The organism is Algoriphagus antarcticus (genome assembly GCF_002150685.1).
In the GTDB taxonomy this organism is placed as follows: Bacteria; Bacteroidota; Bacteroidia; order Cytophagales; family Cyclobacteriaceae; genus Algoriphagus; species Algoriphagus antarcticus.
Genome location: NZ_MSSW01000049.1, coordinates 57,672 through 109,165 on the forward strand (window position 1 = coordinate 57,672; position 51,494 = coordinate 109,165).

Below are 51,494 nucleotides of genomic sequence, written 5' to 3' on the forward strand. Positions count from 1 at the left end.
CGCCTGGTGCTACCTTGGAGGAAGCAGCGAATGCCGTTCTGGAACGATACAAATTGACTATGGTGGAATCCAACAAGGAGACTATTAATGGATTGCCTGCAGTAATCATGGTTGCCGATCAGAAGCAGGAGGAAGTTACTACTCGGGTTCTTTCGTCTCTTATCCAGTTTGATGGTAATATTTACAGCCTCATGGGAGTTTCGGATATTTCAAAGTTTGGCTCTTATCAACCGGTATTTTTAAGCACTATCCGTAAATTTCAGGAATTGCGGGATTCCGAAAAACTAAATCGCAAACCCGATATTATAAAGATCAAAACTGTTCCCAAGCAGATGAGCTTACAGGCAGCTTTTCAGAATTATGGTATGCCAGCCGAGCGCTTTGAAGAACTCGCCCTTCTTAACGGAATGCTTTTGACAGATCAATTGGACAAGGGCATGCTGATCAAAGTCGTAGGAAAATAATCAACTTAATTTTTGAGAATCTGTAGAATTCAATTCATATAAAACAAAAAAAACCGAGCTAAAAAAGCTCGGTTTTTTTTGTTGACACTTAATTTGAATTCGATCTCAATTTACTTTCTTTCCTTCTCGGCATAGCCAAATACCTTTTGTAATAGCGCCGATTTTCGGGCAGAAACCTGCTCACGGATTTTCAATTCTTCTTTGGCGATTTCAATAAAAAGCCCATCAATTGCTTTTTGAGTAACGTAGCTAGTCAGGTCTGTATCCACTTTCTTTACAAAAGGAACCTTATTGTAACGGGTGGTGGCATCTTCCCAATATTTGGTGGCGTCCACTTTTTTTAGACTTCTGTCGATAACAGGTGAAAAGACCGCATTCAAACTGTCGCTAGTGGTTTTAGAGAAATACTGAGTAGCAGCATTGTTTTCTCCCAAAAGAATATTTTTCACATCTTGAATGGTCATTTGCTTGATAGCGCTTTGAAAAATCGGCTTGGCCTGAATTGCTGCATCTTCAGCTGCCCGGTTTACGCTGACCACGACTTGATCTACCATAGATCCAAGCCCTAATGTTCGAAGCGTATTTTCTATTTGCTTTGCCTCAGGCGGAAAAAGGATTTTTACATCCAGGTTATTTAAGTAGCCATCTTTCAGGTTAAGTCTTTCGGAGCTTATTCCTGTTGCTTGTTGTAGGGCTTCCTTCAGCGCTGAGTTGATTTCTGTATTAGATGGTGTCAACATTGACTGAGACATAGCATCCGTAATCTGCGTGACTGTAGCACATCCACTGAGTAGCAGGTAGCTTGATATAGTAAAGACTTGAGTAATTCGTTTGAACATGGTTTTTGAGATAGGGTAATGAAGAATGTTTTTCGTTTCAGTTTAACCTACGCAAGGTATGTTAAAAAGGATGAGCTCAGAACTCATAGGAAATTTTTCGGTTGAAAGTGAAATTGCCCACGATTGATCAGTTTTTATGTTCGAGATGAGTTTTCTAGTCTAAAATCGAAGCAACTTTTACAAGAGTTATCACCCAAATATGAATATCGATGAAATATTTATCATGAAAATTTTCTGATAAGTGGTATTATAATTAGAAAAATGATAATTTATCAAATCAAATCATGCAAATATCTTAATCAAATGAATCTCAGACTCAACTCAGAATTTGGTACGCTCAAAGCTGTTTTGATGCATAGGCCCGGAAAGGAAATTGACCGATTGACCCCATATAATAAGGAATATTTACTATTTGATGATGTGCCATATCTCGAAGCACTTCAGAAAGAACACGATACTTTTTCGGACTTGATTAAATCATCAACGGGAGCGATGGTTTATCAGCTGAGAGAACTCTTGATTCGAGTACTTTATGATGAGCAGATTCTACTCAAATTGATGCAAAATGCACTTCAAAGATCTGGGCTATCACATCTGGCTGAAGCGATACTCGAACGATATTCTACGGCCGAATGCGCAGGTATACTCACTGGTGGTTTGAAAATCCATGAATTGAGACGTAAAATACCAAAACTAAATCCCGGTGAATTGATGGATTACGCTTTCGCTATTACTCCTTGCCCGAATTTGTATTTCCAGCGTGACCCTATGGCAGTGACACCTGGAGGGATTATTTTTTCAAGTATGAAAATGGAGGGCAGGCAACGTGAAGCAGATTTGCTTCGGACTATTTTTGAAAATCATCCAGACTTTAAAGACCATATCAATAAGCTTTATCCTTTGGAAGGAATGCATAATCCTCCGAGTATTGAAGGCGGCGATGTGATCATCCTTTCCCAGAAGGCTGTTGCGATCGGCAACTCGGAGCGTACCGATGAAAAGGCGATTTATCACGCAGCAAAAGCCCTGCTAGGAGAAGGTACAGTGGAGCGGGTTTATGAAGTGCATCTTCCTCAAAAGCGTCAATACATGCATTTGGATACGGTTTTCACCATTTTAGATGAGAATCTGGCCTTGACTTATCCCGATGCGTTGAACTCCGTTTTGCAGACTTCGCTTTATACGTTGAAGGAAATTCGCGAGGACAAAGTTATCATCAAGCGGGAGGTATTAAAGGAATCGCTATTGACGATTTTGGAACGGGAAATCGCGCACTTGGAGATTCTTCATACGGCAGACGGAAATCCGGATTATGCCATGCGTGAGCAGTGGTTTGATGGTGCCAATGTATTTGCAATCGGTCCACGGCGTGTCATCTCATACAATCGAAACATCCATACTAACAGGGCTCTTCGCGAGATGGGAGTGGAGGTTTTGGAGATCCCTTCTTCGGAGCTTTCAAGAGGTCTTGGAGGACCGAGATGTATGACTATGCCGCTGAGTAGATCGCGAGTGTAGCGTTCCATAGCTGTCGGGACGGATTTCGTGCAGGTAATCCCGTTAACTAAAAGGATCAAATCATCTGTCAAAAAACGATCTTCTCCTCGATACCTTCAAATCCTGAAGGATAGTCGATTTCACACGGATGTCAATATTGTAGGAAGTGAATGCACCAAAAGGAACCCAGTTGACATTCATTTGCCAGCAGTGCAGGTCTCTCGCTATACCGATCATCGTTTGTGTTAGCTCCTTTGTTTGCGCATCAAAACCCGTGTTGAAGTTGATCTTCCATTTATCAGACAACGAAAAATCTCCATTTATGCTAATCGTTTGAGTGATATTTTGCCTCCCCGACACTGGTTTGCTGTAAGAAAGCACATAACCAAATGAAACGTTCCAAGGAATGCTCCAATCTATGTATTGGCTTGGATCGGTTGCTATCCTATTGATTTCACTTTGCACAAAATCATCCATTACGCCCCCTTGCTGCATGAATTCATTGGTGAGTTCATCTCTGACTTCACCTTGGTTTTGCGCACTGTTGGGATTGATTGAGGCATTCATGTTTAGAGAAGCATTTCGGATTGTCCCGATTCCCATTCCATTTTTCCAGGCAAATTCATTGATAGCCCGAAAGGTTTCTGTACCACTTCTGTTCGTGTAAGCTTCCGTGGAGTAGGGATCGAGTGTGGTACTCATGTTTACGGATAATCTTCTGTCAAAAAAGCTTGTTCGTGCACTGATTCGAATCGGAGCAAGGTTAAAAGAATCTGCGGCAAAGTTATAGCTGGAACTTAGGTCGATGTTTTCCAAAATTGGAATTTTCTTGGTAGGATTTTCACCGGTAGAATCCGATTTGTCGAGGATTTTCGCTTCCAGCACACTTCGAATACTAAAACTCATTGCCCTGCTCTCACCCAGCGGAGCACCACCAAAGGAGAAGCCTTGTTGACGAGAAAATAAACGAGTATCGCCTTGTTCATTAACCTGCACTTCCTGAAAATAGCCAAAGGAGGGCGCCGAGAAGTCAGGCGAAAAATTGAAGCTAAGAGAAGGCTGAATATGCTGACGAATGGCTTGGACCTTTCCCTTCTTGAAGTTGAAAAATCCATAGATGTTGGTGTTTAAACTGAAAGAGCTGGAATAAAATGTCACACGGTTAAATCCATCTTCTAAGATTTTATCCACTCGCTCTTCGGATGGATTATAGAAGTAATTGATCCTATTGAGATACCAAAGTTCTGTTACGCTGGCGGATGCCGTACCAGTGAAATATTTGAAAAGGCTGAAATTTGAACTTACAGGGATTCGGTTCCTTGCACCGTTGTTTGCATTTTGCAGCAGATAGCCAAAATTAGCGGGCGTGAAAGGCACCAATTCTGGGTCGCCGGAATTCTCAATTAAGTTTGGGTCTACTCCAAATTCCTGTGTTACTTTATTGGTGATGGAATTCTGAAGGTCAAAATTGTAGGCAATATTCAAGGTTTTCAAGGGCTCAAATTTCACATTTTTGAAAGGATTCTGCCTATTCATACTCAGGTTCATTGTTGGCAAGCTGAGTTGAACTTCTCCAGTCTGTACACTCTGCGAATGCCGCATACTCGCGCCGAATGAGAATGGCGTTCCTGTGAAAGTTTTGGAATAGTTGACTGTCGAAGACAAATCAGCTGTCACATTGTTTGTGTAATTATTCGGGTTGACGATGTTATTGAAATAACTTGTGGAGCCGGCATTCACAGAAGCTGAAAATCTACTGTTTCCACGAGATTCAGGATTGTGAGACCATTGAATTCGGAACGTATTATAATCTACAGGATTCAGCTCAGTTTCCGGAGATTTGAATTTTTGAAAGTCAATATTGAAAGATCCACCAAATCTATAGCGCTTCTTGTAGGCAGCTTGTGATTTGAGACCCCAGCCTCCGTTAGAGTATATATCGCCGGTGATACGCGCATGGATGAAGTCATTGAAGGCAAAATAGTAGCCCAAATCACGTAGGTAAAGTCCCCTTTTTTGCTCCTGCCCATAGGAAGGGAAGATTAATCCAGTAGCTTTTTCCTCAGGTGTGTTGGGTAAAATGCCAAATGGCAATCCAAGTGGGGTAGGAATACCATTAAAATATAGATTGAAAGGCCCAGTAACTACCTGCCCACCTTCTATGGACTTGATTTTATTGGAAGCAACGTGGTAGTGTGGAATGGTGAGTGTGCAAGTAGTGTAATATCCATTTGCCAAATACACACTGCCATCTTGCATTTTCTTAATCGTTTCTCCGCGAAGAATACCGTCTTGCTGCTCCGTGACCACGTCTTTGATGATGGCTTTCTGAGTTTTGAAATTATACTTCATTTCTTTGCGGATTTCATAGGATGATGGACCGTCTTTGAAGAATGGATTTCCAGTCACCTTGCCCAAGCTATCGGTGACACCGGATGCATACAGTTCGGAATTCTCCCAATCTATCACAATAAGATCTGCCTCCAACCTCATCGTTCCGTATTCAAACCATGCTTGATTGTAGAGGTAAATTTTGTTCTCCGTAAAATCAGATACGATACTATCTTCTCCGTAATAAGTAATATCTGTAGAGATATCACTCCTAGGCATAATATTTGTCGAATCAGACAGCGCGAGCGTATCGGTAGAATTTGGTAAAGTGTCCAAAGCCATCAAGTCTCGCGAAGGCGATATCAATGTGTCGGGAAGCGTTAATGGCTTTTCTTCAAGTTTGCGAACGGGATTTTGTGCAGTCGCCACTAGCGGAACAATCAATAGCCCATAAAAGCAAAATAAGAAGAGCCTGAATCCCTGCACTGTTGCTTACGCTTTAGTTAAATTTGAGTGAAATTTCGTGTAAAGTTAATTTTATTGCCCTCATGGAACGGTCCAAAAACAAAAAAATTCTTCTTTGTCTCATATTATGTATTCCCATAGTATTTGGCGGATTTATCACAAACGAATCGATGATGCCGAAGTTTCGGATGAAAAAAATCGTTCTCGATGCCGGCCACGGAGGTAAAGATCCTGGTAATGTGGGATCTAGATCAAGAGAGAAGGACATCAATCTAGCGGTGACTTTACTCGTGGGGAAATACATCAAAGAAAATCTACCTGATGTCGAAGTTATTTACACTCGCGATGACGATAGCTTCCCTTCACTCAAAGATCGCCCGCTGATCGCCAACAATAACAAGGCAGATCTTTTTGTGTCGATCCATTCAAATTCTGCTCCCAATAAATCAGCTTTCGGCACAGAGACATTCGTCATGGGTACAAAGCATTTTGATGCCAATTTTGATATAGTAAAGCGTGAAAACTCCGTAATCCTTTTGGAGGATAACTACGAGGAAAACTACGAAGGCTTTGACCCAACTTCTCCAGAGTCTTATATGATGTTCAATTTGATGTCTAAAGTTCACTTTGAGAATTCAGTAACCTTGGCAGATCATGTAGAGACTCAGTTTAAAGATAGAGTTGGCCGTAAAAGCCGAGGTGTGAAGCAAGGGCCATTCTATGTACTGTGGACTCCTTCGATGCCTTCAGTTTTGGTGGAATTAGGATTTCTATCCAACTCTGAGGAAGAAAGATTCTTGATGAGTCAAGAAGGTAAAGAATACATGGCTTCTGCTATCTACCGTTCTATCAAAGAGTATAAAGACTCGATTGAGGCAAATTAATTTCCAGTCTTCAAAGCAGTCATTAGGCCCTTTTTCATTTTGGAGAAGGGCTTTTTTTTAGCCACGAAGACACAAAGTGAAGCAAAGGGCTAAGTTGCCCTGCCTCTCCGGAAGCTGGACTTGGTTTATTCTTTAATTGTCGGATAGCTTGGTTCAAGTCTGAAAACTTGCACCAGTGATTTCTAGATTGCTCTTCAGGGAGTGAATACTGAGACTGCTGCTGCCACTTTTCACTAATTCATGAATGTTTTTTTAACTTTGAGGTTAAATTATTCGTGCTATGCGATGGTATTGATTTCTAAACCCACATTTGACTAATGACACCAACTAATCAGAATGCCAACTCCAGCATGGACGACTTGCTTCAAGCTTTGCAGAAAAAGTATGAACAAGTGAAGCTGGGCGGAGGTGCCAAAAGAATACAAAAAGAACATGCCAAGGGAAAGCTTACGGCTCGTGAGCGAATTGATTATTTGCGTGATATAAACACGGAATTTTTGGAGGTAGGAGCGTTTGTCGCCGATGGAATGTATGCCGAAGAGGGTGGATGTCCCTCAGGAGGAGTGGTGACGGGAGTTGGCTATGTGAGTGGAAGGATGTGTATGATCGTTGCCAATGATGCTACAGTGAAGGCAGGAGCATGGTTTCCCATGACTGCCAAGAAAAACCTTCGTGCGCAGGAAATTGCCATGGAAAATCAGATTCCTGTGATCTATCTAGTCGATAGCGCAGGCGTTTTTCTCCCCATGCAAAATGAAATTTTCCCAGATAAGGAACACTTTGGAAGACAATTCCGCAATAATGCTAAAATGTCGGCGATGGGAATAGTACAGGTTGCCGCGATCATGGGCAGTTGTGTAGCAGGAGGAGCTTACCTTCCGATCATGTCTGACGAAGCGATGATCGTGGATAAAACAGGATCCATTTTCCTTGCAGGTTCTTATCTGGTGAAATCAGCAATTGGAGAGACGATCGACAATGAAACGCTAGGCGGAGCAACTACACACTGCGAGATTTCTGGAGTGACAGATAATAAATACGATACAGATCAGGATTGTCTGGATGCGATCCGAAAGATTTTTGATAAAATAGGACACAATCCAACCGCAGGTTTTGACCGTGCCGAACCCCAAAAGGCAGGCATGACGGGTGAAGAACTTATAGCTACTTTTCCAACAGAGCGAGTGAAGCCTTATGATATGCTACTGATCATAAGAGGACTCATTGATGGTGGAGACTTTGATGAGTACAAGGCCGATTATGGAAAAACTTTGATTTGCGGGACAGCCAGAGTTGACGGCTGGGCTGTTGGAATAGTCGCTAATCAGCGCAAAATTGTCAAAACTTCCAAGGGAGAAATGCAGATGGGTGGAGTGATTTATTCTGACTCAGCTGACAAAGCCGCTCGATTTATTATGAATTGCAACCAGCGTAAAATCCCGCTCGTTTTCCTCCAGGATGTCAGCGGATTTATGGTGGGAAGCAAAGCAGAGCATGGTGGTATCATCAAAGACGGAGCGAAAATGGTGAATGCGATGGCAAATTCTGTTGTTCCAAAATTCACCTTTATTCTGGGTAACAGTTACGGAGCTGGCAACTATGCCATGTGTGGCAAAGCGTATGATCCTCGCCTGATTTACTCTTGGCCTACGGCTCAGATGGCAGTGATGTCAGGAGCAGCTGCTGCAAATACCTTACTTCAGATTAAAGTGGCTGGATTGAAGAAGAAGGGGCTAGTGATTTCCCCTGAAGATGAAAAGGAATTACTAGACGAAATCACTTCAAAATACAAAGAGGAACTGAGCCCCTACTATGCCGCATCAAGACTTTGGGTGGATGGAGTGATCGATCCTAGGGAGACTAGAAAGGTGATCAGCATGGGTATAGAAGCAGCGAATCATGCACCGATTACTGAAAGATTTAACGTCGGAGTAATCCAGACTTAAGAGGTTTTAAGTTACTTAATTAACAGTTTGCCACTCATTTGAACAAGCCGAAATGATTCATCTAATTGTTGGAAACACAGGATCTGGAAAAACCACCTATTCAACCGAATTAAAAAGAAAGACAAATGGTGTTATTTTCTCGATAGATAAATGGAATAACGCACTTTTTCTTGTGGACAAAAAACCGAATGACGGATTAGAATGGTTTCTCGAAAGAATTGAACGGGCGGAAAAAGTAATCATGGATTTAGTTGAGCAGTTAGAGGATTCAAAAACTGATTCTATTCTTGACTTAGGACTTTCCAAATTTGAGCACCGAGAGAAATTCAGAAAATTTGCGGAATTGAATGAGATCGAAGTAAAAACTCATTTTTTGGACATCTCAAGAGAAACTCGGCTGAGTAGAGTGATGAAACGAAATAATGAAAAAGGATCAACGTTCGAGTTTGAAGTAAGTAAAGAAAATTTTGATTTTATGGAAAGTTGGTTTGAGAAGCCGAATGAGAAAGAATTGGCTGGTGGAATACATCTTATGGAATAATTTCCCGTGGTGGCAACTTATATAGTTAGTCGCTGAGGGTTTTTTCAAAGGAGAAAATCGGTGACAATCCACTACTTTGATTTTATTTTCTTAATTTATTGCTGAACCCAACCACGAATACACAAACAATTTTATCCCATTATCATTAGCCTTTTGACTATGAGTGAATTGACACCCGGAGAATTAAATGCCCTGGTTTCCTTATTGGATGATTCAGATCGTGACGTGAGAATGCATGTGCGGGATCGGATTATTTCTCTGGGCAACGAGATTATTCCTTTTCTGGAGAAAAAATGGGAGAATAGCTTCAATCCTGATATTCAGAAAGAGATTGAAGAATTGGTTCACGATCTTCAGTTTTCGCTGTTAAAAGAAAGGTTGATCGATTGGAGAGATACCGATGATCGCGACTTGCTCACGGGACTTTGGATCATCAATAGTTATCAGTATCCAGATTTGGAATATGCAAAGCTGAATGCTGAAATGCACCAGATTTACTTTGATGTCTGGACAGCTTTCAAAAGTGATTTGACACCTTACGAACAGGTGCGGGCGATCAACAATGTCTTGTTCAATACACTTCGTTTCTCAGCCAATACCAAAAATTTTCACTCGCCAGCCAATAGCATGCTGTCGTCCGTGTTGGATTCCAAGCGTGGAAATCCTCTCACTTTATGCTCGATTTATTTGCTTGTAGCCAAGAAACTCGGCTTGCCGATTTATGGTGTGAATCTCCCAAATCTATTTGTGCTTACTTATAAATCAGCTGATGTCACATTCTACATCAATGCTTTCAATAAGGGGTTGATTTTCAGTAGAAAGGATATTTTTAACTACTTGGAACAGTTGAAGATAGAGCCGAAAGAGGATTACTTCGAGCCCTGTTCCCATTTGCAGATTATGCTGCGAATGTTCAGAAATCTGGAAAATTCCTTCGAGAAACTCGGCGAGTCTGACAAAGTGCAAGAAATTCAAGAGCTAATAGCGCTCCTGAATTCTCAATAGGTTCTCAGATTGCATCCTACAGCTCTGGCTTGTGGAGGACTTGGGGCCTCACCTTTCAAGATGGAATCCATTGCTCTATCAAGATACTTCGCTGATACGGCACTTTCCGCCTGGGGATTATTATCCAAAGCACCTCTGTAACTAACGACTGCACCGCTTGGTCCAGAGGTGATTAATACCACTTCGGGTATTTTGGTGATTTTGTAATATTTGCTCAGCGCCTGATTTTCATCTATCAAATACGGCATATTCATGTCCGATTCGTCGATGTAGCTTCGCAAAGCTGCCTGATCTTCCGATTTGCCGCTGACCTCAGGATTCACCAGCATGAAGGTAAATCCCTGACTTTGGTATTTGCTGCGCAAAGCTATCATGCGGGATTCATACATTTTCGCAAAGGGACAAGACAAACTATGAAAAATCAGCACCAATCCTTTTCCTTTAATTTGCGATTGAATATTGATCACTTTGCCTGTAACCGCATCTGTGAGATTTATGGATTGCAGATCTTGGGCAGAAAGTGAAAAAGTGGAGGAAAGAAGAATAAGAAGTACTAAGCTTAGTTTTTTCATCTGTATATATTTTGATTTTAAAAGGTCAGATGGAATCTCGCATGTATTATAATCATCCTTCTGTGTGTCGCTTGGGTCATGCTTGATTTCATTTACCAAATGGTGTAAGTAAGTACGACATCCGAGATCACCCGAACTTGTACTGTGTAATGATGATCGGTATAATCCGTACCTCGGATCTTGCCTTTGATGATTCCTGCCTTCGAATCAAATGGTTCCAACAATATGTTTTCACGAAAGGATACTCCACGCTTTCCCTGACATTTGAAGATAGATTCCTTAGCTGACCAAGCCATGGTGTAATGTAGCGGATCTTTTTCCAGAAAGTCCAATTCGGATTGTTCCAGAAATCGAAATCCGATTCTCAGAATTTTTTCCCGAATCAAATCCATATCAATACCGACTGGATTGTCCCGATGATAGATAGCTCCTGCATAGCCCATCGTGTGCGAAAGTGACATATACCCATGGCCATTCATAGCTTGCGATTTGCCATGCTCATCTTTGAAGAAGCCTGGATAAGGAACATGCAGCACATCCAGAGCATCTCGAATTGCCATTCTAGCTGTTGCCCATTCCCTCCTTTTTTCCAGATGAGAAATATTTGCGTAAGCTAGTTTTTCACGAAAGCTGAGGAAATCCAACTCATTTTCATCCTGAGTTTCGATAATCTTGATGGCCAAAGCCGAGGACGAGTCAATTTTTTCTATTTTTGTTTTCATAAGCCAGAAGGGCACCGAAAGTCTCCGTCCAATATATGTCAAAAATAGAAGTTAATAAATTACAAACACTAACAGGGCACAATGACTGTATCTATGCGTTGACGGAAGGCTGTGATCCTAGATTTTTTTATACAGGTGCCGGAGACGGAATGGTGGTGGAGTGGGATCTTGAAAATCCCAAAGATGGGAAGTTGATCGCTCGGCTAGCTCATTCAGTCTATGCACTTGCCATTGATCCGAGTAGAAATCTGCTTTTCATCGGTCATAATTTCGAAGGAATCCATGTCATAGACTTAAATGAAAGCAAGGAAATTTGGTCTCTGAAATTGACTGATCAGGCGATTTTTGATATCAAAGTCTTTGGAGATGAAGCCTATATAGGCACAGGTGATGGCGTATTGATAGTAGTAGATATCACTTCGAAAACAATCAAAAAGCACATCAAGCTAAGTTCTAAAAGTATTCGTGTAATGTCTTTGGCAAAAGACAAAAGACAACTGGCGATAGGTTTGAGCGATCATTCAGTGAAGATTTTGGATTTGTCAAACGATTTTCACCCCATTGCTAATTTGACTGGCCATACCAACTCAGTATTCGCACTTTCTTATTCCCCTGACGAATCAATTTTGGTAAGCGCGGGTCGGGATGCGCAGTTGAAATTTTGGGAAACGAACAAGTATTCTCTACTAGAAAATATCGTGGCACATTTGTATGCCATTAATTATTTATATTTCAAGGACGACGGAAATCTCCTAGTCACCTGCTCCATGGACAAATCAATCAAGATTTGGGATGCAGGTGAGAAAAAACTCCTAAAAGTCATCGACAAAGCAAGGAATGCAGGTCATGGCACTTCAATAAACAAAGTAATTTGGAGTAGCTATCAGGGCAATGTAATTTCTGTGTCTGATGACCGTACTATTTCTATTTGGCAAATTGAAGCGAATTAATCTATGAAGATCACACCAGCAGCCATTCGGCAAAAATCCTTTGAAGTTGGATTCAGAGGATATGAAAAAAAAGAAGTCACCCTATTTTTGGATGAAATAAGTGAAGTAGTGGATGCGCTCCACAAAGAAAATATGGAGCTTAAGACGAAGCTTCAGAATACAGAAGCTGAAGCAAAACGCTTGAAGGATGTGGAGGAGTCGCTTTTCCGTACATTGAAAACCGCCGAGGATACTGGCGCAGCAATCATCGTGGAAGCAAACGAAGCGGCGGATTTGATCATAGCTGATGCAAATGAGACAGCCGACAATGCTACCAAGCATATAGATAAGATGGTGGCGGATACGAGAAAACAGGCAGAAGAGCAGGCTGCTGCTATCATAGGATCTGCTGAAACGAAAGCTAAAGATACTATCGTAGAGCTGAGAGAAAGCATGCAAGGTTTGGTGAGGTCCTATGAAGGTCTTGCGGAGCAAAGAGAGGCTATGGTGAAAAGCCTGAAGAGAATTGCTCAGGATTCCTTAAATCAAATTGATCTTTCTGATGCGCATTACTCCAGAATCGATGCCAAGGCACATGCTAGAGCTATTGATGAGCTGAGCAGATCGCAGACATTTACCTTTGCAAACCTCGGAAATCTCGGATACGAAGAAGAGGAAATTGTGGAGGAGGAAATTGAAGAAAGTCCAATGGCTGAGATGGAAGTCATCGAAGAGCAGCTTGAGCTGGAGGCCCATGATTCTACGCCTGATATGGAAATGGAAATCGATGATTCTGAGACTGCAGAGGAAGAGCTGGAAATGGAAGATACCAAGATGCAGCTGGAAGATGAAGCACTTGATGAAGATATAGAGGAGCTTGAAGAAGCAAAAGAAAAACCGGTTGCCGAGAATCTTAAGCATCAAACTAGCCAACCGAAATACAGGGATGACCAGAAGAACCAGTCAGGATCATTTTTTGACCAATTTGACTAATGGGAAAAGTAAGCCTCGAAGGGATTGAATTCCATGCTTACCATGGTGCTTATCCAGAGGAATCTATTCTAGGCAATCGCTTTACGTTGGATCTGGAATTGGAAACAAACTTTCGTCAAGCCATGCTTCACGACGATCTGAGCGCTACGGTGGATTATTCCAAACTTTATAAGTTGATCAAAGCCAGAATGGATGTGAAGGTGAAACTCCTGGAGCATCTCGGACATATGATCGTCACTGACATCATGGAAGCCTATCCATCTACTACCCAAATAAGGCTCACGCTAAAAAAACATCACCCTGCTCTTGGTGGATTAGTTAGTTTCTCCTCAGTGCAAATCCAATATCCAGAAGATTATGCGTAATTGTTTCTTAGCTATTTTTCTGACTTTGAGTACCATTGGAATGCTAAAGGCTCAAGGTGAGGCTTATCAGTTTTTTACAAATAAAGGCAAAAAAGTAGATCTCAAACAAGTACTTAAAGAGGCAGGAAATGCTGATGCTGTTTTCTTCGGAGAGCTTCATAATAACAGTTTGGGACATTGGCTACAGCTTCAGGTACTGAAAGGATTGCAGGCAGAAAATTCGGATTTGGTCGTGGGCTCTGAGATTTTTGAGCGAGAAGATCAGTTGAATATAGATGAGTGGTTTTCGGATCAGATTACAGAAAGTAATTTCGAAGCCGAGGCTAATCTCTGGAAGAATTACACTACGGATTACCGTCCGGTTTTGCGCTTCGCGAAAGAGAAAGGATTGACGTTTATTGCGACAAATGTGCCTAGAAAATATGCTTCTTTGGTGAGCAAAGCTGGCTTACCCGCTTTGGATTCACTTTCCCCACAAGCGAAGAAGTACTTTGCGAAGCTACCAATGGAGGTGGATATGAACATGCCCGGCTACGTGGCCATGAAGGATATGATGCATGGAGCGCCGGGGAATTCTGAGTTTATGATTCATGCTCAGGCATTGAAAGATGCGACTATGGCGGAGTCACTTTTTGAACCACTTTCCGCAGGCAAAAAAGTATATCATATCAATGGATCCTATCATTCCAAAGATGGAGAAGGTATACTTTGGTATCTGGAAAAAGAGTTTCCAAAAGTGAAGATTCTGAATATTCACACGGTGACCCAAGATCAGTTGGGCAAACTTGATGATGAAAATGCCAAAGCTGGGGAAATCATTCTTGTCCTACCAAGTGACAGTCACACTACGTATTAGTCTTGTACAATAAAGCTGAAACTTCGAGAATCCGTTCGGAATTTTGGATTGCTTTTGGGCAATACATGAAGCCGATTCCCAATTCGGAAGGGAGAAGGATCAATTGGACGAATTATAAAACTGGTGTTCGTGACATCTATTTTCGGATGAAGGCTGAGAATGACTTTGCTTCTATTGGGATCGAATTAAGTCATTCTGACGAGGAATTACAGGAATTGTTTTTTGATCAATTTGGGCAGTTCAGGAAAATGCTGGAGTCAATATTAGGTGAGGAGTGGGATTGGAAATTGCAGCAGGCGAATGAATTTGGGAAACCGGTTTCTAGAATTGAGAAAATTCTTCCAGACGTAAATGTGATGGATTCAGAAGATTGGCCAGAGATCATCTCATTTCTCAAGCCACGAATTATCGCTTTTGATGAATTTTGGGAAAATGTGAAACCAGGGTTTGAGAGTTGAGTGTGTGATGTTAAGCCGGTTCAAAGCGGGTGATCTTTGTCGTCGATTTGAGATACCAATATTTTCGTAGAATTTTTTAATTTTATTTGCCCTGAAAGGGCTAAATATCTCAGCAACGGTCGCCGGGCCGTTGTTCCGATTAATTAACTTTTCATTTTTAAAGTCCTGCAGGGGCGTAATAATCTATGGGACAATCGCTTGTGAAAAATCATGTGCATATTATTATTTCTGTATATACGCTATTCTGCCAGTAAGCGAATTCTATTTTGTCAATAGGTTGGAAGACCGAAGACCGAATACCGGAGTAAACCAGAATTCAATGTGTCTTTGGATTTTCGATCCTATAAGTTTTCTACTGGCACGATTCCTTATAATCACAAAAAATATAAAGTGTATTATGATGAGAGGTATGTTTGGGGATGATGACAATCTTTTGATTTCGCCCCCACCACGGCGGGCCGGCTTTTCAGGGCTCTTTTTACTCTTCATATTTCAGATACCATGGGCTGTACCTATTGCTAGGATATCATGCCCTTTCAGGGCTGATTGATCTGATTCTGTTGAATTCTTTTTTTTTACATCTGCCTAGTTGTAAATGATTTATGGTCAGCTATCAAAAGTTTAAATAATCATAACGACGCTTAAATCTTCCTGTGATCTGCAAATTCTAATGTGAAAAAGCCCTGCAAGGCCTAAACATTTTATCGATGGATGCAGCCTATGGTAAAAAATCATTCATGAAAATCCTTCTTCTGGAGAAGCAGGATAAATGTGTTCTCCGCGTTGTCCTTGGTGTTCTCCGCGGTTATTATGAATTACATAAATGAATTGAAAGGCTGATTCCCTAAAACTCGCTCTTTACATATTTCAATTCCTCAATCGTCCTTACACCATCTTCTGTGAGTGCTAGCCAAAGGCTTATTTCATCGCCTTCTCGCTTCATGGTCAAACCGCTAAACCACACGATATTCTCTCCAACTTCCACCAAACGAAATATCGTCCACTCTTCTTTTTCTTCCCACGGAGAAAGGTCAGCATTGAAATGTTTAAGTTTCAACGAGAAGGTTTCTCCTTCCTGTACGATATTCATAAACTCAGAAAAAATGAGTTTCCCCTCGCTCCAAAATCGAAAAGTCCCAATCATATTCCCATCGACTGCTGGCATCCATACTTCCTCGCATTCGCCGCCAAATCCAGTTCCTGTCCAAAAACCTACCAGCCAATCCAAGTCAGAAACATTTCCTTTTCCAGGCTCCTGGTCATTTTCGAGTTGTTTTACTTGAGCAATTGTGATGGAACAGATTAAAAATAGAAGTGTAGTGAGTAATGGCTTTTTCATAAACGAAGAATTTTAAGCTCTTGAATTTAGAAAAAACAATGATGAATTGGTTGCCACAAATGGGGATGAAAGACAATTTAAATTCAATCCCAAACGGTTTTTGGCGAAAGTTCAATTTCAGCAATACCGTATTTTCGGCCAAAAACAGATTCAATAACAAATCTCATTTACTACCCAGAGTTTGTCTTGATGGGTCAATAAATCGTGTCACTTAATTAGGTGTTGCTGTTACCGTTCGTGTGATACGAAAGGTGCCGTTGAAGAAATTCGCTCAGCCCTCTTGATTCCGTTAGCTACGGAAGGGGGAATAGCTCAATTTGAACTTAAACCATTGATTTCAAAAATATACCTTCAAAATAAAACCGCGCTCTCAGCGAAAAGCTCTGTGCTCCCAGCGGTTAAATCAATTTCACACATCGTGACGCTTTGGGATTTCTGGATTGATGAAAGTAAATCCACGTGCCTCATCTCCTTCAAAAAAATCAATTTGCATGCCCATCAAAAACATATAATGGCGCTTTTCTATCAGCACAGGAATCCCCAAAATCTCAAAATGCTGATCTTCCTCTTTTGGCTTGTCAAAACCCAGTGCATAAGACATTCCACCGCATCCACCACCTTTCACTCCCACACGAAGGTGATATTCAGCAGGAATGTTTTTGGTAGCCATGATATTTTTAATCTCAGCTTCCGCCTTTTCGGTGATCTTGATTGGGATTATCATGTGGAAGGAATGTTTTTGGCAGGAAATTGGTTCGTGTGAATTCAAATTACATTCCTGCGAAGTTTTCTAGCGGAGATAATTTGTGCAAATTCGAGCTTAATCCCCAAAAATGGAATATACAGTTGATTTATTGAAAATTCTTTTACCGGCAGGCATCGTCCTTTATGGCATGTACCTCGTGGTAGTTTCTTTCCTTTCGAAGGAAAGAGAAAAAACTCTGGTAGAATTGAAAACCCAGAATTCTCAAACCATACTACCAATTCGATTACAGGCAGCTGAGCGAATTTGCCTTTTTCTGGAGCGAATCACTCCGAATAATCTGGTAAGAAGATCTAACCCCGGTGGACTAACCTCAGGTGAATTGCATTCTCTTTTGCTAGCAGAAGTTCGTGAGGAATTCAATCATAATTTTTCCCAGCAGGTGTATTTCTCGGAGGAAACATGGGAGGCAGTAAAACGAGCTGTGGAGGAAGTGACGACGATCATCAATCAAAGTCGGCAAATGCTCAATGAAGAGGCTACTGGTTTGGATATGGCAAAGGCAATTTTTGCGCAAGCACTCGAGAGAAAGAACGATCCTATAGGATATGCGTTGAAACAAGTGAAATCAGAGATTCAAATTTACTTTTGAAAATGGAATCCTTTAAATCCAAAACTTCTGCTACCATCGAAAACGCCAAATCACTTTTTGGCAAGCAAGTAGATGCGCTCGGAAAGCAAAAGGAAAAAGTGGCTGAACTAATCGCTGGAGTCGGAAATAAGATCTACAGATTTGGGGATAATCCAAGGGTTAAAAAACTCATTGAGCCAGTTTCTGTTTTTATCAGAATGATCAAAGCCCATTTCAATGGTTCCCACAAACTGACAAACAGCACGCTCGGGCTAGTTCTATTGGCCTTAGTGTACTTTGTTTCGCCTATTGACATCATTCCTGACTTTTTAGGTTTCTTTGGATTTGCAGATGATTTGAGTGTCGTTTTGGCTATTTATGCAAAAGTAAAAGACGAGATTGAAGGTTTTTTGGATTGGGAGAGAACTCAAGACTAGATAGGTCTGTTAGTCTTCAAAATCTCAATATATGCTAGACCAACAAACTTCATTGATTTCTCCTGAGCTGATTGCTTCAGCCCAGAACTATTCAGAATACAGAGAAATGATAGATCAACTCCTTGCGGAAAGCAAAACCACAGGAATCAATCATTCTGAGAGCTATATTGACTATACCAAAATGAATGTGCAGCGGATGAATCGCTGGGATAAGACGGCGAAGATTTCGCTAGAATTGGAGAAAATAGTCGGTTCGATTTCTTCTCCTCAAGTTTGGCTGGTGATCACCGAAGCCTGGTGTGGGGATGCTGCGCAAAGTATTCCTTTTATCGCCAAACTAGCGGAATTGAATCCATTGATCAAGTTGAGATTTGTGATGAGAGATGAGAATCCAGAACTGATGGACGCATATCTGACAGAAGGAGCGAGGTCAATTCCAATTTTGATTGGCTTGAGTGGTGAATTGAGCAAAGAGCTTTTTGTATGGGGGCCCAAACCGGAGTTTCTTAAAAATCGCTTGAAAGCTTATAAAATCGATCCGCAGAATATTACTCCCAACGAATTTTCCGACGGTACACATCTTTGGTACGCAAGAGATAGAAACAAGGCACTAGCTGAGGAGTTGACTCCGCTTATTGCCGCAACGACATAACATATGAAAATCGCACTGATTTCTGGGGCTTCAGGCCTTGTAGGTAAGGAAGTTCTTCACCAGCTATTCAAAAATGAAGCGTATGATTACGTACTGAGTATTGGCCGTAGAAAGCTTGCTATTAAACAGAAGAAGCTTGTCCAGATTGAAGGCGATATGGCTAAGATAGCTAGTTGGGATTGGGAGGATAAAATCACATCCCAGAGTTTAAGCGGCGAATACTACTCGCTTACCGAGAGTTTGACCAATAAAACTGCCGAGGTGCATGCTTTTTCCTCTCTTGGAACTACGATCAAGCAGGCAGGCTCAAAGGAGAAGTTTTTTGCTATAGATCATGACTTGGTGATTGCTTTTGCGGGCTGGGCCAAAAAGCTTGGTGCGAGCAAATTTCTCTATGTTTCCGCCTCAGGGGCCGATGCTAAATCTTCTATATTTTACAGCCAGACCAAAGGCAAAACGGAGGAAGACATCAAAGCAATAGGCTTTGACTATGTGGGATTGTTCAGACCTTCCTTATTGATGGGAAATAGAAATGAGTTTCGACTTGGAGAGCAAGCTGCACAGATACTGATGAAGCCTTTGATCTGGCTTAAGCTTTTCAAAAACATCCGTCCGATCTACGATTATCAGGTAGCCAAGGCTTTGGTGAAGACTGCGCTGGCTCAAAAGTCTAATTCGGCAGAAATCATCTCTTCAGGGGAAATGCAAGATTTAAGTAAATGATCGTAGTAATTCAGAGAGCCGCCGAAGCCTCGGTGAAAATAGATGGAAAAATCAAAGCCAGTATTGCACTGGGACTGATGATTCTGATAGGTATCGAGGAAGCAGATGGGGAAGAGGATATTTCTTGGCTGGCAAAAAAGATCCTGAACCTCCGTATTTTTCCTGACGAAAATAAAGTGATGAATAAGAGCTTGATTGATGTTGATGGAGAGATTTTGCTGATTTCACAGTTTACGCTTCATGCCAGTACCAAAAAAGGAAATCGTCCTTCGTACATCAAAGCAGCCAAGCCTGATATCGCCATTCCGCTTTATGAGCAAATGGTCCAAACGTTGGCTGCAGGTTTAGGGAAGCCAATTGGCACGGGAGAATTTGGTGCAGATATGAAGGTGTCGCTAGTCAATGATGGACCAGTGACGATTTTGATAGATAGTAAGAACAGGGCTTGACATTTTTTTGACAGGTAAGAGCAGGACAGGGTATCGGCTGTATTCTCTACTTTAGGGAAGTATTAGTTTGCTTTTTTTAACGCTAACCCTGTCTTATGAAAGTCCAATCAATCCTCATATTTTTTGCTGTCTCTGTAATCATGACTCAGTTTTTCAGCAGCTGTAGCAAGCCAAATCAAGAAGAAAGTTTGAGCCAAATAAAGCCGAACGTAATTATTATCCTGGCAGATCAATGGCGGGCGCAGGAAGTCGGGTACATGGGAAATACTCAAATAAAGACACCAAACCTAGATAAGCTAGCTTCTCAAAGTTTGATTTTTGAAAATGCGATCACCACCATGGCTGTTTGCGCACCATGGAGAGCAAGTTTTTTGACAGGTCAATATCCGCTGACCCACGGAGTTTTTTACAATGACAAACCCTTACCCAATAAAGCGCTGACCATGGCTGAGATTTACCAAGAGCAAGGCTATGCTACTGGGTATATTGGCAAATGGCATCTGAATGGGCATGCGAGAGATGAGCATCCATTTAGCGCTAGGGACTTGCCGGTTCCAAAAGACAGAAGGCAGGGGTTTGATTATTGGAAGGTCAGAGAAGTGACACACAATTATAACAACAGCTTTTATTTTGACGAAAATGATGTGAAGCACACCTGGGAAGGCTACGATGTTTTTCCTCAGACTGACAGTGCTATTAGCTATATCCAAAAGAATAAGGAACATCCTTTTGTGCTGATGCTGTCTTATGGCCCACCGCATGATCCATATTTTTCCGCTCCCAAAGAGTATCAGGATATGTATGACGAGAGCAAACTTGAAGTCCGTCCAAATGTTCCTATAGCTTTCCAGGATTCTGCACGGAAGGTCATGGCAGGCTATTATGCGCATGCTTCGGCGATTGATTTTGCAATTGGGAATCTCTTAGATGCCCTTGACAAAGCAGGAGTTGCAGATAATACTATCCTTGTGTTTACCTCGGAGCATGGTGATATGCTGATGTCAAAGGGGGTTTTAAAAAAGCAACGACCGTACGATGAAGCGATCAAAGTGCCTTTGTTGGTGAGATATCCAGCGAAGTTCGGAGCAAAAAGTCGAAACGTGAAAGACCCGATTGGAACGCCAGACTTACTGCCTACACTACTCGGATTAAGTAATATCTCTGCTCCTGAAAGTATCGAGGGAAAAGATTTTTCTAGTGAATTATTCGCTGGGAAAGATCTGGGAAATGAAGCTGCATTGATAATGTTGCCGGTTCCTTTTCACGAGTGGAAATTCCAAAATGGAGGGAGAGAATATCGCGGCATCCGAACCAAAAGATATACTTACGTGAAGGATCTCAAAGGGCCCTGGCTGCTTTATGATGATGAAAAAGATCCTTATCAGGAAAATAATCTAGTCAATAACCCAGAAGTTAAGGATTTGCAAAATCAATTGGAAGCCATCTTGCTGGAGAAACTCAAGGCAACAAATGATACTTTTCTTCCTGCGGATGATTACATGACTCAATACAATTATCTCTATGATATGCAGGATAGCGTGCGTGAAGCAAATTATATGGAGGTTAATCGATGAGAGAAATCGTTTTAGTTAAGTCCGATTTTGACTGTTTCTGAAAATTGCCAATCTTCCAGTTTTAAATCATTCTGTATTTGTCAACCTCACTTCTTGGTGTCCTTTCCGCAAGTATGCAGTTCAAAGGTAAGTACGCAGTCTTAAAATCAGACTTCAATTGGCAAGTGGGCAAGACTGCAAGTTGCTATTCCACTCAATGGGAAAATGATCTATATCTTGGAGTTTGACCTTGCTAAAAGCATTGGAAGAGCAGAATTTGGAGCTGGTTTAAATGATCATGGTTTAAGATAATTCGCTTTAGCTAGTGGTTGAATCGGAAAATAGAAAGAATCAAAAATCCCAGCTCAGAATATTGAACTGGGATTTAATATTTAATTTGTGTGATTATACGGAATCTTGCCTATAGAAAATTTATACCATCAAAAATTCAAGGACACCTTGAATTCTGGTTGACTTCGGTCATCGGTCATCGGTCTTCCAAACCATTGATCAAAGAGAATTCGCTTACTGGCAGAAAAGCGTACATACATATTAATTTGATAAGCATTATTTAGAATCAATCACAACAATACCAACCGGTCCAGATAAAACTTCACCTTTTTCAATATCGATTCCACCTGATTCAGTTTTTCTTGAGTTCTCCACCCCAGCAGTTCCTCGGGGAAGGTCATATTTTTCTGCTGCCATAGAAGTTCCATATCCAAGATCTCTCAAAGATGCAGCTGTTATCCTACTTAGCGGATTGTAACCGAGATTAATAAATCCAGTCATCAATTCATTATCTAAGATCAGCTCATCCCAGTGTGAAAAGGCTGTTCCTGGTCCTCCCCGGAATTCAATCGGAAGAAATGCTGTTCCTCCTTCATTTTTCCAGAACCTATTAGCAATAGTTCCATTGAAGAATGGGAATCCCTGAGAATTAAAGTCTAACAATGTTCTTTGAAAATCCCAAAGAGTTCCAACTCCTAATACGTGGCCCATTTCATGTACGATTACTTCATCGAACAATCCTAATTGATCAAGATCGTCTAAATCTGCAGTATCAAAAATCATAAATCCAGATAGGGTGAGAAAATCGATATTTCTAACAAAATTTGGACTTGCACCGCCTAAAATCTGACCAGGACCATCAATAGGTTGTAATACCACTTCAATTATTAAATCATCAATAGTCTCTCCTATATCAGCTACAGGAGGCCCTCCAAAAGCTGAGGGAAGTGGGAACTCATCAAAAGTAACGGAAGGAACATCCTTAACAATAATTTTTTCCCATCTTTCAGCTGCTTCCACAAAAACCATTCGCTGCCTATCAGAAATGGGAGTCAGAAATTTTAAAGTAATGTTGAACCTCCCATTATCAAAACCGCTTTTCTTTTTGGCATTACTTGAATAATCTTCACCGGAAGCTCTAATTGTAATGAGTTCACCCTGAGGTTCAACAAGATTAAGTTTGTTAAGTTGAGAGGATTGATCAGGAAGGATAGGTTGTTCCTCTGATAATTCTGAGCATGATGTAAAAACAATCGTGCTCACAAGCAATACCGAAGCAATTCTGCCAAATGTTTGCTTTTGGACGGTTGGGAGAAGAGATCCAATCTTCTTTAAGTATAGTAATTTCATAACTATTGTTTAAAGTGTGGTTAAATAAAAGAAATAAATATCCATTTAATTCAATTGTATTATTTTTTCAATGGTATTATACGGAATCGTGCCAGTAGAAAATTTATAGGATCGGAAATCCAAGGACACATTGAATTCTGGTCTTCGGTCATCGGTCTTCCTACCCATTGACCAAAGAGAATTCGCTTACTGGCAGAATAGTGTATAAACAGATTTTTCAATATGCATTAAATAGGAAAGTTCTCTTTTAAATATACAGTTTTAGCGGTTATTTATGAAAATGAATCAAAAGTAAATTAGCCTTATATTTTAAGTTTAATTTCGTAGAAGATCTAAAAATTCATTGTTGTGCCATATTCAATTTTATCAATCCAAGAAGCCACGATCTTATTCAAAGCCCAACTAGCTTTTCAAAACCTGAATTTCACTTGGGATTCTGGCCAAAATTGGGCGCTAATTGGAAGTTCAGGATGGGAGTTAACTGCCTTTATCGAGTCAATTCGAGGAAATACTTTGATGTCAAAGGGTGAAATTTCAAGACCTTTTGCAGATGCTTATTCGGCTGAGAAAAGTCAATCCAAGGAAATTCACAGCTTTCGGGATATGATCGCCTACGTCTCTCAGAAATATGAATTCCGCAATAAATCCCATCAGCAAAACTTCTATTTCCAGCAGCGATTCAATTCCTCAGAATCTGAGGAGGCAGCTACTGTTAGAGAATATTTGAATGAAGTTGAGCTGAAAATCGCTGGACCGTGGACGCTCGATTCTGTTTCCAATTTGCTTCGCCTGGAGCATCTGCAGGATAAGGCGATCATCAAGCTTTCGAATGGAGAAACCAGAAGACTTGCCTTGGGGCTTGGACTGATGCGTCAGCCGAAAATTTACCTGATGGATCAGCCGATGACGGGTTTGGATGTGAAAAGCAGAGCCGAGTTTGGGGAAGTTTTGAAAGCAATCATCGCCGCTGGCGTTCATGTGCTGATCAGCACTTCGGCCAATGAAATTCCTGAGGGAATCACACATATCGCCAGCCTTGATAAGTCAGGAATTCAAAAAATCTGGACGAAGGCCAAATATCACCGGTTGGGAGTTCAGCCTGAGAGCACAGCTTCATGGAATTGGGAGGAGCTGGATGCCTTGCTCCCAAAGGCTATGTCCAAACGACAATCCATTATCAAACTGGAGAATGTCACCATTAAATACGGAGAAAAAACCATTCTCAATCAGCTGAACTGGGAAGTGAAACCTGGAGAGCGCTGGTTGCTGAAAGGTCCAAACGGCTCTGGAAAATCAACTTTACTGAGTTTGCTAATCGGGGAAAATCCACAGGCGTATTCACAGAGTTTCTGGCTGTTTGATCGAAAGAGAGGAACAGGGGAGAGTATTTGGGATGTGAAGCGACCTACGGGATTTGTCGCGCCCGAACTCAGTCGCTATTTTTCTTATAATCAGACTTGTAGGAAAGTCATCCTTTCAGGGCTTTTTGATACCATGGGTTTATTCAGAAAAGTAACCACTGAGCATGAGGAGCTGGGCTTGCGGTGGATGAAATTGTTCAACTTGGAATCCTTGGCTAATCTTCCAATCTCCAGACTTTCACTTGAAAACCAACGCTGGACCTTACTTGCCCGAGCACTAATCAAGCAACCCGAATTGCTGATTTTGGATGAAGCTTCACAGGGCATGGATGAGTTCCAACGAAGACTTTTTAGAGATACCGTACAGCAAATCTGCGAACTGAGTTCTATGACGCTGGTGTATGTAAGTCACTACGCAGAGGATATTCCAGAGGCGGTGGGGGAAGTGATGGAGCTGATGTGAATTTTCTCAAACTGTTTTCATGAGTTTAAACTTTATACGATAGGTTGTCGTATTTTTATTTAAAACATAAAATCATGAAAGTCACAGCTTTAATTGAAGACGAATTGATCCAAGAAGTGATGGCACTCTCTGGGGCAAAGAATATTACCGAAGCGCTGAAAATTGCTTTAAAAGATTACCGATCTAGAAAAACAATGCGAAACTATTCAAATAGTATCGCAGCAGAACCTTTAGAGTTTACTTACGGTGCCCAGCAGATTCGCGATTTGAATCAGAAATGAACCGGGTATTAATTGATACTTCGATCTGGATAGAGTTTTTCAAGGCAAACCCGGTTTATTTTGAACCTTGCCTGGAGATGATTGATCATGCGGAAATTTTTTCTTTGGAATTGATTTTTGCAGAACTCATGCAAGGAGCTAAGGGTAACAGAGAGATAGAAATGATTGATGGATTTTTTAGGCAGATGAAGATTCTTGATGCACCGGGATTGGTTTATGAAGCAGGCCATTATTCCAGATCTTATAAATTACTTGATCGGGGAATCGGACTGATTGATTCCGTAATTATTTCCACAGCGGTTCGATTTGATTTACAAATCTGGACTTTGGATAAGAACGTATTGGGGTTTTTGGATGGGACGAATGTTTATTCCCCTTGAGTTGCTTTTTTTCTGCTACCGTGGTCAGTGATGACTCAGACCACGCTGGAGTTGTATCATCCATCAAAGATTATAATCCTACAAAATCCTCAAAGTTTTCTCTGGAGATTATCGCAGTTTCATTGTTGGGATATGCTTCAAGAAAAGAAGCCGGAAACCTGACCTTTTTTTCCTTCCATTTGAATTCATAGGCTTGTATGATACCATCGCTTTCTTCTAAATAATCTATTTCCGCCCGGTCATGGGTACGCCAAAAGTAGGTATTCACAAATCTGCCCTGATAGGCGTTGTTTTTAAGGCGTTCGGAAATCAGGAAATTTTCCCACAAAGCCCCTTTGTCTTGACGCATTTCTGGAAGAGTGAAATTGCTCATCAATACATTACGAATACCGTTATCAGAGAAGTAGTATTTTTTACCTTTTTTGATTTCATTTCTCAGGTTTCGGCTCAAAGCCGGGAGTTTAAAGATAACAAAAGCCTTTTCCAGCAAATCAAGGTATTTCTCCACGGTGGCAGTATCAATATTTCCGATGGTCTGGGCAAGTTCGTTGTAAGAGACTTCCGATCCCACTTGGAAGGCAAGTGCCTTTAATAGCTTTTCGATGTGATTGGGCTTTCGGATAAAATCGAGTTGCAAGACGTCTTTGTATAAGTAACTCTGCGCAATTTCCACCAAGATTTCCTTTTCATGTCCGGGGTTGTTGACCACTTCGGGATACAGGCCATAAGTAAGTCTGGTGTCCAACAGCCGCTTTGCTTCCATCGTGGATGTGGCAATGACTGTTTCTTTGTAACTCACGGGAAACAGATGGAACGTCTTTTTTCTTCCCGTCAGAGGTTCGGCGGTTTGGTTTTGAAGGTCAAAGGCAGACGAACCTGTTGCTATCACTTGGATATCCGGTCGAGTATCGTAGATCAATTTAAGCTTCCTTCCTATATCAGGGATTTGCTGGGCCTCGTCAATGACTACCAAAGTTTTGTCAGGGCCGATAAGCTGTAGCAACTGAGTGCTTGTGACCGAAGAATCAAATGCTTGTAAGATATCCGCCTCATCGGCATTAAACCAAGTATAGGAAACTTGCAACTGCTTTAGAACTTCCCGAAGTAAGGTCGTCTTACCCACTTGCCTGGCACCAAGTAGCAGGATTACCTTCCCCTTGAAGCAGGCATTTAGTATTGATTGACGGAGGTCTCTGGTAAGCATTTCGATGTGATTGATTCTATAAATCTATTAAACATCAGTAGTTAATCGAAAATATACGCCTAATATTTCGATTACAATCTAATAATTAGGCCTAATTTTTAGATTACGATTCTAGAAATGCGCCTGATAATTTGATTTTGCAATTACGACCAATTAAAAATTGGTAAGAATTTGAGTGTGAAATTGCTCCTGTACAGCTGTCGGGATTCCACCCAGTTACCATGATGTTTTGACTACGCCTAGAGGGGTGACGTTGCCACCTATTGTCCCCTATGGTAATGTCACAGTTATTTTTTGAGTTATTAAGACAACTCTCAATTCCTTTTCCCAAAAATCGATATTCAAAATGTTTACTGTTTTAATTTCTCCTCAATATCTCTTGCAATTCCTTCTCCTGCAATATTCAGTACTAGGATAGATTTCAAGATTTCCCGACATAAGTTGGAATACTTTAACCTTGAAATCCCTCTAACATTATTTCTTCACAACCTTCACCCCTTCAAACATCACCTCATTATCGCTCACCCTTAATTCCTTCCCGCTTGAAGTAGTTACATTCTTTAGGATTACTTCTCTGGTTATTACATAGGGAAACTGCTCATAAAAGGAATCCTCATTCATTTCCGGGTTGAAATTTCCAAAAATGGCTGGGCCTTGATAGCCTTCAGGATGATTGGAGTCGTCGATATGAAGGTTTTCAATGGTAATCGTTTCTGGCATATAGCAAGTGTAGCCGAAATCATGCTGACCTGTATTGTCCCCGCTGATCAATGCCGCGCTGGTCGGTTTGCCGCCGGCTGGCACGAAAGAACAGTCGCGGATAATAATTTCCCCTTGCCAAGTACTTCCATAGTCCGGGCGAAGGCTAATCAGACTTCTTCCGCGGATCTCCGAATTCTCCACGAGGAAAGTGCCACTACCAATCGCATTGATTCCCATGTGTCCAAGTGTTGAGTTGCGGATCGTAGCATTGGCCACTCCCATGTGGGCATCGAAGCGGGAAAGGGTGCAGTTGTCGAAAAGCAGGTTTTTGCAGTAGTTGGATCCCATAATTCCCCAATATGTACTGTCATCAATATCATTGGTCTGGCTGACTTTGATAAAGGACACATTCAAGGCACGGCTGACTGAAATATCGTAAGTGCCCATGGAGACAGGTTTACCCGCTCTGCCGATGGTTCGATAAGTTTTGTGTCCAGTCAGAATGGTGTTCTTAACAGTTACGTTGGTGCAGCTACTGATATTGAGGAATCCACCGTAGGGAGCGCCATGGTCTCCTTCGCCCGTGATTCGGTGTTCTAGGCCATCCACAATCACGTTTGAGCGCTTTATGGAGAGATTTCGGCTGTAATAATTGTACTTCGACTCTTCGCTATTGGCAATGGTGATAAAGCGACCTCCAGTGATGTTCAACGTCTTCTCATCAATAGGTAGCGCAGTGATTTCCGTAATTTGATCGAAGTCCCAAATGATAGGGGCATTATTATCCACATTTCCGTCTTTGTCCACTAAGAAAATATCTGTCTGTGGAGCCCCATTGGTTGGGTTCAGTCCAAATCGGATGTATCTCATTGTGTTGGAATCGGTGACCGTGATCAAGCTAGCTCCCGGCAATGCGATGTCGATTTTTTCCTGATTCTTTTTAAGCGAGGAGATTCCATCAAGTTTATAGGGTTGCAGGCTCGAACTGACCAAGAAAATGGGAGCATTTCGATTTTGCACCTCTTTGTCATCAATCAAAAAAGTAGCAGTCCCAAAATCAGTATCTGTTTGAATGATCGCTGTACGATCCATTCCTCCAATGTAATAGGTGGCTGTGTCGTCCGCCTTCACTTTTAAACTGTGTTGGTTGGCGAAAGAATGAGCTGCTGCGATTGCTTCCATATCATCGGTTTTGCCATCGCCTTTGGCACCGAAGTCAAAGTAGCTGACTATGCTTGCGGATTTGATTTCGGAGATTTTCTCAGCCGATAATGCTTTAACCGTATTTATTGTTTGACCCTGTGCTAGTCCTATGCAGGTTGATAAAAAGAAGATTAGGAGACTATATTTCATCATACTTCTTTAAAAGTTCTTCGATTAACTGATCCGAAACTCTAAAATTTGTTTCTAGAAGTTTGTCAATAATGGGTTTCAAGAATGGAATTAGCCCTTCGCTTTTTGCTCTTGCAAGTATTCCGAGTGTACCCGTAAATTTCATTTTTAGCAATTTGGCTACTCTTCTTCCTTTTAAATCGTCAAGTATTAAAGTTGAATCAGGAATCTCATGGGCTAAAGCAATTGCACTTGCTTCTCCCAGATCTAACTGAAGCTCAAGAGACTTTTTGAGATCTCGGTTTTTGACTTCGATCACCTGAATCCAATCTGGTAAAGGATTGCCAAATTCAAAAACGATTTCAGGTGTAGTGGTTATTTGAGAGTAAAATTTATTTAAAAGGTCAAGTTGACCAATTTTGGTTGGGACAATTAGACTGCTTGTGTCTGAGATCACAATACTCCTAGGCATTGGCAATGTCAGCGTTAAGTTCATCTATCGATTCGCTAAAAAGAGAGACATTGTATTTGCCGAGCGTTTCGATAAAAGTTTGTTTAGATACCCCTACAAGCTCAGCTGCTTGTCCAGCCGAAAATTTACCGTCTTCATAAAGCTTAGATGCCAAAGCCATCAAGTAATCATGTTCAGTTAGTTCTATGCTTTCTGGCACTCTCAGAGTTATCGTCTTCATATTGGAATTTACATAAAAATGTTCTGAAATCTACTAAGAGATGTTTTTGCTAACAAGGCCTGTCTCCCGCAAGGCATTTCATTTAAGGTTAAAAATAATTAGTCGGTTAGGATCCGCCTAGGCGGAAAAACAAATTATTTGGTCTGTGGGGACACAGACCACGGAGACAGGAAAAGCTACAGACCACGGGAACAAAAGATAATGTAATTGTCTTTGTGCCCTTTGCGAAACCTTTGTGTACTCCGCGTGGTTAAAAAATGAATTTTTTCACTCCCTATCCACCCAAAGCAGCGGAAATCTAATCGGCATATTTCTGACAACTTCTGGATTGTCAAAATTCCCATCCAGTTCTTTCCATAAGGTTAGATAATTCGCTTTATCAAATGCCAATCCCCCAAAAAGTAGAAAAGGATGTCTAACAGGCCATTCTTCCCAATACATCACATCTTTTGGGTAGGGCCAAGGTGATTTGTCTTTTACAAAAGGGACTAAAAAGGAAATCCCCAGTCCTATACTTCGACCGTTATCAGCTGTAAATTCAAATAAATTGTGCGTAGGAGTAGAAAGAACCTGGCAGATCGTAGTCATAGCATCAAGCGTGAAAAGGGAATAACCATAGGGTTTGGTGCGTGCCAATTCTAAAGGGAATGATCCATCTGCAGCCATTTGGTCGGGAAGTAATTTGGTTTTATACATCTCTCGGCAATAGTCCAATACTTCCTGATTTCCAACCAACTCAGCAAATACAGCGGATTGCATGGCCCAACAGACGCTGTGATTGTTGCCATTATCCCGTTCTGCGATCCCATAAGGATGGGTATAAATCCAGTTCAAATAGTCCGAAAACCAAGCTTTGATTTTTTTTAAATCATCTGGTGCCAAGCTCTTGGAGGATTCAATGGCAGTTACAGCTTTGGCTACTTCCATCAGATGAATGGTGTCAATGATCCCAATTCCCCGGCCGGTTACCACTCCTTTGATGGCTTGGCCGTAAAGCAAATTTGGATTCATCCGTGTGTCGCTTGCGATAAACCATGCCTGAAGGTGTGGGATCAACGCCTCGGCATATTCTTCTTTTCCACTGATCAAATAGGCTGAACCTAGTCCTCCTGATATTTGTGAAAAACGAATCATCGCTTCCCGATGTGCGGTGAAATTGTCTGGATTGGTTAGCCCATCTCTTCGGAAGTAAGGACCATTTGGATCCTCGGGATTTGGCCACCAATAGTCGCCTTCGGAATAGAAGTCATTTTTCCCGCCAGCACTTCTGGAGGAATAGGAAGCAGTTACTGTGATTGGTGCTAGTTTTTTATAGGTCTCAGCAAGTTTAAGAACCCGGACTTCTTCATTTTCAAAAAGTGTATTGGATTGGGCAATGCCGAATTGAAGCGTGGCAAATAGAAAGAAAACGGATAATACTGGATGTTTGAGAAAGGTCATTTTGATTTTGGTTTCGCAGTTTTAGTATTCACCGTTTCGTTTCTAAACTTGGTAATGTCTCGGATCAAGTCAAGTGGAAGAGGTTCGTCTAGGGGAAATTGAATTGCTCCTTTGGAAGTTTTATAAGAAGTTATTCTTCCTTGAAAACTTCAATTGGCTCATTGTGTGGGTAAAAACCGATATGTTTTTTTGCGACGGCATAATAGACCAAAACTTCAGAGGTTCGAATTGCAGGCATGTGGTAGACAATTACTTCTTTTGCTTCGGGAACTGCGGACAGAATCGTTTCTCGGATCGATTGGAGTTTAGCTTGAATAGCTTCAGGTTGCCAGCTGAGATATTCATCGACTGAGGAGGTTTTCGGATTCATCATGTTTTGGCTTTTTTAAAACCGATCGATAATAGTCACCCCAGCATCCCGAAATTCATCCATTTCTGTTAAAGCTTTTGCTGCCACTTCCAAACTGATTGTTCTGCCGATCAATAATTCCGGATCCATTTTTCCCGAAGTAATCATCTGAATCATTTCAGGATAGCGCCACGCTTGCATTCCATGACTTCCATAGATTTGCAATTCCTTTGAAAGGACAAGATCCATGGGAACGGAGCTGTTTTTTTGATCGCCGAGCAAAAGTCCGACTTGGATGTGTTTGCCCCGCTTTCGTAAGCAAGAAACAGAATTGAAAAGTGTAGCAGGACTTCCCAAGGCATCAACCGACACATGAACTCCACCATTGGAAATTGCCATTATCGCTTCAATCACATCCGTTTTCTTAGCATTGATTGTTGCTACAGCGCCGATTTGCTTGGCAAGCTCCAACTTCTTTTCGTCTATGTCTATTGCAATCACTTGGGCACCCAAAGCATTTGCAATCATAATCGCAGATAAACCAACCCCGCCGCAACCATGAATAGCCACCCACTGTCCTCCCGTAACTTTGCCCTGATCTACCACAGCACGGAACGAAGTCGCAAATCTACAGCCTAGGCTAGCGGCAGTTTGAAAATTCATGGATTCTGGAAGAGTTACAAGGTTGATGTCAGCACGATCGATCGCCACGTACTCCGCAAAAGAGCCCCAATTAGTGAATCCCGGCTGAAACTGATCATCGCAAACCTGATGATTGCCGGATGCACACTCCGGACATTTGCCGCAGCCCGAAACAAACGGAACTGTCACTCGATCGCCCACTTTCCAATTCTTGACTTCAGATCCGACCGCCTGAATTATCCCGGCAAATTCATGCCCTGGAACATGTGGAAGCTGGATATCGGCATCGTGCCCCATCCAACCATGCCAATCAGATCGACAAAGTCCAGTAGCTATCACTTCAATGACTACCCCGGATTTGGAAGGACTAGGGTCAGGAACCTGAGTGATAACTGGTAAGGATTGGAAGGATTCGTAAAGGATTGCTTTCATTTATTTTTTCTAGTAGTCGTTTCCTAAAAGACTGTTTAAAACAGATTCTTGCCAAGTTCTGAGCTTTAATGCCAATTCCTTCGCGAGGTCAGGATTTGCGCTTTTCAAATTGGTAGTCTCGGCTGGATCAGCGCTCAAATTAAATAGCTCTGTTTGAGTTTCACCAGCTTTATTTTCGGTTAGCACGAGTTTATATTGATGGTCAATAATTGCTCTTGGACCCTGAAAATCGGATGAAATGATATCCGTTTGCACATAATTTTTAAAATCCCGAGTGGCTTTTCCATTCATCAACTTTACCATCGGAGAGGTTCCTTCTTGAAGCTTTGGATCCAAATAAGGTTGTAAATCTTTTGAATCAGCTCTTGGACTTCCATTCCAAAACATCATTGGCTTTTCTCTATTCGTCTTTTTTCCAGAAAAATAGGGTGAAAGATCAATTCCGTCTATCGGGCGATCTGGAAGCGAAGCTCCAATAATTGTTGCTAATGTTGGGAAAATATCGGTGCTATTCATGCTGGCCTCTGTCGCTAAGGGTTGGGGGATTATTTCCGGCCACTCCAAAACGCTTGGTACGCGAATTCCTCCTTCGTAAATGCTGCCTTTATCCTCACGAAACGGGACTGTCGCATTTGCTTCAGCCGGAGTACCATTATCTCCAAAGTACCAAAGCAGAGTATTTGTGCGAAGCTTATTTTCCGATAGGTAATTTCGAAGATCACCTATACTTCTATCCATTGCAGTGATTTCTGCAAAGCGCTCTTGCAAAACATCTCGCTGAAGTCGAGTGACCGGAAGTCCGGTTTCGTTGGAAGTCAAGCGAACTTGCTTTGTTCCAAAAGTATCTGGAAGATCAGCATACATAGCCAAATCCGCAGGTAATCCGCTGTAAGGTTCGTGTGGTGAACCATACCAAATGACTACGAAAAATGGCTTTTCCGCTACTTTGGATCGCCCAATAAATTCAATCGCTTCTGCTACCAAAATCTCCGAACTTTCTCCTTCAAAGATTTCAGGTTCTGCTCCATTTCTAGAGAGATAAGGGTTCATTTCAAAGAAATTGTCATGCGAAAGCCATTCATCAAATCCCATCTTGCCTGGATTTGTGGGAGAATCTGCTTTCACCGGACCGAGATGCCACTTTCCAAAATGCGCCGTCGCATAGCCTTTTGCCTGCATTAATTCCGCAATACTGATTTCTTCTGGCCGGATCGAAAAGCCCGGAGTAAAAGTGCCATAGCGGTTTGGATGTCTGCCTGTCAAAATACTTCCTCTGGTGGGCGAACAAACCGGTGATGCGGAATAAAAGCGATTCATACGAACTCCATTTTTCGCTAAGTCATCCAAAACTGGTGTCTTCAAATAAGGATGTCCGTTGTAGCCTGTTTCGTCCCAGCCATGATCATCGCCTAGTAGTAGGATTACATTTGGGAGTTCTTCTTTGATCTGCTGCGCAAAAGTGGAAAAGTTACTTCCAAAGAGGAATCCAATCAACAGAAAGAGTTTCAGGTAATGGGAGTTTTTGATTTTCATGGTTTGCTGGCAGTTCGGGTTATTAAAAAAATCAATTTAATCTAAATTTTTTAGGGATTTGCAATCAGAATTCTTTCTACAAGGCGGAATTTAAAATCTACTTTTATAGCTCATAGCATCAATTTCGAATCGTAATCTTACAAGTGATCATGTCTATTGGAAGGAGATTTTTCGCAAAAAGTAAGTGCTGGTTTCCTGGCCCTAGGGATATTTATAAGCAATTCATCAGCAGGTTTTTCAAAGTCAGTATTTGATCATTTTCTATCCCAAGCCGAGTTTTGGCAACAAGTCAGAGATATATTTCCGCTCATGAAAGAAAGGTTTTACTTTAAAAATGGGACACTCAGATCCGCACTATTTCAAGTAATCCAAGTGGTGAATGACTTTCTGGAAGAAATCAACAGGTCAGGGGAATATGGACACTTTGATCAGGAGCGAGACCTACTTGCGGACTTTTTAAATGTCGGAACTAATTAGTTACTTGAATCCCTATATGACGCATATCAATTGAGAAACACCATTCCCAAATGGAGCGAATTTAATAGTCACGTCAGTTAGGATAGAATTTCATAAAGTCAAAAAGGAATACTTTGCGCCATTGATAGGATTGATGAAGAATGAGGAAATTTATTATGATTATACGGAATCTTGCCAGTAGAAAATTATAGGATCGAAAATCCAAATACACATTGAATTCTGGTTTACTCCGGTCTTCGGTCATCGGTCTTCCAACCTATTGACCAAAGAGAATTCGCGTACTGGCAGAATAGCGTACATACAGAAAATTTATTCTTTGGATCTGATCTTTGCATAGCTACTTGAAGGAGTGAAGACCTTTAGGGAATTGAACTTGATTACTGATTTCTATAAGCAAATTCGGATTTTGGATCATCCTGGTTAATTTTCGAGTCGGGTTATTTTTGCAGAAAAGCAGGATTAGTCAATTAGGGAATAGGGTTGACTGATGCGTTGACTATTCTTTCAGCAGAACAGATTGACTTGAAAATCTGGACTTCGGATAAGAAATCATTGGGTTTTAGGAGATAATGGGATTTATTAGTCCTAGGTAGTATGTGTGATATTTGTCACTATCCTTTGACGCAAAGTTGACGTTCTTAAACAAAAAAAAATTATGAGCTATTATATATCAAAAACGATAAAAGGAGACTTCAATCAAGTCATAGAAAAAGTCACAGAACAGTTGAAAAAGGAAGGTTTTGGGGTTCTGACGACTATTGACATGAAGGCCACGCTAAAGAATAAGCTGAATGTGGATTTTCATAACTATCAAATTTTAGGTGCCTGTAATCCACCCAATGCTTACAAGGCTTTATTGGCCGAAGACAAAATTGGTTTGATGCTTCCATGCAATGTGATTGTCCAAGAAAAGGAAGCAGGTCAAATCGAAGTGTCAGCTGTGGATCCTGTTGTATCTATGATGGGGGTAAAGAATGAAGGGTTAGAACCTGTAGCTGTAGAAGTGCGGGATATGTTGAGAAAAGTAATGGATGGGTTGGCGTAATTGACGATTTGTTAGCATATCCAGCTATCCTAGAAGATTCATCTATTAGAAAGCGTGCAGCCTTTTAATAGATGAATCGGTTTGACTGCACGTAAGCTCAATCCGGTATAGACTTCATGTTTTGTGATGGCAGGATCTCGAGTGGAAGTTTTTTCGGTATAATTTTTCGATACGTGCAATCTCCCGAATACACCAATTGGTTTTTTAGTCTATCCGGTTTATACAACTAAGAGATAAATGCTATTTAATGTTCCCGAGCTACAGGCACGGAATGGCCACTTGGGTCATCCCCGCCAGCCGGGTAAGGGTCTTACATCGAGAAAAACAAAGAAGTTTACTGGCATAATTGCAAATGATCATATCTGTTTTAGTGTCTGTACTTTACAAGTTCCTATGTAACAATAGTTACTGAGTTCGTGCTGGATTATAATCACTTTTAGATAAAATAAATCTGAAATGACAAAGATCGTTGTACTTGGGGCCGGGATTTCTGGCCATACCGCTGCTTCGCATTTGCGGCGCAAACTCTCAAAGAAACATGAGGTTTTGGTAGTGTCTCCTAATAGTAACTACCAGTGGATTCCTTCCAATATTTGGGTGGGAATCGGACGGATGAATCGCGAAGACACAGTATTTCCGCTGGAACCTCTCTACAAAAGGAAAGGCATTGGATTCATCCAGGCAAAAGTAGTTACATTTCACCCTGAGGGCGATTCCGACGAGGAGATGCCATTCGTCATGGTGGAGTACACTTCCGGTGACAAAAAGGGTCGTCAGGGAAAAGTTACTTACGACTTTCTTATCAATGCCACAGGTCCTAAGCTGGCATTTGATATGACGGAAGGTCTGCTGCCCGGCACTAACAAGGCGTACTCCGTATGTACCTACGATCATGCTGAGCATGCTTGGGCGGGCCTAAAAGCACTGATTGAAAAGTTAAAGTCTTCAGACGAAAGAGCAAAAATCCTTATAGGTACAGGCCATCCAAAAGCGACTTGTCAGGGAGCTGCATTCGAATACATACTTAATGTGGAGAAGGAACTTGTGAGGTATGGCGTAAGGAATAAAGTTGACATTACCTGGCTCTCCAATGAATATCTTCTTGGCGATTTCGGTATGGACGGGATGCTGCTCACTTATGGTAAGGAAGTGATGAAGTCAAGCGAAATGGTGGAAATGGTTTTCACAGACAGGAACATCCGATGGATTGCAGGCGCGGGGATCACCAAAGTAGAAGAAGGTAAAGCTCATTATGAAAACCTAGCTGGAGAATACAAAACCGAGGAATTTGACTTTGCAATGCTAATACCAGCCTTTTCCGGACATGGATTCAAGGCCTATGACAAGGGGAACAAGGATATCACAGAAAAGCTTTTCAAAGGCTTTATGGTCGTGGATGCTGATTACACGCCAAGGCCTTATGAGGAATGGACAGTCCAAGACTGGCCGGAGACTTACCAAAACCCAAGTTATCCCAATATTTTTGCGCCAGGGATTGCTTTTGCACCTCCTCACAGTATCTCAAAACCCAGGAAGAGTAAAAATGGAACGGATATTTTTCCATCACCTCCAAGAACAGGTATGCCTTCTGGAATCACAGCAAAGTTGGTTGCCGACAATATCATAGATTCTGTCAAGCATGGCAAAATCTCCCTGCACCATAAAGGATCAATGGGCAATATGGGAGCAGCTTGCATTGCTTCTGCAGGCTACGGTGCTTTTCAGGGAAATGGAATAAGCATGACCACCTTTCCTATAGTGCCTGATTATAAAAAGTACTCAAAAACTGGTGGAAGAGATATTCAAAAAACTTTTGGTGACATCGGCTTGGCAGGACACTGGGTTAAGCTGAGCTTGCACTATGCCTTTCTTTACAAAGCTAAAATGAAACCTTTCTGGTGGCTAATTCCAGAATAAAGTAACACTACTATGACACACTTAATAAGCAAAGCTGAAAAAGCTAAAATGCAAAATCCTTTCATCCAGTTCTTTAAATTTGTCTGGTTGAATATTAAGATAATAGGAATTGTAGGGCATGGACACGGTGGGACACGAAAGTAGTAGGCGATGTCCATTCTATTTTGGATAGTCTTGACTTAAGCAATATTGCGCTCTAGATATATTTGCCTCGACGGGGTTAAACTAAAGAAAAATTCTAATTGATCATTTTCCGATCAACCTGTATTTTCACTAGCTAGTAGTATTCCTTTTGATTAATTGGAGATCATTGCTTAACTCATACTATAGCCACAGACCTTATGAAAAGCAGAAGATCATTTATCCAGAAACTCGGAGCGGGAATAGCTATTCCAGCCTTAGTTTCATTCAATTCTCCTTCAGATAAAACTTCGAAGTCTATTGATCAAACTCTGAAAGGAGAGGAGTTTTGGGAAGAAGTTCGAAAACAGTTTCCTCTCACAGACAGCAGAGTTTACTTGAATAATGGGACTTTTGGACCTTCACCAAATGTGGTTTTGGAAGCTTTGCAAAATTCCTTTATCGAGACGAATACCAGTGGAGAATATGGTCATATAGAGCCAGAGCGTGAGAAATTGGCGGCTTTTGTGGGAATTAAAACTTCCGAGATTTCCCTCACGCATAATACTACCGAGGGAATCAATATCATGACTTGGGGACTTCCGCTGACAGCTGGAGATGAGGTGATTATCACGTTGCAGGAGCATGCGGGAAATGCATTGCCTTGGCTGAATCGGGCGAAATTGCATGGGATTATCCTAAAGCCATTTGAACCAAAAGCTACTCAGGCTGAGAACATGGACTTAATCAAAAGCTTGGTTACTCCCAAAACCAAAGTCATTGCAATTCCTCATGTCACTTGCACTACAGGATTGGTTTTTCCTATCAAAGAAATATCAGCATTTGCGCGAGACAAAGGAATATTCACCGCAATTGATGGAGCCCATGGAGCAGGAACTTTTGATTTGAATCTAAAAGAATTGGGCTGTGACCTTTATGCAAGTAGCTATCATAAATGGGTTTTAGGACCAAATGGTACAGGTTTTCTTTATGTGCGAGAGGAGATTTTGGATCAAGTCCAGGTTTACCAAGTAGGAGCGTATTCAGATTTGGGTTGGGATCTGTACCAAAATCCACCTGAGTTTAATGGCTACGTTCCCACAGCTCATCGGTATGATTATGGCAGTCAAAGTTTGCCCATGATGCGCGGTGCTTTGGCTGCAGCAGATTTTCATACAGAAATAGGCAGGGAAAAAATAGAAATCAGACTACGGGAGCTAAATCAGTATTTGTATGATGGGCTATCGGAAATGAGTTCAAGACTGGATATTTTGAGTTCGCGCGAACCAGAGTCAAGAATCAGTATGGTCACCTTTAAGCCGAAAAATATGGATTACCAGGAAGCTGGTGGCTTGATAAGCAAGGAAGGCTTCCGTATTCGGCAAGTGCCAGAAAGTAAGCTGGACGCTATCCGTATTTCAACTCATATTTATAACAGTAAAGCTGAGATTGATAGCTTCCTTGACGCGACGAAAAAGGTGTTGAGTTAAAGTTTTACTACAGGGAGCGTGGCTTTTTACGCGGAGGACACTGCTTTATATTTTTAATTCTATTTGAAATAAAGGGCTGAAAGCCCAAAATACCATAGCCCAGCTCGATAGGACTGGGTAAAAAGAGAAACCTTAACCCCAAGGTCTGAAAGACTGAAATATCACTTTTCTCCCGAATCGGAGATCCTAACTTATGGTTTTTTTTTCTTTTTTATCTCCGCTCTCGCCTCGGCTTCGGCGGCTCTGAATTGAGAAATATCAGCGATCAATTTAAGAGGTAAAGGTTTGTCCAGCGGAAACTGAATAGCTCCGGTGGAAGTCACGTATTTTTTAAGTTCTTTTTTGAATGCGCTCACGCCGCTATTCGAAGGATAGAAACCGATGTGTTTTTTCGCCCCTGCGAAATAGACCAAGACTTCAGAGGTCTTGTATGCGGGCATATTGTAGCTGATGACTTCTTTGGCTTTTGGGACAGCCTTCAGAATTGTCGTTCGCATTTGCTCAAGCTTTTCTCTCACTTCCGGTGAGCACCAGGTGAGATATTCTTCTACAGAGGATGGTTTTGCGTTCATCATTCTTTAGAGTAGTTAGATGTTAGACATTAGATTTGGGATTCGTACTTCTTTAAATTCCTAATAGAAAGTGTTTTGAATTGTTATTTTTCCAACTCATCCGCAGCAGGAACCAACTTAGCTTTCAAATCCGGATCTGCCATATCCTTGTCCAATGGAAACATCGGGCGATTGATCCGCTTGTACCCTAATCTCTCCAAATCCTGATCTACTCCGCCTGGAGTTAAAGCCATAATCCAATCCGCTCGCATGTCATAAAGTTCTGGCACCAAATAGCCAATTTTTACCACCACAATATCCGCTTCTCTTGGTTTCAAACTTAAATCTGTAAAGTCACTTTCGTTATGATAAGGCTTACGTTTTTTGGTTACGATCACATGCACAGATCCTACTTTCACCACGACCTCAATTTCAGCTGCATCGTCACCTTCTTTAATCGCTTCCACCGTTCCTTTGAGCATCACTGGCGGAGCAAATCTATCGTCTATTGCTGCGCCAGCAGTCCCTTCTACATTTCCTCCCACACCTGCAGCGATTGCTTTCTCTACTAATTCAGGCCCTGGAATGGAAGCATAGATTAGAGTTGGGCCATTCTCAGATTTAAATTTTGGTCTTTTTAGGATTTCTGTCAAAGTCCAAGTCACATCTCCAGCCCCGCCAGCAGTTGGGTTGTCACCCATATCACTGATCATAAATGGCTTTTTATCACTAGCTAATGCCAAATCCAAGCTTTCTTCAAGTGTGGCTACAGGAGCTACAAACTCGAACTCATCCCGCACATCCCAAAAGCTTTGTGCAAGTTCTTCCGCTGACTCAGTCACTGCTTTTTCATCATCTCCAGTTACCATCACCACCGCATGATTTCTAGGCTCATCCGCCCAGGCGTAGCCGATCCAGATCGCAGCATCGATTATGCCTTCCTTTTTTGTCATAGGATCCACCTTTGCATAAAGGCTCATTCCAGGATCAATTCTAGTGCTTGTCTTTTCGCCGGGAAGTAGAATCGGAACAGGAATCCAAGCTTTGTAGGCAGGCTTTCCTTTTCCACTTTCCAATCGATCCAGCATGTTTTCAACTGCTCGTTGTTTAGATTCCAACGCATCCTCATGCGGTGCCATTCTGTAGCTAGTGATCAAATCTGTGTTTTCCGCCAATCTCCAAGATACATTTCCATGCAAATCCATAGAGGTAGAAATCAACGTCTCGGTCCCAACAACTTCTCGAACCCGAATGATAAAATCACCCTCAGGATCATCTAATCCCACCACGCTCATGGCACCGTGGATATCGAAGAAAAGCCCATCATACGGCAAATTCTCCTTGAGCATATCCAGCGTTTTGCCCACTAATTCTTCGTAAGCTTCACGAGTGACAATTCCACCTGGGATGGCATGACCTCTTAAAGTTGGAAACCATTCGGCTCTACCTCTATCTACTGAAGCAGAATCTAGGAAGGGATAATAATTGAAAATATCAGCACCTTCTCTAGTTCGAAAAGCATCCACATCACTGGTAGCAGGTGAAAAAGTACTGGACTCTATCGCCAATCCCGCGATGGCAACACGAGGAAGTGGTTTTGATTCTTCTTTGGAAGAACAAGAAACAATAACAAAAAGGATGAAAAGGAGGGAGATAAAATTTCTCATGGCTTAAGTTGGGGTAGATGTTTGATTAAAAGTGAAATGCAGATAAGCCTAATCACAAGCCTCAATTTAAGTCATCATCTTAAAACATTGCCTAAACTTTTTAAGAATGGTGTTTTTCTAACTCGAGAATTTTCTGAAAACTGCGCTAGTTAGTATGATCACGATGTGCAAGAATCTGCGTTGTATGTGCAAATCTATCCAGCCAACCCCGATGATCTTTTCTGATAAAAGTGACCATGACCGTCCCGAAAAACCAAATCGCCAAAAAGAACAAATAGAGAAATAGGTATAAGTTATCATCAAACCTGGTATCAATCAGAAACTTCGAAACTTCTCCGACCAAGAAGGGAAGTATTAAAAATATCCCGTATCGGACTATCAGGTCCTTGTAAGTGAGTTTGAGACCATCCATTCTGATGATTCGAATGCCGAGTAGCTTCTTGCCCAGGGTCTGTCCTTTGGTCATTTTGCTGATGAAAATAAAATAGAAAAACAGCAATCCAACTTTCATCAGGGTTAGTAGCCATACATTTTCAGAAATTCCCTCGATAATGTATGCGGCAAATAAGATCACTAATAGGGAATCTACGAAAATAGCCAAAAATCGCTGGGTCAGAGTGACCCCGCTGCGATTCAAAAGTGGCTTTTTAGATACATTTGGGAGGAATGTCGTATAGGAAGCTATCACAAATCCAATAAAACATCCAAAGGTGTTGGTGATCAAATCATCAACTTCGAAATGTCTGTATCGGCAAGGATACAATCCATAAAGTGCTGTCAATTGAGTGATTTCGAAGAATAGGGAAGCCAAAAAACCAATCACAGCTGCGATTCCTGCATTTCTAACTTGGAATAAATACCTAAGGAAAAACCCAAGCGGCATCAGCAACAAAACATTGAAACTTGTCACCATAAATGTGGAACTTTTCACAATACTGAAAAGGGAAATATTGCCTTGAACCTCTCGAAAAGTATCTCTTACAAATCGAAACGGGAAATAACTTGGGATGACTTTACCTATTCGGTGATCGCAGAATCCTTCCGTGATCTGAGGAAGCGGAAGTACCGTGAGGAAAAAAGCAGTCATCGCATAAAATGAGAACATATAGAAAACCAAGCTTCTATTGAACTGCACATAGCCGACTTTTTTGTACTGAAAATATGCATACGGGACAATACTTGCCAGCGCAATCAAAGGGAAATAAATAATTGAAGTTCGGATGGCTTCAAAATAACTATACATGCAATCTGTGTTTGCTCGGATGGTAGTTAAAATTAACGGCATCCTTTTTTTACCTAATAAAAAAGAAAATAATTCTGCAATAACCGATCCCTTTAGCTCAGTTTTTAACAAATTGTATGTTGCTAGAATGTTAATTTTGGCTAACTAAGCTAAATGCTATGAAAGAAGAAATTACTCTTGCCGAAGCTCAAAAGCAAGTAGATCAGTGGATCAAAACAGTAGGAGTCCGTTATTTCAACGAATTAACTAATATGACCATATTGATGGAGGAGGTGGGGGAATTAGCCAGAATTATGTCCAGAACCTACGGCGAGCAATCCTTCAAGGAATCAGATAAAGGAAAAGATCTCGGGGATGAAATGGCGGACGTGCTTTGGGTATTGATATGTCTGGCAAATCAAACGGGCGTGGATCTGACTGAAGCCATGAAGAAGAACTTCGAAAAGAAGAACGTTCGAGACGTCGATAGGCACAAGAATAATGAGAAGCTGAAATAAGGTAGGGATTACTTTTTATCGTAAAGTCCTGTATTCCCTTTTTCCAGCAGAGGCATCAGTTTCGCTACGATTTCAGGGTTTTCTGCTGCAATATTTACTGATTCTAGCGGATCTGTCTGATGATCATACAGCTCTATTGTTGGCTCGGCATTCCTAAAATACTTCGTCAATCTATAGCGATCTGTTCGCATGGATATTCCTTGATGATAGTAAGAATAGGCCACATTTCCAGTTTGAGATTCTTTGGATTTTAGGAGACTGGCAAAGCTTTCGCCATCCAAACCAGAAGGATTGTCGATTCCGATCAATTCCATAAGTGTAGGGTAGATATCGACTGATTCCACTATTGAACTGTCGATCTTGCTGACTTTAGAACCTGGGATTTTGAATATAAGTGCGCTGTTTAGTGCATTTTCAAAAAGCGTATGCTTACCCCAAATCTGCTGTTCTCCAAGATGCCATCCATGATCGCCCCACACGATCACAATAGTATTTTGATCCAATTCCAGCGCTTTTAGCTCGGCTAGAATTAAACCAATCTGAGCGTCGGAATAGCTGGCGGCAGCATAATATGCGTGTTTGATTTTTCTGGCATAAGCTTCTGAGAGCTGCCTATCCAATCCTGCTTTTTCTTTCCCAAGCGCATATTGATTGAATTCACCACTTTCCAATAGGCTATTATTAGAGACATTTTGAGGTTTTTCTGGGTTCTTCGCCACTGGAATTTTGTCCTCATCGTAGAGATCCCAGTATTTTTGCGGAGCAGTAAAAGGTAAGTGGGGTTTGAATAGACCAACTCCCAAGAAAAATGGATGCGATTGATTTTTCAGTTCTCGAAGTTTTTTGACAGCCAATTGTGCAGTAAGTCCATCTGGATAGCCAAGATCATCTACCTCCGCAGCTTCGTAAGGTTTGACTTGCTTTTTCATGCTTTGTCGATTTTCCCCATTAGCATATCCAAAAAAAGCATTCCAGCCAGTTCCCCATTTCCCGCTATCAAAAAGCAACTCATCCCAACTGTAGGGCAATTCCTGCTGTGTAGAAACTTCCTCCTCGTATCCGTAAACATAACCGTCTGCAGAATGAGAGATTTTACCGATACCTACCGTGTGATACCCATTTCTGCGAAGATGATGGATAAAAGTCTCCGGTGTTTCCGATTCTGGCTTGTTGGGGAATTCATCTGCCATGATATTATTACCCAATTCAGCAATTCTGGAAGGTCGCTTTCCGGTGAGAAAAGCCGCACGGGAAGCGCCGCAGGTAGGAACCTGGACGAAATGATAGGTGAAACTCACTCCTCTGGAAGCCAATTTATCCAGATTTGGAGTGCGTATGGAGCTATTTTCAAAATGTCCCAGCTCAGATCGAAGGTCATCGACTGCAATAAATAGCACGTTGGGTTTACTTGATTGGGCAAAACCAGACATAAAAGGTGATCCTAGTAAAACAATAAAGAGTGCATGTCTTAAAAACTTGTATTCCATTTTCACTTTAGTTTGAGATGGTTAATCTAGGCCATTTGCTTTGTAGATAAAAGATGAATCGTAGGAAGTATTGAGCTTGCGGCCAAAAGCTGGCTAAAGCAAAAAGAGCTGGTTTTGCAAACCAGCTCTTTGAAATTACATTAAATCACTTCCGTCCATACAGATACTGATCCTGGTGCACATTGGAAATCTGCCCAGCCTGATTCGTTTACCCAGACCTCTTCCTGAATTTTGCCAAGAATATCACGGAAACTTCGACCCGAATACCGTGTGCCAATCTCCATTGGTAATGTTGCGCCATCCCCATTTGACATGACTACAGCACAGCCAGAGTGATCCTCATCGCCCTCTCTTGTCCATCCAATCAAGTTAGCTTGCTCAAAATAATCGCGCTGAGTACCGAAAGCAAAATCTTTTCTTGCATAAAGCATAGGTTCTAGTTCATCTATTCGATGGATGAAAATCTCATAATCCTGACCATTCTCTCCTTTGTCCCAATAGCTAGCGCCAAAAAGGTCAGGATAGAAAACGCATGGGTAGCCATCTTTGCGAAGCAAAATAAGCGCATAAGCCAAAGGTTTAAACCAAGCTTCGACTGGAGCTTCAAGCGCCTGAAGCGGTTGAGTGTCGTGATTGTCAACAAGGGTAACTGCTAATGCTTGATTATGTGCCACTAAAGATTCGTCGAAAATCGTACGAAGGTCAAATGCACTACCGGAGTTAGAAGCCTTGTGGAGATTATGCTGCAAGGCTGAGTCAAATAAGCTCATTGTGCCATCTGTGGCTTCAATGTATCGCTGCAAGAGTTCCAGTTGACCAGGAGCCCAATATTCCCCTACAGCGAAAATTTCCTTACCTATGCGCTCCCTAAGTAAATGCATGAACTCTTTGAAATACTGTGGGGAGATGTGCTTTACGGCATCCAAACGTACGCCGTCGTAGTGAGTAAGCTCATGAAGCCAGGTAGCATAGTTTAATAATTCATCTCGAACGGCAGGATTTCTAAATTCGATGTCGCAAAACATCAAAAAGTCATAGTTGCCTTTTTCATCATCGATCATTTCGTCCCAGTCATTCCCATGCTCGCTCATGAGATTGAATATGCCATGCTCTTGATTGCGATGATCATAATCCACGCCACTGAAGCAATTCTTGTCCCAAATAAAATCCGAGTAAGCACCATTTCTTCCGGGAAAAGTAAATCGAGTAAAAGATTCTATTTCATAAGGCTCGGAAATATTCTTCAGGCGATTTTCCTCGCTGACTTTGACTGCTTGCATGATTTCAGATTCATCGCCTCCTGCTTTGTGGTTCAGAACAAAGTCTACAACCACTTGAACTCCACGGTCATGAAGCGCATTTGTAGCCTCAATGAATTCATCTTTGGTTCCATACTTTGTCCGGACAGAACCTTTTTGATCAAATTCTCCTAAATCAAATAAGTCGTAAGTGTCGTACCCGACGCTCATTCCTCCCTGCTCACCTTTTGATGCAGGCGGGAGCCAGACACTTGTAATTCCTAAATTTCCCAGATACTCTGCTTTTTCTTTTACTTCTTTCCAAAGCGTATCCTCTGGGGAATACCAATGGAAAAATTGGATCATAGTTCCGTTTTTCATCGCTAAAAGTTGGTTGGTTTAGTGGTTTAACTAATCCGTAAACGCCAAACTCATTTGTGAGTTCAAATATTTTTTTTAAGCAGTAAAGTATCTCGAAAAAATCATGTTTAAAAATTTGGATATACTCATTCTTGCCAGTAGAAAATTTAGAGGATAGAAAACCCAACGACACACGGAATTCTGGTTTACTCCGTTCATAGGCCTACCTCGCCGTGGCGGGTCTTCCAACCCTTGACCAAAGAGAATTCGCTTACTGGCAGAAAAGCGTACATATAGATAAAAATATCTCATTTCAGAATGCACGTCCGAGCTGAGGTCAAAAAGCTTTGGTTTGAGAAAATTGCTGGTACCCTCATCGCTTATGAGTTGACTTACGTACATTTCAAAGTGAGATTTTTATTCTTGTTACTTCTTATTTCTTTCAATTGCCAAGCTCAAAATGATGGTTCCCATGGACTTGGCAAGAATGATAAACCCACCATTTCTGTATTACCTCTGGTTTATTACACTCCTGAGACCAAATGGGTTTTCGGTGCAGGGGCTGTAGGCACTTTTAAACTCGCAAATGACGCTACCTATGAAAGTCTAGTCACAGCAGGAGTTGCATATTCTCTCAGAAATCAAATTTTAACCTATGCAAGTTGGAGGGTTTTCACGCCAGCAAACAAAGATCTTTTTATTGGAGAAGTAGGATGGTATCGTTATGTGTATTATTTCTATGGAGTTGGAAATGACGTAGCAGAAAGCGATTGGGAGAGTTACTCTGCGAGATATCCAAGAGTAAGGTTTGATTATGCCCGTAAAATAGTCCCTAATCTATACCTGGGAATTCGCTATGGATTTGATAACTATGATATTTATGATCTTAATCCGGCTGATCAATTAATCAACGGTGGATTTACAGGGAGTCAAGGTGGAATAGTAAGTGGTGTCGGCCCTTTGATAGTTTATGATTCCAGAGACAATCAGCTGTACCCATTGTATGGGAATTACGCTGAGTTGAGTTTCCAACAATATGGTAGATACCTAGGAAGTGATTTTAACTATGGTCGTTTGGTAATCGATCTGCGGAAGCTGTTTTCGGTAAAAGAGAATCAGGTAATTGCCACCAATTTTTATTCTGAATTCACTTCTGGAGGAGTTCCTTTTTTTTCGTTAGCAAACATGGGCGGCAATAAGCGCATGAGAGGCCTTTTTGACGGAAAGTATAGAGATCAAAATTCAGTGATCCTTCAAGGAGAATACCGATATAAATTTCTGCCTAGATGGGGTGCAGTGCTTTTCTCTGGAGTTGGGAACGTTTTTTCTGCTGAAAATAAATTCCAATTTCAAAGCACAAAACTCACTTATGGAGTCGGAGGAAGATTTCAACTCTCCAAAAAGAAAAAGCTAAATCTACGTTTAGATTTAGCTCATTCTCCAGGAGAGGATCTTCAGTTCTATTTTACTTTTGGAGAGGCGTTTTAACCACCTATTGTTTTATACCAGTCAAAATTCCATCTTCCACTTTGCCCACCAGGCTAAATAAATCAAGCGTAAGGCAAAAGTCAATGTCTGAATCGATGTTGTGATTTTGAAGGCGTTTTGCATGGGAGGCTTGGGAAAGAAAACCTTTAAGGTTATGCCCTTCCTTTTCATAAAGGGATTTCATCGAAATGGCCCCATCATCCTCGGCTTCATGGGTGGTTTCTAGAGCCTTCACCATTGCGCCTGCAAATAGCGAATCCTCAAGATTGAATTTTCCTTTCCAGCCTGCGCAGTGAATCAGCACATCTTTATTGCCGGATTGGATGTAGCTGGCAGTCGCTTGTAGATTTGGGAAAGAACCGATTAGAATCTCATCAGCTCCAGCAGATTTGGAAATCGCCAGAGTTCCATTGGTGGTGGTCATGGCGAGTTTTTGGTTTTGGTATTCTCCAGAAAGATAGGCTAGGGGAGAGTTTCCCAATTGGAACCCTTCTGCCTTGACGCCATTTCTTTCTCCCGCGATTAAATAACCTGAGGAAGCCATGGCTCTGCATTCTTCCAGATCAGCGCAGGTTTTTATTTCCGAAATTCCATTTGCCAGCGCAGCAATCATGGTGGAGGTGGCGCGAAAAATATCGACCACTACCACTATTTTGCCTTCCAGCTCGTGCAAGTGAATTAATTCTGGACTGAAGCAGATTTCTACTTGTTTCATTTGACTTTCACTAGCGGAAGTTTTTCCACCTGAGCTTTAAGGTTCTTATTTCTTACTTGGATGAAAATCTCTGTTCCTGCCTTGCTGAATTCTGTTTTCACATAGCCCAAACCGATTCCCACACCCATGCTTGGAGATTGAGTTCCTGAAGTTACTTCTCCGATCACATCACCAGCGGCATCTACTATAGGGTAATGTCCTCTTGGAATACCTCTTTCTTGCAGGATAAAGCCAACCAATTTTTTAGAAACACCAGCTTCCTTCTGAGCTTTAAGGGCTTCAGAATTTGTGAAGTCTTTGGTGAATTTGGTGATCCAGCCCAATCCAGCTTCCAGTGGTGAAGTGGTATCTGTGATGTCGTTTCCATATAAGCAATAGCCCATTTCCATTCTGAGCGTGTCTCTCGCGCCCAGGCCGATTGGCTTGATGTCAAAGTCTTTTCCAGCTTCGAAAACCGCCTTCCACACTTTCTCTGCATCTTCATTTTTCACATAGATCTCAAATCCACCAGAACCAGTATAGCCCGTTCCAGAGATGATCACATCCTCAACTCCTGCAAATTCTCCTACAGTGAAATGATAGAACTTTATCTCTGAAAGGTTGACAGGAGTCAAAGCTTGTACAGCTTCGATGGCTTTTGGGCCTTGAATAGCAAAAAGTGATATTCCCTCTGAGATATTGGTAAGCTTAGCGCCCATCGAATTGTGCTTGTTTACCCAAGCCCAATCTTTATCGATGTTCGAAGCATTTACGACAAGCATGTACTTCTCGTCTTCAAACTTGTAAACGATCAGATCATCTACGATTCCGCCCGTTTCATTTGGAAAGCAAGAATACTGCGCCTGTCCGTTTACGATTTTGGAAGCATCATTTGAAGTTACTTTTTGGATCAGGTTCAAAGCCTCAGGGCCTTCTACCATGAATTCACCCATATGGGACACATCAAATACGCCAACGCCATTTCTCACGCAGAGGTGCTCTTCATTATCAGAACTGTAACGCACAGGCATATTGTATCCTGCAAAAGGCACCATTTTACCACCAAGGGCAACGTGCAAGTCATTGAGTTGGATTTTTTTGATTTGCTCTTCCATAATCTGGGTTAAATTTCTAGTGGGCAAAGGTAAGGATTGAGGCGAAAAATGCACTAAAAAAGGCAACCTGATGGGGTTGCCTTCTAATGTTTGTTTTAAGTATTTGTCTTATACGGAGAAGCTTTCGCCACATCCACAAGTTCTGCTTGCATTTGGATTGACGAATTGGAAGCCTTTTCCATTCAGTCCGTCTGTGAATTCCAGTGTAGTTCCTGCCAGGTAAAGCAAGCTTTTTCTGTCCACTAGTATTTTTACTCCTTTATCTTCAAATACATGGTCAGTTTCCACCTGAGCGCCATCAAAGCCCAAATCATACATCAGACCTGAGCACCCTCCTCCTTTCACAGAAACGCGAATATTTTCATTTTCTGTGCGTCCTTCCTCTTTTTTGAGCTCTAGGATACGCTCTTTGGCTTTGTCAGAAACGATTATCATATCTTTATATATTACTTTGTCTTACGTCGAATTATGGGAAAAACAGTATTGCTCCCGAAATGATTCAATACAAATATAGCAAATTTAAACATGAGGAAAATCGAACATATAGGTATAGCAGTGAAGGATCTTGAGAAGTCTAATACACTTTTTGCGAAGCTGCTGGGAAAAGAACACTACAAAACGGAAGAAGTGGAGGGAGAAAAAGTGGCTGCTTCTTTTTTTCAGGTGGGTGAGACAAAGTTAGAATTGCTACAAGCTACGGATGAGAATAGCCCCATTGGCATATACCTAGAGAAGAGATCAGAAGGAATTCATCATATCGCATTTGATGTGGAGGATATAGCGTCGGAAGTAGAGCGGCTGAAGGGAGAAGGCTTCGAAATCCTGAATGAAACGCCAAAACTGGGTGCAGACAATAAATTAGTGGTATTTTTGCATCCTCGGAGCACGAATGGTGTTTTGATTGAATTGTGTCAGGAGATTTCCTGACTTCAACATTCATTATGAGATATCATCATTCGATATTTTCAATTCAAAATTGGAGGATTTGAAAGTTGAGAAATTGGGTCTCGGATATTTGGATGTTAGAGCACTAGTTTAAACAAACTCTAGAAAATCCCCATTTTCCTCCGCCGTGGCGGAGGGAATAGCCGAGTAATAACTTTCAAAGAAAAAGCTTGCTGGGACAGATTGTAATTAATAATTGGAATTATAAACCGCTGCGCCGTTACGCCGCCGCGATAGAAATTATGTCAGAAAAGAGAACAGAAATAAGCGATTTGGGTGAATTCGGTTTGATCGACCACCTGAATGAAAAAGTAATTATTAAAAATTCCAGCACCTTAAAAGGCATTGGAGATGATGCTGCGGTGATTGAAGCTGGAGATATGGTCAAAGTTGTTACCACCGATCTATTGGTGGAAGGAGTTCATTTTGACCTTTCCTATGCGCCATTGCCTCACTTGGGTTTCAAGGCTGTAGCGGTGAATGTCTCGGACGTGGCAGCTATGAATGCTGTTCCCAAGCAGATCACTGTGAGTATTGCGCTATCTAACAGATTCTCAGTAGAAGCTATCGATGCCTTGTATGAAGGTATTCATGCGGCTTGCGAACATTACGGTGTTGACCTGATTGGTGGTGACACTACTGCTTCTAGAAGTGGTTTGGTGATTTCTGTGACAGCGATTGGCGAAGCAAAACCTGAACAGATTTCCTATAGATCTGGCGCCAAAGAAAATGACATTCTTTGTGTAACGGGAGATCTCGGAGGAGCTTTAGTCGGATTGCAGATTTTGGAGCGTGAGAAGGAAGTCTTTCTTGCCAATCCTGATATGAAGCCTGATCTGGGGAAATACACGTTGGTTACTGCCCGTCAACTTAAGCCAGACGCTCGTGTGGATATTATTCATGAGTTGCGAGAAATGGAAGTGGTACCTACCAGTATGATGGATATTTCGGATGGACTGGCTTCGGAGATTTTCCATATTTGCAAAGCTTCTGGAGTGGGAGCGATTATCTATGAGGATAAGCTGCCGATAGACAAGCAGACATTCGATACTGCGGTGGAGTTGAACCTTGATCCGATCACTTGTGTGATGAATGGAGGAGAGGACTATGAGTTGCTATTCACGATTGATCAGAAGGATTTTGCGAAGCTGGAAAAGCACCCAGATATTCACTTCGTAGGTCATATCACTAAGGCAGAAGAAGGTAAATTCCTAGTCACTAAAAGTGGAACAGCCGTGCAGATTAAAGCTCAGGGGTGGAAGCATTTTTGATTAAAAATAACTGTGGTTCGAGTCTTCAGACTTGGACCACAACCTAATCAGTAAGCAACCAATTCTTTTAATTTTTGGCTAAA

51 protein-coding genes (1 of these 51 only partly in view) are annotated in these 51,494 nt (G+C 41.6%); 28 read left to right on the plus strand and 23 right to left on the minus strand.

Features of this window, described 5'->3' with window-relative positions; translation table 11 throughout:
- On the plus strand, positions 1 to 464 hold the end of the coding sequence (locus BVH04_RS16235) for a M48 family metalloprotease (protein ID WP_086542565.1). It extends 982 nt beyond the left edge of the window; 464 of the gene's 1,446 nt are visible here — the last part of the coding sequence; the start codon falls outside the window, past its left edge; it ends in the stop codon at positions 462 to 464.
- 110 nt (positions 465 to 574) lie between these two features.
- Here BVH04_RS16235 and BVH04_RS16240 read toward each other — a convergent pair whose 3' ends face one another.
- A complete protein-coding gene (locus BVH04_RS16240; protein WP_086542516.1) occupies positions 575 to 1,303 on the minus strand; it encodes a DUF4197 domain-containing protein in 729 nt (242 codons plus the stop codon).
- A 303-nt stretch (positions 1,304 to 1,606) separates the two neighbouring features.
- On the opposite strand from BVH04_RS16240, the gene BVH04_RS16245 reads away from it, so the two are divergent.
- Positions 1,607 to 2,821, plus strand: a complete 1,215-nt coding sequence (locus tag BVH04_RS16245) for an arginine deiminase (RefSeq protein WP_086542566.1) — start codon at positions 1,607 to 1,609, stop codon at positions 2,819 to 2,821.
- A 60-nt stretch (positions 2,822 to 2,881) separates the two neighbouring features.
- Here BVH04_RS16245 and BVH04_RS16250 read toward each other — a convergent pair whose 3' ends face one another.
- Positions 2,882 to 5,560 carry a putative LPS assembly protein LptD gene (locus BVH04_RS16250; RefSeq protein WP_240510956.1) on the minus strand — a complete coding sequence of 893 codons (2,679 nt, stop codon included), beginning with the start codon at positions 5,558 to 5,560 and terminating at the stop codon, positions 2,882 to 2,884.
- Between the two features lie 119 nt (positions 5,561 to 5,679).
- Between BVH04_RS16250 and BVH04_RS16255 the strand changes: the two genes are divergently transcribed.
- From BVH04_RS16255 to BVH04_RS16270, 4 genes are all read left to right on the plus strand, one after another.
- A complete protein-coding gene (locus BVH04_RS16255; RefSeq protein WP_086542517.1) occupies positions 5,680 to 6,480 on the plus strand; it encodes an N-acetylmuramoyl-L-alanine amidase family protein in 801 nt (266 codons plus the stop codon).
- A gap of 350 nt (positions 6,481 to 6,830) precedes the next feature.
- On the plus strand, positions 6,831 to 8,426 hold the full coding sequence (locus tag BVH04_RS16260) for an acyl-CoA carboxylase subunit beta (RefSeq protein ID WP_394335234.1): 1,596 nt from the start codon (positions 6,831 to 6,833) through the stop codon (positions 8,424 to 8,426).
- A 52-nt stretch (positions 8,427 to 8,478) separates the two neighbouring features.
- Positions 8,479 to 8,967 (plus strand): AAA family ATPase, encoded by a 489-nt coding sequence (locus BVH04_RS16265; RefSeq protein ID WP_086542519.1) that lies wholly within the window; start codon positions 8,479 to 8,481, stop codon positions 8,965 to 8,967.
- A 159-nt stretch (positions 8,968 to 9,126) separates the two neighbouring features.
- A complete protein-coding gene (locus BVH04_RS16270; protein WP_086542520.1) occupies positions 9,127 to 9,972 on the plus strand; it encodes a transglutaminase-like domain-containing protein in 846 nt (281 codons plus the stop codon).
- On the opposite strand, the gene BVH04_RS16275 is transcribed toward BVH04_RS16270, so the two are convergent.
- Both BVH04_RS16275 and BVH04_RS16280 read right to left on the minus strand, forming a co-directional pair.
- A complete protein-coding gene (locus BVH04_RS16275; protein ID WP_086542521.1) occupies positions 9,966 to 10,544 on the minus strand; it encodes a redoxin domain-containing protein in 579 nt (192 codons plus the stop codon). The genes BVH04_RS16270 and BVH04_RS16275 overlap by 7 nt on opposite strands.
- Positions 10,545 to 10,636: 92 nt before the next feature.
- A complete protein-coding gene (locus BVH04_RS16280; RefSeq protein ID WP_086542522.1) occupies positions 10,637 to 11,266 on the minus strand; it encodes a 4'-phosphopantetheinyl transferase family protein in 630 nt (209 codons plus the stop codon).
- 35 nt (positions 11,267 to 11,301) lie between these two features.
- On the opposite strand from BVH04_RS16280, the gene BVH04_RS16285 reads away from it, so the two are divergent.
- Genes BVH04_RS16285 through BVH04_RS16305 form a run of 5 tightly spaced genes read left to right on the plus strand, consistent with a single transcriptional unit; the run spans position 11,302 to position 14,867 of the window.
- On the plus strand, positions 11,302 to 12,216 hold the full coding sequence (locus BVH04_RS16285; protein ID WP_086542523.1) for a WD40 repeat domain-containing protein: 915 nt from the start codon (positions 11,302 to 11,304) through the stop codon (positions 12,214 to 12,216).
- A gap of 3 nt (positions 12,217 to 12,219) precedes the next feature.
- Entirely contained in the window at positions 12,220 to 13,188 is a 969-nt protein-coding gene (locus BVH04_RS16290) for a DivIVA domain-containing protein (protein WP_086542524.1), read from the plus strand.
- Complete coding sequence (gene folB / locus BVH04_RS16295; protein ID WP_086542525.1) at positions 13,188 to 13,553, plus strand: dihydroneopterin aldolase; 366 nt, start codon at positions 13,188 to 13,190, stop codon at positions 13,551 to 13,553. Before BVH04_RS16290 ends, folB begins: the two co-directional genes overlap by 1 nt.
- The gene (locus tag BVH04_RS16300; protein ID WP_086542526.1) at positions 13,546 to 14,409 is read left to right on the plus strand and encodes a ChaN family lipoprotein; all 864 of its coding nucleotides are present in this window, start codon (positions 13,546 to 13,548) and stop codon (positions 14,407 to 14,409) included. Before folB ends, BVH04_RS16300 begins: the two co-directional genes overlap by 8 nt.
- A 2-nt stretch (positions 14,410 to 14,411) precedes the next feature.
- Entirely contained in the window at positions 14,412 to 14,867 is a 456-nt protein-coding gene (locus tag BVH04_RS16305; RefSeq protein WP_086542527.1) for a DUF4268 domain-containing protein, read from the plus strand.
- A gap of 844 nt (positions 14,868 to 15,711) precedes the next feature.
- Here BVH04_RS16305 and BVH04_RS16310 read toward each other — a convergent pair.
- Positions 15,712 to 16,206 (minus strand): DUF6265 family protein, encoded by a 495-nt coding sequence (locus BVH04_RS16310; protein ID WP_086542528.1) that lies wholly within the window; start codon positions 16,204 to 16,206, stop codon positions 15,712 to 15,714.
- Between the two features lie 409 nt (positions 16,207 to 16,615).
- The gene (locus BVH04_RS16315) at positions 16,616 to 16,930 is read right to left on the minus strand and encodes a HesB/IscA family protein (protein WP_086542529.1); all 315 of its coding nucleotides are present in this window, start codon (positions 16,928 to 16,930) and stop codon (positions 16,616 to 16,618) included.
- Between the two features lie 109 nt (positions 16,931 to 17,039).
- On the opposite strand from BVH04_RS16315, the gene BVH04_RS16320 reads away from it, so the two are divergent.
- The 6 genes from BVH04_RS16320 (at position 17,040) to BVH04_RS16345 (ending at position 21,375) form a co-directional block, all read left to right on the plus strand.
- Positions 17,040 to 17,561 carry a DUF7935 family protein gene (locus BVH04_RS16320; protein WP_086542530.1) on the plus strand — a complete coding sequence of 174 codons (522 nt, stop codon included), beginning with the start codon at positions 17,040 to 17,042 and terminating at the stop codon, positions 17,559 to 17,561.
- Between the two features lie 2 nt (positions 17,562 to 17,563).
- Entirely contained in the window at positions 17,564 to 17,977 is a 414-nt protein-coding gene (locus BVH04_RS16325) for a YkvA family protein (protein ID WP_086542531.1), read from the plus strand.
- A 31-nt stretch (positions 17,978 to 18,008) separates the two neighbouring features.
- On the plus strand, positions 18,009 to 18,629 hold the full coding sequence (locus BVH04_RS16330) for a thioredoxin family protein (protein ID WP_086542532.1): 621 nt from the start codon (positions 18,009 to 18,011) through the stop codon (positions 18,627 to 18,629).
- A gap of 3 nt (positions 18,630 to 18,632) precedes the next feature.
- A complete protein-coding gene (locus tag BVH04_RS16335) occupies positions 18,633 to 19,352 on the plus strand; it encodes an NAD-dependent epimerase/dehydratase family protein (RefSeq protein ID WP_086542533.1) in 720 nt (239 codons plus the stop codon).
- Positions 19,349 to 19,801 carry a D-aminoacyl-tRNA deacylase gene (dtd, locus tag BVH04_RS16340; RefSeq protein WP_086542534.1) on the plus strand — a complete coding sequence of 151 codons (453 nt, stop codon included), beginning with the start codon at positions 19,349 to 19,351 and terminating at the stop codon, positions 19,799 to 19,801. Before BVH04_RS16335 ends, dtd begins: the two co-directional genes overlap by 4 nt.
- Before the next feature lie 95 nt (positions 19,802 to 19,896).
- Positions 19,897 to 21,375, plus strand: coding sequence for a sulfatase family protein (locus BVH04_RS16345; RefSeq protein WP_240510957.1), 1,479 nt, complete (start codon positions 19,897 to 19,899; stop codon positions 21,373 to 21,375).
- A 546-nt stretch (positions 21,376 to 21,921) separates the two neighbouring features.
- Here the strand turns inward: BVH04_RS16345 and BVH04_RS16350 are convergent.
- Complete coding sequence (locus BVH04_RS16350) at positions 21,922 to 22,995, minus strand: leishmanolysin-related zinc metalloendopeptidase (protein ID WP_086542535.1); 1,074 nt, start codon at positions 22,993 to 22,995, stop codon at positions 21,922 to 21,924.
- Positions 22,996 to 23,343: 348 nt separating this feature from the next.
- On the opposite strand from BVH04_RS16350, the gene BVH04_RS16355 reads away from it, so the two are divergent.
- From BVH04_RS16355 to BVH04_RS16365, 3 genes are all read left to right on the plus strand, one after another.
- A complete protein-coding gene (locus tag BVH04_RS16355; RefSeq protein WP_086542536.1) occupies positions 23,344 to 24,819 on the plus strand; it encodes an ATP-binding cassette domain-containing protein in 1,476 nt (491 codons plus the stop codon).
- Positions 24,820 to 24,893: 74 nt separating this feature from the next.
- Positions 24,894 to 25,100: a type II toxin-antitoxin system VapB family antitoxin gene (locus BVH04_RS16360; RefSeq protein ID WP_086542537.1), complete on the plus strand. Its 207-nt coding sequence runs from the start codon at positions 24,894 to 24,896 to the stop codon at positions 25,098 to 25,100.
- The gene (locus BVH04_RS16365; RefSeq protein ID WP_086542538.1) at positions 25,097 to 25,480 is read left to right on the plus strand and encodes a PIN domain-containing protein; all 384 of its coding nucleotides are present in this window, start codon (positions 25,097 to 25,099) and stop codon (positions 25,478 to 25,480) included. Before BVH04_RS16360 ends, BVH04_RS16365 begins: the two co-directional genes overlap by 4 nt.
- A gap of 70 nt (positions 25,481 to 25,550) precedes the next feature.
- Here BVH04_RS16365 and BVH04_RS16370 read toward each other — a convergent pair whose 3' ends face one another.
- The 8 genes from BVH04_RS16370 to BVH04_RS16405 all read right to left on the minus strand — a co-directional run bounded on the left by BVH04_RS16370 (position 25,551) and on the right by BVH04_RS16405 (position 33,806).
- Entirely contained in the window at positions 25,551 to 26,684 is a 1,134-nt protein-coding gene (locus tag BVH04_RS16370) for an ATP-binding protein (protein ID WP_086542539.1), read from the minus strand.
- 474 nt (positions 26,685 to 27,158) lie between these two features.
- A complete protein-coding gene (locus BVH04_RS16375; RefSeq protein WP_086542540.1) occupies positions 27,159 to 28,742 on the minus strand; it encodes a hypothetical protein in 1,584 nt (527 codons plus the stop codon).
- Positions 28,729 to 29,190, minus strand: a complete 462-nt coding sequence (locus BVH04_RS16380) for a DUF3368 domain-containing protein (RefSeq protein WP_086542541.1) — start codon at positions 29,188 to 29,190, stop codon at positions 28,729 to 28,731. Before BVH04_RS16380 ends, BVH04_RS16375 begins: the two co-directional genes overlap by 14 nt.
- Complete coding sequence (locus BVH04_RS16385) at positions 29,183 to 29,410, minus strand: UPF0175 family protein (protein ID WP_086542542.1); 228 nt, start codon at positions 29,408 to 29,410, stop codon at positions 29,183 to 29,185. Before BVH04_RS16385 ends, BVH04_RS16380 begins: the two co-directional genes overlap by 8 nt.
- A gap of 267 nt (positions 29,411 to 29,677) precedes the next feature.
- A complete protein-coding gene (locus tag BVH04_RS16390) occupies positions 29,678 to 30,850 on the minus strand; it encodes an alginate lyase family protein (RefSeq protein ID WP_086542543.1) in 1,173 nt (390 codons plus the stop codon).
- A gap of 130 nt (positions 30,851 to 30,980) precedes the next feature.
- Positions 30,981 to 31,223, minus strand: coding sequence for an iron chaperone (locus tag BVH04_RS25850; protein WP_205635876.1), 243 nt, complete (start codon positions 31,221 to 31,223; stop codon positions 30,981 to 30,983).
- Positions 31,224 to 31,235: 12 nt separating this feature from the next.
- Positions 31,236 to 32,273: a zinc-dependent alcohol dehydrogenase family protein gene (locus tag BVH04_RS16400; protein ID WP_086542544.1), complete on the minus strand. Its 1,038-nt coding sequence runs from the start codon at positions 32,271 to 32,273 to the stop codon at positions 31,236 to 31,238.
- Positions 32,274 to 32,282: 9 nt separating this feature from the next.
- Positions 32,283 to 33,806, minus strand: a complete 1,524-nt coding sequence (locus BVH04_RS16405) for a sulfatase family protein (RefSeq protein WP_086542545.1) — start codon at positions 33,804 to 33,806, stop codon at positions 32,283 to 32,285.
- A gap of 309 nt (positions 33,807 to 34,115) precedes the next feature.
- On the opposite strand from BVH04_RS16405, the gene BVH04_RS25515 reads away from it, so the two are divergent.
- The 4 genes from BVH04_RS25515 (at position 34,116) to BVH04_RS16425 (ending at position 38,855) form a co-directional block, all read left to right on the plus strand.
- Entirely contained in the window at positions 34,116 to 34,283 is a 168-nt protein-coding gene (locus tag BVH04_RS25515; protein ID WP_169714448.1) for a hypothetical protein, read from the plus strand.
- Between the two features lie 655 nt (positions 34,284 to 34,938).
- On the plus strand, positions 34,939 to 35,328 hold the full coding sequence (locus BVH04_RS16415) for a DUF302 domain-containing protein (RefSeq protein ID WP_086542547.1): 390 nt from the start codon (positions 34,939 to 34,941) through the stop codon (positions 35,326 to 35,328).
- 456 nt (positions 35,329 to 35,784) lie between these two features.
- A complete protein-coding gene (locus BVH04_RS16420; protein WP_086542548.1) occupies positions 35,785 to 37,245 on the plus strand; it encodes an NAD(P)/FAD-dependent oxidoreductase in 1,461 nt (486 codons plus the stop codon).
- A gap of 341 nt (positions 37,246 to 37,586) precedes the next feature.
- Positions 37,587 to 38,855, plus strand: a complete 1,269-nt coding sequence (locus BVH04_RS16425; protein WP_086542549.1) for an aminotransferase class V-fold PLP-dependent enzyme — start codon at positions 37,587 to 37,589, stop codon at positions 38,853 to 38,855.
- A 191-nt stretch (positions 38,856 to 39,046) separates the two neighbouring features.
- On the opposite strand, the gene BVH04_RS16430 is transcribed toward BVH04_RS16425, so the two are convergent.
- From BVH04_RS16430 to BVH04_RS16440, 3 genes are all read right to left on the minus strand, one after another.
- Positions 39,047 to 39,430 carry an iron chaperone gene (locus BVH04_RS16430; RefSeq protein ID WP_240510958.1) on the minus strand — a complete coding sequence of 128 codons (384 nt, stop codon included), beginning with the start codon at positions 39,428 to 39,430 and terminating at the stop codon, positions 39,047 to 39,049.
- Positions 39,431 to 39,510: 80 nt separating this feature from the next.
- Positions 39,511 to 41,073, minus strand: coding sequence for a M81 family metallopeptidase (locus BVH04_RS16435; protein ID WP_086542550.1), 1,563 nt, complete (start codon positions 41,071 to 41,073; stop codon positions 39,511 to 39,513).
- A gap of 145 nt (positions 41,074 to 41,218) precedes the next feature.
- Complete coding sequence (locus BVH04_RS16440; protein ID WP_169714449.1) at positions 41,219 to 42,316, minus strand: VanZ family protein; 1,098 nt, start codon at positions 42,314 to 42,316, stop codon at positions 41,219 to 41,221.
- Between the two features lie 158 nt (positions 42,317 to 42,474).
- Here BVH04_RS16440 and BVH04_RS16445 point away from each other — a divergent pair, with 158 nt between their 5' ends.
- A complete protein-coding gene (locus BVH04_RS16445) occupies positions 42,475 to 42,813 on the plus strand; it encodes a nucleotide pyrophosphohydrolase (protein ID WP_205635877.1) in 339 nt (112 codons plus the stop codon).
- 8 nt (positions 42,814 to 42,821) lie between these two features.
- Here the strand turns inward: BVH04_RS16445 and BVH04_RS16450 are convergent, their stop codons facing one another.
- Positions 42,822 to 44,300 carry a sulfatase gene (locus tag BVH04_RS16450; protein ID WP_086542552.1) on the minus strand — a complete coding sequence of 493 codons (1,479 nt, stop codon included), beginning with the start codon at positions 44,298 to 44,300 and terminating at the stop codon, positions 42,822 to 42,824.
- A 140-nt stretch (positions 44,301 to 44,440) separates the two neighbouring features.
- Positions 44,441 to 45,919 (minus strand): alpha-amylase, encoded by a 1,479-nt coding sequence (locus tag BVH04_RS16455; RefSeq protein WP_086542553.1) that lies wholly within the window; start codon positions 45,917 to 45,919, stop codon positions 44,441 to 44,443.
- A 297-nt stretch (positions 45,920 to 46,216) separates the two neighbouring features.
- Here BVH04_RS16455 and BVH04_RS16460 point away from each other — a divergent pair, with 297 nt between their 5' ends.
- Positions 46,217 to 47,386: a BamA/TamA family outer membrane protein gene (locus tag BVH04_RS16460; protein ID WP_086542554.1), complete on the plus strand. Its 1,170-nt coding sequence runs from the start codon at positions 46,217 to 46,219 to the stop codon at positions 47,384 to 47,386.
- Positions 47,387 to 47,390: 4 nt separating this feature from the next.
- Here the strand turns inward: BVH04_RS16460 and BVH04_RS16465 are convergent, their stop codons facing one another.
- The 3 genes from BVH04_RS16465 to BVH04_RS16475 all read right to left on the minus strand — a co-directional run bounded on the left by BVH04_RS16465 (position 47,391) and on the right by BVH04_RS16475 (position 49,630).
- Positions 47,391 to 48,101 carry a 2-phosphosulfolactate phosphatase gene (locus BVH04_RS16465; protein ID WP_086542555.1) on the minus strand — a complete coding sequence of 237 codons (711 nt, stop codon included), beginning with the start codon at positions 48,099 to 48,101 and terminating at the stop codon, positions 47,391 to 47,393.
- Positions 48,098 to 49,195 (minus strand): glycine cleavage system aminomethyltransferase GcvT, encoded by a 1,098-nt coding sequence (gcvT, locus tag BVH04_RS16470; RefSeq protein ID WP_086542556.1) that lies wholly within the window; start codon positions 49,193 to 49,195, stop codon positions 48,098 to 48,100. The genes BVH04_RS16465 and gcvT overlap by 4 nt, the downstream gene beginning before the upstream one ends.
- Positions 49,196 to 49,303: 108 nt before the next feature.
- The gene (locus BVH04_RS16475; RefSeq protein ID WP_086542557.1) at positions 49,304 to 49,630 is read right to left on the minus strand and encodes a HesB/IscA family protein; all 327 of its coding nucleotides are present in this window, start codon (positions 49,628 to 49,630) and stop codon (positions 49,304 to 49,306) included.
- A gap of 90 nt (positions 49,631 to 49,720) precedes the next feature.
- On the opposite strand from BVH04_RS16475, the gene mce reads away from it, so the two are divergent.
- Both mce and thiL read left to right on the plus strand, forming a co-directional pair.
- On the plus strand, positions 49,721 to 50,122 hold the full coding sequence (gene mce / locus BVH04_RS16480) for a methylmalonyl-CoA epimerase (protein WP_086542558.1): 402 nt from the start codon (positions 49,721 to 49,723) through the stop codon (positions 50,120 to 50,122).
- A 260-nt stretch (positions 50,123 to 50,382) separates the two neighbouring features.
- Positions 50,383 to 51,411 (plus strand): thiamine-phosphate kinase, encoded by a 1,029-nt coding sequence (gene thiL / locus BVH04_RS16485; RefSeq protein WP_086542571.1) that lies wholly within the window; start codon positions 50,383 to 50,385, stop codon positions 51,409 to 51,411.
- Positions 51,412 to 51,494: the final 83 nt, after the last annotated feature.

Bases quoted from the DNA above. Each gene is read 5' to 3' on its own strand.
- BVH04_RS16300 (WP_086542526.1), top strand. From the start codon at position 13,546: ATGCGTAATTGTTTCTTAGCTATTTTTCTGACTTTGAGTACCATTGGA.
- BVH04_RS16265 (WP_086542519.1), top strand. From the start codon at position 8,479: ATGATTCATCTAATTGTTGGAAACACAGGATCTGGAAAAACCACCTAT.
- BVH04_RS16430 (WP_240510958.1), bottom strand. From the start codon at position 39,430: ATGATGAACGCAAAACCATCCTCTGTAGAAGAATATCTCACCTGGTGC.
- BVH04_RS16425 (WP_086542549.1), top strand. From the start codon at position 37,587: ATGAAAAGCAGAAGATCATTTATCCAGAAACTCGGAGCGGGAATAGCT.
- BVH04_RS16240 (WP_086542516.1), bottom strand. From the start codon at position 1,303: ATGTTCAAACGAATTACTCAAGTCTTTACTATATCAAGCTACCTGCTA.
- BVH04_RS16290 (WP_086542524.1), top strand. From the start codon at position 12,220: ATGAAGATCACACCAGCAGCCATTCGGCAAAAATCCTTTGAAGTTGGA.
- gcvT (WP_086542556.1), bottom strand. From the start codon at position 49,195: ATGGAAGAGCAAATCAAAAAAATCCAACTCAATGACTTGCACGTTGCC.
- BVH04_RS16310 (WP_086542528.1), bottom strand. From the start codon at position 16,206: ATGAAAAAGCCATTACTCACTACACTTCTATTTTTAATCTGTTCCATC.
- BVH04_RS16365 (WP_086542538.1), top strand. From the start codon at position 25,097: ATGAACCGGGTATTAATTGATACTTCGATCTGGATAGAGTTTTTCAAG.
- BVH04_RS16270 (WP_086542520.1), top strand. From the start codon at position 9,127: ATGAGTGAATTGACACCCGGAGAATTAAATGCCCTGGTTTCCTTATTG.
- BVH04_RS16255 (WP_086542517.1), top strand. From the start codon at position 5,680: ATGGAACGGTCCAAAAACAAAAAAATTCTTCTTTGTCTCATATTATGT.
- BVH04_RS16460 (WP_086542554.1), top strand. From the start codon at position 46,217: ATGCACGTCCGAGCTGAGGTCAAAAAGCTTTGGTTTGAGAAAATTGCT.
- BVH04_RS16400 (WP_086542544.1), bottom strand. From the start codon at position 32,273: ATGAAAGCAATCCTTTACGAATCCTTCCAATCCTTACCAGTTATCACT.
- folB (WP_086542525.1), top strand. From the start codon at position 13,188: ATGGGAAAAGTAAGCCTCGAAGGGATTGAATTCCATGCTTACCATGGT.
- thiL (WP_086542571.1), top strand. From the start codon at position 50,383: ATGTCAGAAAAGAGAACAGAAATAAGCGATTTGGGTGAATTCGGTTTG.
- BVH04_RS16435 (WP_086542550.1), bottom strand. From the start codon at position 41,073: ATGAGAAATTTTATCTCCCTCCTTTTCATCCTTTTTGTTATTGTTTCT.
- BVH04_RS16390 (WP_086542543.1), bottom strand. From the start codon at position 30,850: ATGACCTTTCTCAAACATCCAGTATTATCCGTTTTCTTTCTATTTGCC.
- BVH04_RS16345 (WP_240510957.1), top strand. From the start codon at position 19,897: ATGAAAGTCCAATCAATCCTCATATTTTTTGCTGTCTCTGTAATCATG.
- BVH04_RS16350 (WP_086542535.1), bottom strand. From the start codon at position 22,995: ATGAAATTACTATACTTAAAGAAGATTGGATCTCTTCTCCCAACCGTC.
- BVH04_RS16450 (WP_086542552.1), bottom strand. From the start codon at position 44,300: ATGGAATACAAGTTTTTAAGACATGCACTCTTTATTGTTTTACTAGGA.
- BVH04_RS25515 (WP_169714448.1), top strand. From the start codon at position 34,116: ATGAAAGAAAGGTTTTACTTTAAAAATGGGACACTCAGATCCGCACTA.
- BVH04_RS16285 (WP_086542523.1), top strand. From the start codon at position 11,302: ATGTCAAAAATAGAAGTTAATAAATTACAAACACTAACAGGGCACAAT.
- BVH04_RS16445 (WP_205635877.1), top strand. From the start codon at position 42,475: ATGAAAGAAGAAATTACTCTTGCCGAAGCTCAAAAGCAAGTAGATCAG.
- BVH04_RS16375 (WP_086542540.1), bottom strand. From the start codon at position 28,742: ATGATGAAATATAGTCTCCTAATCTTCTTTTTATCAACCTGCATAGGA.
- BVH04_RS16380 (WP_086542541.1), bottom strand. From the start codon at position 29,190: ATGCCTAGGAGTATTGTGATCTCAGACACAAGCAGTCTAATTGTCCCA.
- BVH04_RS16440 (WP_169714449.1), bottom strand. From the start codon at position 42,316: ATGTATAGTTATTTTGAAGCCATCCGAACTTCAATTATTTATTTCCCT.
- BVH04_RS16325 (WP_086542531.1), top strand. From the start codon at position 17,564: ATGGAATCCTTTAAATCCAAAACTTCTGCTACCATCGAAAACGCCAAA.
- BVH04_RS16360 (WP_086542537.1), top strand. From the start codon at position 24,894: ATGAAAGTCACAGCTTTAATTGAAGACGAATTGATCCAAGAAGTGATG.
- BVH04_RS16335 (WP_086542533.1), top strand. From the start codon at position 18,633: ATGAAAATCGCACTGATTTCTGGGGCTTCAGGCCTTGTAGGTAAGGAA.
- BVH04_RS16465 (WP_086542555.1), bottom strand. From the start codon at position 48,101: ATGAAACAAGTAGAAATCTGCTTCAGTCCAGAATTAATTCACTTGCAC.
- BVH04_RS16315 (WP_086542529.1), bottom strand. From the start codon at position 16,930: ATGATAATCCCAATCAAGATCACCGAAAAGGCGGAAGCTGAGATTAAA.
- mce (WP_086542558.1), top strand. From the start codon at position 49,721: ATGAGGAAAATCGAACATATAGGTATAGCAGTGAAGGATCTTGAGAAG.
- dtd (WP_086542534.1), top strand. From the start codon at position 19,349: ATGATCGTAGTAATTCAGAGAGCCGCCGAAGCCTCGGTGAAAATAGAT.
- BVH04_RS16475 (WP_086542557.1), bottom strand. From the start codon at position 49,630: ATGATAATCGTTTCTGACAAAGCCAAAGAGCGTATCCTAGAGCTCAAA.
- BVH04_RS16330 (WP_086542532.1), top strand. From the start codon at position 18,009: ATGCTAGACCAACAAACTTCATTGATTTCTCCTGAGCTGATTGCTTCA.
- BVH04_RS16405 (WP_086542545.1), bottom strand. From the start codon at position 33,806: ATGAAAATCAAAAACTCCCATTACCTGAAACTCTTTCTGTTGATTGGA.
- BVH04_RS16370 (WP_086542539.1), bottom strand. From the start codon at position 26,684: ATGCTTACCAGAGACCTCCGTCAATCAATACTAAATGCCTGCTTCAAG.
- BVH04_RS16275 (WP_086542521.1), bottom strand. From the start codon at position 10,544: ATGAAAAAACTAAGCTTAGTACTTCTTATTCTTCTTTCCTCCACTTTT.
- BVH04_RS16455 (WP_086542553.1), bottom strand. From the start codon at position 45,919: ATGAAAAACGGAACTATGATCCAATTTTTCCATTGGTATTCCCCAGAG.
- BVH04_RS16245 (WP_086542566.1), top strand. From the start codon at position 1,607: ATGAATCTCAGACTCAACTCAGAATTTGGTACGCTCAAAGCTGTTTTG.
- BVH04_RS16385 (WP_086542542.1), bottom strand. From the start codon at position 29,410: ATGAAGACGATAACTCTGAGAGTGCCAGAAAGCATAGAACTAACTGAA.
- BVH04_RS16415 (WP_086542547.1), top strand. From the start codon at position 34,939: ATGAGCTATTATATATCAAAAACGATAAAAGGAGACTTCAATCAAGTC.
- BVH04_RS16320 (WP_086542530.1), top strand. From the start codon at position 17,040: ATGGAATATACAGTTGATTTATTGAAAATTCTTTTACCGGCAGGCATC.
- BVH04_RS16260 (WP_394335234.1), top strand. From the start codon at position 6,831: ATGGACGACTTGCTTCAAGCTTTGCAGAAAAAGTATGAACAAGTGAAG.
- BVH04_RS16280 (WP_086542522.1), bottom strand. From the start codon at position 11,266: ATGAAAACAAAAATAGAAAAAATTGACTCGTCCTCGGCTTTGGCCATC.
- BVH04_RS16420 (WP_086542548.1), top strand. From the start codon at position 35,785: ATGACAAAGATCGTTGTACTTGGGGCCGGGATTTCTGGCCATACCGCT.
- BVH04_RS25850 (WP_205635876.1), bottom strand. From the start codon at position 31,223: ATGATGAATCCGAAAACCTCCTCAGTCGATGAATATCTCAGCTGGCAA.